Source organism: Candidatus Borkfalkia ceftriaxoniphila (assembly GCF_004134775.1).
GTDB classification, from domain to species: Bacteria; Bacillota; Clostridia; order Christensenellales; family Borkfalkiaceae; genus Borkfalkia; species Borkfalkia ceftriaxoniphila.
This window is the reverse complement of sequence record NZ_SDOZ01000003.1, coordinates 57,672-115,342: the sequence shown is the minus strand read 5'-3', so window position 1 is coordinate 115,342 and position 57,671 is coordinate 57,672. Positions and strand designations below refer to the sequence as shown.

54 protein-coding genes, 1 pseudogene, 1 riboswitch and 1 other annotated feature (2 of these 57 cut by a window edge) are annotated in these 57,671 nt (G+C 52.9%); of the genes and pseudogenes, 45 read left to right on the top strand and 10 right to left on the bottom strand.

Translation table 11 applies throughout. The features are described from left to right. The 4 genes in view from pyrE to ESZ91_RS09165 are tightly spaced (at most 59 nt apart) and all read left to right on the top strand, a layout consistent with a single transcriptional unit that may run on beyond the window. Positions 1-5, top strand: partial view of an orotate phosphoribosyltransferase gene (gene pyrE / locus ESZ91_RS09180; protein WP_129226512.1) — the 3' end only. Its footprint begins 655 nt before the window's first position; 5 of the gene's 660 nt are visible here — the last part of the coding sequence; its start codon lies beyond the left edge, outside the window; it ends in the stop codon at positions 3-5. Positions 6-13: 8 nt separating this feature from the next. Further along, positions 14-919, top strand: coding sequence for an orotidine-5'-phosphate decarboxylase (gene pyrF / locus ESZ91_RS09175; RefSeq protein ID WP_129226510.1), 906 nt, complete (start codon positions 14-16; stop codon positions 917-919). Positions 920-978: 59 nt separating this feature from the next. Beyond that, on the top strand, positions 979-1,752 hold the full coding sequence (locus ESZ91_RS09170; protein WP_129226508.1) for a dihydroorotate dehydrogenase electron transfer subunit: 774 nt from the start codon (positions 979-981) through the stop codon (positions 1,750-1,752). Then, complete coding sequence (locus ESZ91_RS09165; protein ID WP_129226506.1) at positions 1,752-2,666, top strand: dihydroorotate dehydrogenase; 915 nt, start codon at positions 1,752-1,754, stop codon at positions 2,664-2,666. The genes ESZ91_RS09170 and ESZ91_RS09165 overlap by 1 nt, the downstream gene beginning before the upstream one ends. Before the next feature lie 32 nt (positions 2,667-2,698). Here the strand turns inward: ESZ91_RS09165 and ESZ91_RS09160 are convergent, their stop codons facing one another. Continuing rightward, on the bottom strand, positions 2,699-3,382 hold the full coding sequence (locus ESZ91_RS09160) for a polysaccharide deacetylase family protein (protein WP_129226504.1): 684 nt from the start codon (positions 3,380-3,382) through the stop codon (positions 2,699-2,701). Positions 3,383-3,525: 143 nt separating this feature from the next. Further along, positions 3,526-3,768, top strand: a binding site (T-box leader). Positions 3,769-3,841: 73 nt separating this feature from the next. On the opposite strand from ESZ91_RS09160, the gene ESZ91_RS09155 reads away from it, so the two are divergent. The 6 genes from ESZ91_RS09155 (at position 3,842) to ESZ91_RS09130 (ending at position 11,199) form a co-directional block, all read left to right on the top strand. Then, on the top strand, positions 3,842-5,227 hold the full coding sequence (locus ESZ91_RS09155) for a TrpB-like pyridoxal phosphate-dependent enzyme (protein ID WP_129226502.1): 1,386 nt from the start codon (positions 3,842-3,844) through the stop codon (positions 5,225-5,227). A gap of 96 nt (positions 5,228-5,323) precedes the next feature. Continuing rightward, complete coding sequence (locus ESZ91_RS09150; protein WP_129226500.1) at positions 5,324-6,349, top strand: aldose epimerase family protein; 1,026 nt, start codon at positions 5,324-5,326, stop codon at positions 6,347-6,349. Between the two features lie 12 nt (positions 6,350-6,361). Next, entirely contained in the window at positions 6,362-6,898 is a 537-nt protein-coding gene (yfcE, locus tag ESZ91_RS09145) for a phosphodiesterase (protein WP_129226498.1), read from the top strand. A 119-nt stretch (positions 6,899-7,017) separates the two neighbouring features. Next, positions 7,018-7,998: a diaminopimelate dehydrogenase gene (locus tag ESZ91_RS09140; protein ID WP_129226496.1), complete on the top strand. Its 981-nt coding sequence runs from the start codon at positions 7,018-7,020 to the stop codon at positions 7,996-7,998. A 148-nt stretch (positions 7,999-8,146) separates the two neighbouring features. Beyond that, a riboswitch (ZMP/ZTP riboswitch) is annotated at positions 8,147-8,227 on the top strand. Positions 8,228-8,282: 55 nt separating this feature from the next. After that, the gene (pflB, locus tag ESZ91_RS09135; protein ID WP_129226494.1) at positions 8,283-10,499 is read left to right on the top strand and encodes a formate C-acetyltransferase; all 2,217 of its coding nucleotides are present in this window, start codon (positions 8,283-8,285) and stop codon (positions 10,497-10,499) included. Next, positions 10,486-11,199 (top strand): radical SAM protein, encoded by a 714-nt coding sequence (locus tag ESZ91_RS09130; protein WP_129226492.1) that lies wholly within the window; start codon positions 10,486-10,488, stop codon positions 11,197-11,199. The genes pflB and ESZ91_RS09130 overlap by 14 nt, the downstream gene beginning before the upstream one ends. 187 nt (positions 11,200-11,386) lie before the next feature. On the opposite strand, the gene ESZ91_RS09125 is transcribed toward ESZ91_RS09130, so the two are convergent. From ESZ91_RS09125 to rpsT, 6 genes are all read right to left on the bottom strand, one after another. Then, positions 11,387-12,238 carry an NAD(P)/FAD-dependent oxidoreductase gene (locus tag ESZ91_RS09125; RefSeq protein ID WP_129226490.1) on the bottom strand — a complete coding sequence of 284 codons (852 nt, stop codon included), beginning with the start codon at positions 12,236-12,238 and terminating at the stop codon, positions 11,387-11,389. A 35-nt stretch (positions 12,239-12,273) separates the two neighbouring features. Next, positions 12,274-13,686 carry an ABC transporter substrate-binding protein gene (locus ESZ91_RS09120; RefSeq protein WP_129226488.1) on the bottom strand — a complete coding sequence of 471 codons (1,413 nt, stop codon included), beginning with the start codon at positions 13,684-13,686 and terminating at the stop codon, positions 12,274-12,276. Then, positions 13,683-14,477 carry an ABC transporter permease gene (locus tag ESZ91_RS09115; RefSeq protein WP_129226486.1) on the bottom strand — a complete coding sequence of 265 codons (795 nt, stop codon included), beginning with the start codon at positions 14,475-14,477 and terminating at the stop codon, positions 13,683-13,685. The genes ESZ91_RS09120 and ESZ91_RS09115 overlap by 4 nt, the downstream gene beginning before the upstream one ends. After that, positions 14,471-15,277, bottom strand: a complete 807-nt coding sequence (locus ESZ91_RS09110) for an ABC transporter permease (protein ID WP_129226484.1) — start codon at positions 15,275-15,277, stop codon at positions 14,471-14,473. The genes ESZ91_RS09115 and ESZ91_RS09110 overlap by 7 nt, the downstream gene beginning before the upstream one ends. After that, positions 15,274-16,791 carry a polyamine ABC transporter ATP-binding protein gene (locus ESZ91_RS09105; protein ID WP_129226482.1) on the bottom strand — a complete coding sequence of 506 codons (1,518 nt, stop codon included), beginning with the start codon at positions 16,789-16,791 and terminating at the stop codon, positions 15,274-15,276. The genes ESZ91_RS09110 and ESZ91_RS09105 overlap by 4 nt, the downstream gene beginning before the upstream one ends. A gap of 154 nt (positions 16,792-16,945) precedes the next feature. Next, entirely contained in the window at positions 16,946-17,218 is a 273-nt protein-coding gene (gene rpsT / locus ESZ91_RS09100) for a 30S ribosomal protein S20 (protein WP_129226480.1), read from the bottom strand. 150 nt (positions 17,219-17,368) lie between these two features. Here rpsT and murI point away from each other — a divergent pair, with 150 nt between their 5' ends. The 13 genes and pseudogenes from murI to ftsZ all read left to right on the top strand — a co-directional run. After that, complete coding sequence (gene murI / locus ESZ91_RS09095) at positions 17,369-18,181, top strand: glutamate racemase (RefSeq protein ID WP_129226478.1); 813 nt, start codon at positions 17,369-17,371, stop codon at positions 18,179-18,181. A gap of 152 nt (positions 18,182-18,333) precedes the next feature. Then, complete coding sequence (locus ESZ91_RS09090) at positions 18,334-18,771, top strand: division/cell wall cluster transcriptional repressor MraZ (protein WP_161971121.1); 438 nt, start codon at positions 18,334-18,336, stop codon at positions 18,769-18,771. A 4-nt stretch (positions 18,772-18,775) separates the two neighbouring features. Continuing rightward, positions 18,776-19,711, top strand: coding sequence for a 16S rRNA (cytosine(1402)-N(4))-methyltransferase RsmH (gene rsmH, locus ESZ91_RS09085; RefSeq protein ID WP_177813921.1), 936 nt, complete (start codon positions 18,776-18,778; stop codon positions 19,709-19,711). Positions 19,712-19,737: 26 nt separating this feature from the next. Next, on the top strand, positions 19,738-20,508 hold the full coding sequence (locus ESZ91_RS09080; RefSeq protein WP_129226472.1) for a hypothetical protein: 771 nt from the start codon (positions 19,738-19,740) through the stop codon (positions 20,506-20,508). Between the two features lie 143 nt (positions 20,509-20,651). Next, positions 20,652-22,334 (top strand): peptidoglycan D,D-transpeptidase FtsI family protein, encoded by a 1,683-nt coding sequence (locus tag ESZ91_RS09075; protein ID WP_236082740.1) that lies wholly within the window; start codon positions 20,652-20,654, stop codon positions 22,332-22,334. Positions 22,335-22,346: 12 nt separating this feature from the next. After that, positions 22,347-23,816 (top strand): UDP-N-acetylmuramoyl-L-alanyl-D-glutamate--2,6-diaminopimelate ligase, encoded by a 1,470-nt coding sequence (locus tag ESZ91_RS09070; protein ID WP_161971120.1) that lies wholly within the window; start codon positions 22,347-22,349, stop codon positions 23,814-23,816. Further along, positions 23,806-24,753, top strand: a complete 948-nt coding sequence (gene mraY / locus ESZ91_RS09065) for a phospho-N-acetylmuramoyl-pentapeptide-transferase (protein ID WP_129226466.1) — start codon at positions 23,806-23,808, stop codon at positions 24,751-24,753. The genes ESZ91_RS09070 and mraY overlap by 11 nt, the downstream gene beginning before the upstream one ends. 23 nt (positions 24,754-24,776) lie before the next feature. Further along, positions 24,777-26,180, top strand: coding sequence for a UDP-N-acetylmuramoyl-L-alanine--D-glutamate ligase (murD, locus tag ESZ91_RS09060; RefSeq protein ID WP_129226464.1), 1,404 nt, complete (start codon positions 24,777-24,779; stop codon positions 26,178-26,180). Between the two features lie 16 nt (positions 26,181-26,196). Next, entirely contained in the window at positions 26,197-27,294 is a 1,098-nt protein-coding gene (gene ftsW, locus ESZ91_RS09055) for a putative lipid II flippase FtsW (protein ID WP_236082739.1), read from the top strand. 173 nt (positions 27,295-27,467) lie between these two features. After that, on the top strand, positions 27,468-28,724 hold the full coding sequence (gene murA / locus ESZ91_RS09050) for a UDP-N-acetylglucosamine 1-carboxyvinyltransferase (RefSeq protein ID WP_129226460.1): 1,257 nt from the start codon (positions 27,468-27,470) through the stop codon (positions 28,722-28,724). A gap of 27 nt (positions 28,725-28,751) precedes the next feature. Further along, positions 28,752-29,549, top strand: a complete 798-nt coding sequence (locus ESZ91_RS09045) for a cell division protein FtsQ/DivIB (protein ID WP_129226458.1) — start codon at positions 28,752-28,754, stop codon at positions 29,547-29,549. A 139-nt stretch (positions 29,550-29,688) separates the two neighbouring features. Then, positions 29,689-30,855: a cell division protein FtsA gene (locus ESZ91_RS09040; protein ID WP_129226456.1), complete on the top strand. Its 1,167-nt coding sequence runs from the start codon at positions 29,689-29,691 to the stop codon at positions 30,853-30,855. Positions 30,856-30,863: 8 nt separating this feature from the next. Continuing rightward, a pseudogene (ftsZ, locus tag ESZ91_RS11740) lies at positions 30,864-31,904 on the top strand (cell division protein FtsZ); the annotation flags it as partial. Between the two features lie 524 nt (positions 31,905-32,428). On the opposite strand, the gene spoVG reads toward ftsZ, so the two are convergent. Next, the gene (gene spoVG, locus ESZ91_RS09030) at positions 32,429-32,698 is read right to left on the bottom strand and encodes a septation regulator SpoVG (RefSeq protein WP_129226454.1); all 270 of its coding nucleotides are present in this window, start codon (positions 32,696-32,698) and stop codon (positions 32,429-32,431) included. A 171-nt stretch (positions 32,699-32,869) separates the two neighbouring features. On the opposite strand from spoVG, the gene murC reads away from it, so the two are divergent. Next, positions 32,870-34,201: a UDP-N-acetylmuramate--L-alanine ligase gene (gene murC, locus ESZ91_RS09025; protein WP_161971119.1), complete on the top strand. Its 1,332-nt coding sequence runs from the start codon at positions 32,870-32,872 to the stop codon at positions 34,199-34,201. Between the two features lie 30 nt (positions 34,202-34,231). Here murC and ESZ91_RS09020 read toward each other — a convergent pair whose 3' ends face one another. Further along, positions 34,232-35,434, bottom strand: coding sequence for an ATP-binding protein (locus ESZ91_RS09020; RefSeq protein WP_161971118.1), 1,203 nt, complete (start codon positions 35,432-35,434; stop codon positions 34,232-34,234). Between the two features lie 185 nt (positions 35,435-35,619). Between ESZ91_RS09020 and ilvC the strand changes: the two genes are divergently transcribed. From ilvC to ESZ91_RS08920, 21 genes are all read left to right on the top strand, one after another. Beyond that, on the top strand, positions 35,620-36,624 hold the full coding sequence (gene ilvC, locus ESZ91_RS09015; protein ID WP_129226448.1) for a ketol-acid reductoisomerase: 1,005 nt from the start codon (positions 35,620-35,622) through the stop codon (positions 36,622-36,624). A 196-nt stretch (positions 36,625-36,820) separates the two neighbouring features. Beyond that, entirely contained in the window at positions 36,821-40,144 is a 3,324-nt protein-coding gene (locus tag ESZ91_RS09010) for an FtsK/SpoIIIE family DNA translocase (RefSeq protein ID WP_129226446.1), read from the top strand. Between the two features lies 1 nt (position 40,145). Further along, on the top strand, positions 40,146-41,468 hold the full coding sequence (gene rimO, locus ESZ91_RS09005) for a 30S ribosomal protein S12 methylthiotransferase RimO (protein ID WP_129226443.1): 1,323 nt from the start codon (positions 40,146-40,148) through the stop codon (positions 41,466-41,468). Then, positions 41,465-42,061, top strand: coding sequence for a CDP-diacylglycerol--glycerol-3-phosphate 3-phosphatidyltransferase (gene pgsA, locus ESZ91_RS09000; protein ID WP_129226441.1), 597 nt, complete (start codon positions 41,465-41,467; stop codon positions 42,059-42,061). The genes rimO and pgsA overlap by 4 nt, the downstream gene beginning before the upstream one ends. Then, a complete protein-coding gene (locus ESZ91_RS11735; protein WP_201270890.1) occupies positions 42,058-43,137 on the top strand; it encodes a CinA family protein in 1,080 nt (359 codons plus the stop codon). Before pgsA ends, ESZ91_RS11735 begins: the two co-directional genes overlap by 4 nt. Positions 43,138-43,155: 18 nt before the next feature. Beyond that, a complete protein-coding gene (gene recA / locus ESZ91_RS08995; RefSeq protein WP_177814479.1) occupies positions 43,156-44,190 on the top strand; it encodes a recombinase RecA in 1,035 nt (344 codons plus the stop codon). A 6-nt stretch (positions 44,191-44,196) separates the two neighbouring features. After that, on the top strand, positions 44,197-46,104 hold the full coding sequence (locus ESZ91_RS08990) for an NAD(+) synthase (protein ID WP_129226439.1): 1,908 nt from the start codon (positions 44,197-44,199) through the stop codon (positions 46,102-46,104). 189 nt (positions 46,105-46,293) lie between these two features. After that, the gene (gene rny, locus ESZ91_RS08985) at positions 46,294-47,907 is read left to right on the top strand and encodes a ribonuclease Y (protein WP_129226437.1); all 1,614 of its coding nucleotides are present in this window, start codon (positions 46,294-46,296) and stop codon (positions 47,905-47,907) included. Between the two features lie 108 nt (positions 47,908-48,015). Beyond that, positions 48,016-48,918, top strand: coding sequence for an ATPase, T2SS/T4P/T4SS family (locus ESZ91_RS08980; RefSeq protein WP_129226435.1), 903 nt, complete (start codon positions 48,016-48,018; stop codon positions 48,916-48,918). A 1-nt stretch (position 48,919) separates the two neighbouring features. Beyond that, positions 48,920-49,390 carry a stage III sporulation protein AB gene (locus tag ESZ91_RS08975; protein ID WP_129226430.1) on the top strand — a complete coding sequence of 157 codons (471 nt, stop codon included), beginning with the start codon at positions 48,920-48,922 and terminating at the stop codon, positions 49,388-49,390. A gap of 9 nt (positions 49,391-49,399) precedes the next feature. Then, on the top strand, positions 49,400-49,597 hold the full coding sequence (spoIIIAC, locus tag ESZ91_RS08970; RefSeq protein ID WP_129226428.1) for a stage III sporulation protein AC: 198 nt from the start codon (positions 49,400-49,402) through the stop codon (positions 49,595-49,597). Between the two features lie 3 nt (positions 49,598-49,600). Next, positions 49,601-49,993, top strand: a complete 393-nt coding sequence (locus tag ESZ91_RS08965) for a SpoIIIAC/SpoIIIAD family protein (RefSeq protein WP_129226426.1) — start codon at positions 49,601-49,603, stop codon at positions 49,991-49,993. Beyond that, positions 49,990-51,186: a stage III sporulation protein AE gene (locus ESZ91_RS08960; protein ID WP_129226424.1), complete on the top strand. Its 1,197-nt coding sequence runs from the start codon at positions 49,990-49,992 to the stop codon at positions 51,184-51,186. Before ESZ91_RS08965 ends, ESZ91_RS08960 begins: the two co-directional genes overlap by 4 nt. Positions 51,187-51,196: 10 nt before the next feature. After that, a complete protein-coding gene (locus ESZ91_RS08955; protein ID WP_129226422.1) occupies positions 51,197-51,709 on the top strand; it encodes a stage III sporulation protein AF in 513 nt (170 codons plus the stop codon). Further along, positions 51,672-52,172, top strand: coding sequence for a hypothetical protein (locus ESZ91_RS08950; RefSeq protein WP_129226420.1), 501 nt, complete (start codon positions 51,672-51,674; stop codon positions 52,170-52,172). The genes ESZ91_RS08955 and ESZ91_RS08950 overlap by 38 nt, the downstream gene beginning before the upstream one ends. 19 nt (positions 52,173-52,191) lie before the next feature. Then, positions 52,192-52,677 (top strand): SpoIIIAH-like family protein, encoded by a 486-nt coding sequence (locus ESZ91_RS08945; RefSeq protein WP_129226418.1) that lies wholly within the window; start codon positions 52,192-52,194, stop codon positions 52,675-52,677. A 70-nt stretch (positions 52,678-52,747) separates the two neighbouring features. Then, positions 52,748-53,086: an Asp23/Gls24 family envelope stress response protein gene (locus tag ESZ91_RS08940; protein ID WP_161971117.1), complete on the top strand. Its 339-nt coding sequence runs from the start codon at positions 52,748-52,750 to the stop codon at positions 53,084-53,086. Between the two features lie 71 nt (positions 53,087-53,157). Then, the gene (gene nusB / locus ESZ91_RS08935; protein ID WP_129226414.1) at positions 53,158-53,562 is read left to right on the top strand and encodes a transcription antitermination factor NusB; all 405 of its coding nucleotides are present in this window, start codon (positions 53,158-53,160) and stop codon (positions 53,560-53,562) included. A 3-nt stretch (positions 53,563-53,565) separates the two neighbouring features. After that, positions 53,566-54,408: a bifunctional methylenetetrahydrofolate dehydrogenase/methenyltetrahydrofolate cyclohydrolase FolD gene (gene folD, locus ESZ91_RS08930; RefSeq protein WP_129226412.1), complete on the top strand. Its 843-nt coding sequence runs from the start codon at positions 53,566-53,568 to the stop codon at positions 54,406-54,408. 2 nt (positions 54,409-54,410) lie between these two features. Further along, a complete protein-coding gene (locus ESZ91_RS08925; protein WP_161971116.1) occupies positions 54,411-55,298 on the top strand; it encodes a polyprenyl synthetase family protein in 888 nt (295 codons plus the stop codon). Further along, positions 55,295-56,059: a TlyA family RNA methyltransferase gene (locus ESZ91_RS08920; protein ID WP_161971115.1), complete on the top strand. Its 765-nt coding sequence runs from the start codon at positions 55,295-55,297 to the stop codon at positions 56,057-56,059. The genes ESZ91_RS08925 and ESZ91_RS08920 overlap by 4 nt, the downstream gene beginning before the upstream one ends. Before the next feature lie 27 nt (positions 56,060-56,086). Here the strand turns inward: ESZ91_RS08920 and ESZ91_RS08915 are convergent, their stop codons facing one another. After that, on the bottom strand, positions 56,087-57,671 hold the 3' portion of the coding sequence (locus ESZ91_RS08915) for a PadR family transcriptional regulator (RefSeq protein ID WP_129226406.1). 101 nt of this gene lie beyond the right edge of the window; the window shows 1,585 of its 1,686 coding nt (coding positions 102-1,686); the start codon falls outside the window, past its right edge — the gene reads right to left on this strand; its stop codon occupies positions 56,087-56,089.

The window sequence follows — 57,671 nt, the reverse complement described above, 5'->3', positions numbered from 1 at the left end:
ATTGAGGTATAACATGATCGATCGACTGATAGAAAAAATCAAACAGACGGACAATCCTTCCGTCGTGGGACTGGATACGAATTTCGATTATCTCCCCGACGAATTGCGGGCGGGCGTCGCGGATCTTCGCGGCGCGGCGCAGGCGATCGCCGAATTTAACCGTAACGTTATAGACAATATCTGCGATATCGTCCCCGCCGTCAAGGTGCAGATCGCCTATTACGAAATGTACGGCGTAGAGGGCATGAAGACTTTTGCCGAAACGCTCGCCTACGCGTCGAAAAAGGGAATGTACGTCATGACCGACGCCAAGCGCAATGACATCGGCGCGACCGCGGAATGCTACGCCAAGGCGTATCTGGGAAAGACTTTCGTAAACGGCGCGTCCGAAACGGCGTTCGATTCGGATTTTCTGACCGTCAACGGCTATCTCGGTTCCGACGGCATCGTTCCCTTTCTCAAATGGATGAAAGAGTGCGACAAAGGGATCTTCGTTCTCGTAAAGACTTCCAATCCTTCGAGCGGCGAATTGCAGGATATGCGGCTTTCGGACGGAAAAACGGTGTACGAATATATGGGGCAGTGGGTCGAGGCATGGGGCAAAAATTGCCGCGGCAAGTACGGCTATTCAGACGTCGGTGCGGTCGTGGGTGCTACGCATCCCGCGCAGGCGGAGATCTTGCGAAAACAAATGCCGCATACCTTTTTCCTGATCCCCGGTTACGGTGCGCAAGGGGGCACCGCGCGCGATCTGAAAGTGTGTTTCGATGCCGACGGAATGGGCGGCATCGTCAATTCTTCCCGCGGTATCCTCTGTGCGTATCGTCAGGAAAAGTATAACGGGAAGAGTTATTCCGAAGCGGCGCGGCTTGCGAGTATCGACATGAAAAACGACTTAAACCAAGCGATAAAGGGTTAAAATCGGGTTTTACAAAGTACTATGTCACACATAAACCGATGAATTGAAGGGAAATTAGCATGAAGGAACTCATTGTAAAAGTTTTGGAGAACGCGCCGCTTGCGGACGGGATCTATAAATTGAAGTTTTCGCTGCCCGAAAAAATGTGCTGTCTGCGCTGTGGAAAATTCGTCAATATTTCTGTGGGCGACAGCGCGCATTTGCTGCGCAGACCGCTTGCGATCTGCGAATACGACGAGAAGAGCGTGACTGTCTGTTACCAACTGAAAGGCAGCGGAACGAAGTCGCTCTCGAAAGTAAGGGCGGGCGAATCGCTTTCGTGCGTTCTGCCCCTCGGCAACGGGTTCACGCTCGAAGAAAACGAAAAGCGCATCGCTCTCGTCGGCGGCGGCGTGGGCGTATTCCCCATGATTTCCGTCCTTCGGGAATTTGAAAATTCCGACAAGCGCTTTTATTCTTATATGGGATTTCGCAATCGCGGCGCGGTCTGCATGGAAGAAACTTTCCGTGCATTGTCCGAAAAGTCCGAGATCGTCACGGACGACGGAAGTTACCAAAAGCGCGGCAACGCCGTTTCCGCTTTTTTTGACGATATCGGTAATGCAAAGCCCGATGTCATTTTATCCTGCGGCCCTGCGCCCATGCTGCGCGCGCTGAAAGCGGGGCTTTCGGAGCGCGGCTTGAAAATTCCCTGCTATGTTTCGCTGGAAGAGCGCATGGGATGCGGCATCGGCGCCTGCCTCGTTTGCGTATGCAAAAAGACGGGCGGCGCGGCAAACGCGCGCGTATGTAAGGACGGGCCTGTATTCGAGATCGGGGAGGTGGAGATCTGATGGCGGATCTGAAAGTCAATTTATGCGGCGTGGAATTTAAAAATCCCGTCATCGCCGCTTCGGGCACGTTCGGTTTCGGGAAAGAGTTCGACGCGCTGTACGATATCGGCGTGTTGGGCGGGATCAGCACCAAGGGACTGACGCTGGAAAAGCGGCTCGGCAACGCGGTACCGCGCATCGCTGAAGGAAGGAGCGTCATCTTAAATGCGGTCGGCTTGCAAAATCCGGGGCTGGACGCGTTTCTTGCCGAAGATCTGGATTTCTTGAAGAGTAAAAACACGGTAATCATCGCCAACGTGGCGGGTAAGACCGTCGAGGACTACGAAGAGATCTGCGCCCGTCTGGACGGAAAAGTCGATATGATAGAACTGAACATTTCCTGCCCCAACGTAAAATGCGGGGGGATGGCATTCGGTATCCGCCCCGAGAGCGTGTATACCGTCACGGCGGCGAGCAAAAAGAATCTGAAAAAGACGCCGCTGATCGTCAAACTTTCCCCCAACGTGGAAAGCATCGCCGCGAACGCCGCGGCGGCCGAAAAGGGCGGGGCGGACTGCGTTTCGCTCATCAATACGCTCACGGGCATGGCGATCGATCTGGAACGCCGCAGGCCGCTGCTCGCCAACAACACGGGCGGCGTTTCGGGCGCGGGGATCAAGCCGATCGCTCTTCGCATGGTGTACGAGGTTTCTAAGGCGGTTTCCGTTCCGATCATCGGCATGGGCGGGATCGTCAGCGCGGAGGACGCCCTCGAATTTATCGTGGCGGGCGCGAGCGCGGTACAGGTGGGTACGGCGAATTTTACCGACACGCTCGCCATGCCTAAGATCATCGAAGGCATGAACGCCTGGCTGGACGCGCACGGAATCGCGGGCGTGCAAGAACTTTGCGGCACGCTGAAAATGAACGGATGAGAAAACCCCTGCGGAATTTCCGCAGGGGTTATTTACAACAGTTCTTCCAACGTCAGAAAGGCGTAATCTCTTTCTTTGTAATAATCGATGATCATGGGCAGTGCGGCGACCGTGCTCTTATAGTTCACGCCGTCGTGCATCAAAAGTACGATCAAATCTCTATCGCAACCCGTTTCGACCGCGCCGTGGAACAGCGTGGCGGGCGCGGCGGTGCGCCGAAATGCGTCGCCCGTTTCCGCGTTCCAATCGAAAAACCTTAGCCCGCATTTTTCGGGCACCTTTTTCAATGCTTCGGAAACGGTGGAGGAGCCGCCCGGAAAACGATAGGTCTTGACCTCGTAATCGGGCAGAACTTCGGCGATGGATTTTTTGCATTCCAGAATGTCCTTTTCGAGCGATTCCGCCGAGGCGTATATCGATCGGTAATCGTGCGTTTGGGTATGAATGCCGATCGCGTTTCCGCTCTCGGCAATGCTTTTCAAAATTTCTTTGCGGGTGGAGATCTGCCTTCCCACGACAAAGAAGGTAGCGCATACGCCTTTTTCTTTGAGTACTGATAAAACTTTCGGTGTGGTGGAGTCGGTCGGGCCGTCGTCGAACGTGAGGTAAACGGCCTTTTGCGTCGTCACATCCGCCGTCGTCGCGCAGCACGGAAAGGGCAGGCACAGGCATAAACAGAACAGAACGTTTAAAACGCGTGGTAAAAAGTTTTTCATATCAACAGTTTCGGCATTTTTTCAAAAAGGATAACAGATTTTAAAAATAAATTTTTATAATAGAGAAATCGGACGAAAATCCCGCAAAAAAAATTGCAAAAAAATTCTTGACATTTCCGAAACGGCGTGGTATGATGTAGAAAAATAAACCGATGAGGTAAAGTAGTAATACGCTGTTACAAACTTTTCAGAGAGCCTTTGGCGGTGGGATAAAGGCAGTTTGATGCGATATGAATGGATTACCGAGGGCGGATGCGAACGAACGGTTCAAGTAGTGTCCGACGTGGCTTTCACGTTACAGAAAGAGGGTATGACAGTACCTGTTCGGAGGCTGCGCCGAAAAGCGCGGTGAAATTGGGTGGCAACACGGTTTATTCGTCCCAAGCGAATTTGACCGTGTTTATTTTTACCTTTTTTTCGGAACGGGGCAAAAAAATAATGAAAAAGGAGAACAAAACCATGAAAAACACCAACATCCCTTACAAGATCTATCTGTCCGAAAACGAGATGCCCAAACAATGGTACAACGTAAAGGCGTTTATGAAAAATCCACATCCGCCTTTTTTGAATCCCGCGACGCTGCAGCCGTGTACCAAAGACGATTTGCGTCCCGTATTCTGCGACGACTGTATCGACCAGGAACTCAACGATACCGACGCTTACATCGATATTCCCGAAGATATTCGGAGTTTTTACAAAACTTTCCGTCCCTCGCCGCTGGTCCGCGCGTATTTTCTGGAAAAGATCCTCGATACGCCCGCCGAGATCTATTATAAGTTCGAAGGCAACAACACTTCCGGCTCGCACAAACTTAACTCCGCGGCGGCGCAGGCGTATTACGCGAAAAAACAGGGGTTAAAGTCCATCACGACCGAAACGGGCGCAGGCCAGTGGGGCACGGCGCTCTCGATGGCGGCGGCATTCTACGGCATCGATCTGACCGTGTATATGGTCAAAGTTTCCAGCGAACAGAAACCTTACCGCAAGGAAGTCATCCGCACCTACGGGGCGAACGTCATTCCTTCTCCCTCCGATACCACCGAGGCGGGCCGTAAAATTCTGGCGGAGCATCCCGGCACGGGCGGCTCGCTCGGCTGCGCCATCAGCGAGGCGGTGGAACAGGCGGTCAAGTCCGATTCCTGCCGCTACGTTCTCGGCAGCGTGCTCGATCACGTGCTTTTGCATCAGTCCGTCATCGGTCTGGAAAGTAAGATCGCTCTGGATAAATACGGAGTGCGGCCCGACACGATCATCGGCTGCATCGGAGGCGGCTCCAACTTCGGCGGACTGGTCGCGCCGTTTATGGGCGATAAACTGCAGGGGAAAAATGAGATCGATTTTATCGGCGTGGAACCTGCCAGCTGTCCTTCGCTCACGCGCGGAAAATTCGTCTACGACTTCTGCGACAGCGCCAGGACGACGCCGCTCGCAAAAATGTACACGCTCGGCTGCGGTTTCATGCCCTCGCCCAATCATGCGGGCGGACTGCGCTATCACGGTATGAGCCCCATCGTTTCCCAACTCTATCACGACGGTTATATGCGCGCCGTGTCCGTCAGGCAGAGCGAGGTGTTCGACGCGGCGGTCATGTTCGCCAAGTGCGAGGGGATCCTTCCCGCGCCCGAATCCAGCCACGCCATCCGCGTCGCCATCGACGAGGCGCTGGAATGCAAAAAGACGGGTAAAAAGAAGACGATCCTCTTCGGGCTCACGGGCACGGGCTACTTCGATCTTGCGGCTTATAAGCAGTACAACGATAAGACGATGACCGACACGATTCCTACGGACGAAGACTTGGCGCAGGGCTTTGCGACCATTCCCGATATTCCGCAGAATCGGGCGTAAAAATGCCGCTTTACCGTTTACAAAGCGGAAACGAAATGCTATAATAGAACGGAGAACGTTGAACTGTTCTCCGTTTTTCAGCAGGAGGGAGAATTTATGATCACGAGCGAAGCGTTTGGCAAAACGGCGGACGGGAGAGAAGTGCGCGCGTATGTTTTGCGCGACGGCGCAAACAGCGCGACCGTTCTGAATTACGGCGGTATCGTACAGAAACTGCTCGTTCAGGGGCGGGAGAACAAGACGTACAATGTCGTTCTGGGTTATGGCAGTCCGTCGGAATACGACGCGAACGGCGGCTATCTCGGCGCGTTCATCGGCCGCGTGGGCAACCGTATCGGCAAAGGGAAATTCACGCTCGACGGCAGGGAATATCGGTTGAACTGCAATGACGGAAAGAATCATCTGCACGGCGGGCACAAGGGATTCAACACGAAAATATTCGACGCCGAAACGGAAGGCGGCGTACTCGTGCTGTCGGGAACGAGCGCGGACGGCGAGGAGAATTACCCCGGAAATCTCCGCATGGAAGTGCGCTATTCCTTTGTAGGCGGCGAACTGAAAATCGAATATACAGCGGTTTCCGATCGGAAAACGCTGATCAATCTTACCAATCACACGTATTTCAATCTGGACGGCGAAGGCTCGGGCGATATTCTCGGGCATACTCTGTATATCGACGCCGACCGCGTGACGACCGCCGATCGGGAACTGATCCCGCACGGCGAATTCCGCGACGTGGAGGGTACGCCTTTCGATTTCCGCAAACCCAAAAAAGTGGGGAAAGACATCGGCTGTACCGACGACTGCGACATTGCCAACGGCGGCGGCTACGATATCAACTACGTGCTGAACAGGCGCGGCGAATATCGCAAAGTCGCGGAAATTGCGGGTGCGGAAAGCGGCGTCGCGATGGAGGTCTGCACGGATCTTCCTGGACTGCAATTCTATTCGGGAAATATGCTCGATACGGAAAAATATAAAAAGAGAACGGGTTTCTGTCTGGAAACGCAGTTTCTTCCCAACGCGGTCAACTGCCCTTCGTATGCCGCGCTCGGCAGTCCCGTCTACGATAAAGACCAAATCTATCATTCGGTCACGGCTTACAAATTTACTGTTCGGTAAAAGGCGGTTTCTATGAAAATACTCATCGCGTCGGATATTCACGGCTCGGAATTTTATTTACAAAAGTTGTTGCAAAGATTTGCCGAAGAAGGGGCAGAGCAGATGATACTTCTGGGCGATATCTATAATCACGGGCCGCGCAACCCACTGCCCGAAGGCTACCGCCCGCTCGGCGTGGCTGCTCTTTTGAATCCGCTCGCCGACCGCCTGACGGTCGTCAAAGGAAATTGCGACAGCGACGTGGATACGCTCATCTCCGATTTCGAGTTTGTGCCCGAAGCGCAGATCTATGCCGACGGCAAAAAGATATTTTTGCAGCACGGCGACAAATTCGATTTCGATCGGCTTCCGAAAAACTGCGGCGATGCGTTTGTGTTCGGCCATATCCATACGGGATTTATCCGCCGCAAGGGCGGCGTGCTGGTCGCGAACGCGGGCTCCGTATCTCTTCCCAAAAACGATACGCCGCGCTCGTATCTGATTTTGGAAAAGGGCGAACTTTCGCTCAAAGATTTCGACGGGAACGTGCTCGCGCGCGAACGGATATAATTGAAACGAAAGTCGGATATAAGTAAATCGAAACACGCGAAGGACGCCGTTGCTTGACAAAATTTGCCTTTCGGTGGTATATTGATGCAGGAAATAAACCGATCAAAAGGAGTTGTTTTATGGAAAAAATCAAAGTGGGCATCGTCGGGTACGGTAATCTGGGCAAGGGTGTGCAGTACGCGCTTTCCCAAAGCGAAGATATGGAAGCGGTGGCGGTATTCACCCGCCGCGATCCGAAGAGCGTGCGTACCGTCCTTCCCGTTGCAGTGGATGCCGTTGAAAATATACAAAATTACGTCGGTAAGATCGACGTCATGATCCTGTGCGGCGGCAGCGCTACCGATCTGCCCGTACAGTCTGTGGAAACCATCCGCGATTTCAATACGGTGGACAGTTTCGACACGCACGCCAAAGTGCCGCAGTATTTCGAGGCGCTCGACGAGGCGGGAAAACGTTCGGGCAAACTGGGCGCCATGAGTATCGGCTGGGATCCGGGCTTGTTTTCGCTCGCCCGCATTTATTTCGGTTCGGTCGCGCCCGATGGCAACACCTATACCTTTTGGGGCAAGGGGGTCAGCCAGGGACACAGCGACGCGATCCGCCGCATCGAGGGCGTGAAAGACGCCAAACAGTACACCGTGCCCGTGGAAAGCGCGCTCGCAAAAGTGCGCGGCTGCGAAAATCCCGTCTTTACGCCGCGGCAGATGCATACGCGCGTATGCTACGTGGTCGCCGAAGATGGCGCGGATCTTGCACGTATCGAGCAAGAGATCAAGACCATGCCCAACTATTTTGCCGATTACGATACGGAAGTGCATTTTGTTTCTCAGGCCGAGTTGAACGAAAAGCACGGAGGTATGCCTCATGGCGGGTTTGTACTCCGTTCCTGTAAATCCGCGAACGACAACGATTTTCTTTTGGAACTTTCTCTGAAACTGGAGAGCAATCCCGAGTTTACGTCGGGTGTGTTGGTCGCCTATGCGCGGGCGGTCGCGCGCATGAACCGCGAAGGGATTTCGGGCGCCGTCACCGCGTTCGATATAGCGCCCAAATATTTAAGCCCGTTGCCGTTTGACGAACAACGTAAAAAACTGCTTTAAAACCTGAGCGCCTCGATTTTTCGGGGCTCTTTTTATAAGGAAAATTCCCGAAAAAACTTCGGTGATTTCCTTGACAAAGAAGGGGCTTTGTATTATACTTTATATAGATAAAAAAATAAATGCGCACACAAGATGTAGTGTATAAAACGAATTTTTCCGCAACTGGTGGGTTTAGCAGGTCACTGCGTGGGAGCGGAAAAAATTTTTGTCGACCACCTGGGCAGTATCGATAGATCTGCGCGGGTTTTTTTATCCCAAAATTCATCCCAAAGAAGGAGCGTGCCATGCAAAAAGAGTTTCAACACGGAAAGTACGAAGAGGAGATCAATGTAAGGGATTTTATTCAGACGAATTATACGCCTTATACGGGCGACGCGGCGTTTTTGGCAAAACCCACCGCGCGCACGAATCAAATGATGGAAAAAGTCAACGCGCTTTTGAAAGCGGAAAGCGAGAAAGGCGGCGTGCTCGACGTAGATACCGAAAGGGTATCTTCGCTTTTATCCTATCCCGCGGGCTATATCGACCGCGAAAACGAACTGATCGTCGGTTTGCAGACGGACGAACCCTTAAAGCGCGGAGTCAATCCCTTCGGCGGGATCCGCATGGCGCGGCAGGCGTGTGAAGCGTACGGCTACAAATTGTCCGACCTCATCGAAACGGAATTCAAATACAAGACCACGCATAACGACGGCGTCTTTCACGTCTATACCGACGAAATGCGCGCCGCCCGCCACGCGGGGCTAATCACGGGACTTCCCGATGCGTACGGCCGCGGGCGCATTATCGGGGATTACAGGCGCGTCGCTCTCTACGGTGTGGATAAACTCATCGAGGAAAAGGAAAAAGACCGGAAACTGTACGGCAAAAAGTTGATGGATGAGAACAATATCCGCGCTTTGGAGGAACTTTACAAACAAATCGAATTTCTCGGTCAGTTGAAAAAAATGGCAAGTCTGTACGGCTTCGATATTTCCCGTCCCGCGCAAAATGCGAAAGAGGCGATCCAATGGACGTATTTCGGCTATCTCGCCGCCATCAAGGAGCAGAACGGCGCGGCGATGAGCCTGGGGCGCGTGAGCACTTTCTTCGATATTTATATCGAGCGCGACATCGCCGCGGGGATTCTGGACGAAGAGGGGGCGCAGGAGATCATCGACGATTTCGTCATCAAACTGCGCATTACGCGGCAACTGCGTACGCCCGAATACAACGATCTGTTCGGCGGCGATCCCACCTGGACGACGGAGAGCGTGGGCGGCATGGGGGAAGACGGCAGGACGCTCGTCACGAAAACTTCTTTCAGGATCCTCAACACGCTGTATACGCTGGGCGCCGCGCCCGAACCCAATCTCACGGTGCTCTGGTCGGAAAACCTGCCGCAGCCTTTTAAAAATTTCTGCGCCAAAGTTTCCATCGACACCGATTCCATTCAGTATGAAAACGACGACGTGATGCGCCCGCTCTACGGCGACGATTACGGCATCGCCTGCTGCGTATCCGCTATGAAGATCGGGAAACAGATGCAGTTTTTCGGCGCGCGCGTCAACCTCGCTAAACTTTTGCTTTTGACGCTCAACGGCGGCCGCGACGAGAAGACGGGCAAACAGATCGCGCCCGCGGGCGAACGATTCGAGGGCCCGCTCGATTATGAAAAAGTGTGGAAAGCATTCCGTACATACGAGAGTTGGATGTGCGATCTGTACGTAAATATTCTGAACGTCATTCACTATATGCACGACAAGTACGCCTATGAAAAAATTCAGATGGCGCTGCACGATACCGAAGTGGAGCGTTTTCTTGCCTGCGGCGTGGCGGGACTTTCGGTCATCACGGATTCGCTTTCCGCCATCAAATACGCGAAAGTGACGCCTGTGTACAACGACGAGGGATTGATCTACGACTTTAAGATCGAGGGTGAATTCCCCAAATACGGCAATGACGACGATGCGGTGGACGATATTGCGGTGGAAATTCTGAAAAGTTTTTCCTCGCAACTCAAAAAGACGCCCGCTTACCGCAATGCTCTGCACACGCTTTCCGTGTTGACTATCACTTCCAACGTGGTCTACGGCAAAAAGACGGGGGCGACGCCCGACGGAAGAGCGGCCGACGAACCTTTCGCGCCCGGTGCGAATCCCATGCATAACCGCGATCTGAGCGGCGCGCTGGCGTCTTTGAATTCGGTCGCGAAACTGCCTTACGAAACGTGCCGCGACGGTATTTCCAATACTTTTTCCATCGTGCCTTCCGCGCTCGGCAAAAACCGCGAGGAGCGCGCGGAGAATTTGTGTGATCTGCTGGACGGATATTTCGGGCAGGGGGCGCACCATCTCAACGTAAATGTGTTCGACCGCGCGAAACTTGTGGCTGCCATGGAGCATCCCGAACTGTATCCCAACGTCACCATCCGCGTTTCGGGGTATGCGGTCAATTTCCACAAACTGTCCAAAGCGCACCAGTTGGAAGTTTTAAAACGTACGTATCATGAAAGAGTATAAAAACGCCCCGTCCGAGCAAAACTCGGGCGGGGAATTCGGTTATATCGATTCAATTTACAGCGGCTCGGGCGTGGACGGCAAGGGACTTCGCGTGGTCGTATTCTTTTCCGGCTGTAATCTTCGCTGTCCGTTCTGCCATAATCCCGAAACGCTTTTCGGGCAGGGAACGCGCACGGGCGTGTCAGCGCTCGTGCAGAAGATACTCCGCTATAAACCGTATCTGAAACGGGGCGGCGTTACTTTATCGGGGGGAGAGCCTTTCCTGCAAAAAGATTTTGCGATTGCCGTCATACGGGCGCTCGCGGAACACGGCGTTCCCGTATGTATCGAAACCAACGGTCAGATCGCCGATGCGGAATTGATCGCGGCTGCGGAATATATCATCTGCGACGTCAAAAATCAGGAGAATGCAGACCTTTCCGCTTATGACGCTTTTCTTTCCGTCTGCGATGCGTTGGGGGCGAGGGTAGAGTTGACTAATGTTTTAGTCCCTTCGAAAAACGATTCCGAAGCCGCGCTCTTTGCTCTTCAAAAATTATACCGTTCCCATCGCGTCAGCGAGGGGATTCGCTTTCTGCCTTTTCGGAAATTGTGTCTGGAAAAGTATGAAAAAATAAAAATGCAATTTCCTTATTTCGATGTGAATGAGGCGGAAGAAGAGGATATTTTGTATGCGGAAAAGTACATTTCAGGCATTTAAACAGTACTATGTGTGACATAATTCGCGATTGGTCGTTATTTGTTTATACCGTTAAATACTTGACATAAACTCTAAAACGTGTTATACTGAGATCAATCAAATTGAGAAAACAAACGCGTAAATATGGGGCGCGATTTGATTTTGATAAAACGGCGACAGTGTTTTCACTGCCGCCGTTTTGTAATGTTTAATTCTTTTTCAGATATTGGATCGCCTGCGTGCCTGCAAGCATTCCGTCGTATACCGCTTTGGCGATCTGCTGTAAGCCTTTCACGCAGTCGCCCGCCGCGTATACGCCGGGGATGTTGGTGGCGCGCTTGTCGTCGGTCACGATCTTGTTGCCGTCGATCTCCAGGCCCAGTTTCTTGGCAAGTTCGAAAGCGCCCGCCGAGCCGCACGCGACAAACACGCCGTCGTACTTTTCGCGCGTGCCGTCTTCGAACACGACTTCTTCGAGTTTTTCGCCCCCTTCGAACGATTTGATCTTTTTATCGGTAAAGGGGAGGGAGTCGAACGAGGGCTGTTCGCCGTCGGTGAGAATGGTCACGTCGTCGATGATATTTTTCAGAACGCCGTATTCGCTCTTGGCGTATCCCGCGTTGCCGATGACGCCCACCTTTTTTTTGCGGAAGAAAAACCCGTCGCAGATTGCGCAGTAACTCACGCCGCGGCCCTCGAATTTTTCAATGTTTTCGATGGGCGGCACGTTGCGCGAAGTGCCGCAGGCGAGTACGACGGCGTTCGCTTCCAGATCTTTCGAAAGCGTCTTGACGGCAAATCCGCTTTCCGCGAACTCGACGCCGACCACTTCGTCGGTCACGAACTGAACGCCCAGCGTCCGCGCCTGGTTTTCGCCGTCCTCCAACAGTTTTCGCGCGGAGATACCGCCGTCGAATCCGTAATAATTGTCTATCTTATCCGCCTTTTGCAGCGCGCCTCCGTCCTTGGCAACGATCGTCACGTCCAGGCCGCCTCTGACGGCGTATAGCGCCGCGGAAATGCCCGCGGGGCCCTTGCCTATGATTACCAGTTTTTTCATGTTATACCCCCGTTTTTGTGCGGCCGGCGCGATCGTCAGCCTTCTTTGAGAATACGGTAGCCTTTCTTGGGCTTGTGCCCTGAAGATTTGCCTTTATAGAGATAGGAGAGCGCGATGCCCGCGGCGATCGCCGCGATCGCGATGATCACGATATACGCCCACAAGGGGATGGGCACGCCCTTGACTTCTTCCCACATTTCGTTGACGGCGGCGTTAGTCTCGTCGTCGAAGTATTGCATGACGGCGCAGCGCTCGATCACCTCAACGGTAGGGTACTGCGCGGAGATCTGGCGGTCCAGGTCCTCTGCTTTTACAGAAATACTTTTATTTTCTCCGAAAAAGTAACTCAGATCGTAGGGGACCGTGTCCGCGCCTTCGGCGCCGTAATTTTCCTGTACCCATTCGAATACTTCGTCGCCCGCAATGGCGCTCGAATATCCGATGAAATTCATGTTGCATACGGCGTTTTCGGGGCGGGAAATAAAGTTGATGAACTTTTCCGCGAGTTCTCTGTTCGCGCCTTTGGGCATCACCCAGCCGTCGAACCAGATATTGCTGCATTCGGAGGGGATCGAGTAATTCAAAAATCGGTCGCCTTCTTCTCCTTCGTTCATTGCGGTGACCGCGTCGCCGCTCCATGCGAAATTGATGTTGATCTTGCCCGACGCCGCGTCCAGTTTGCCGCTGTCCACTTCGAATCCGTATAAATTATCTTTGAGTGCGATGAGTTGTTTTTTGACCGCGTCCAACGTGTCTTCGTCCGTGCGGTTCATGATCTCGGTAAGTTTCGCGTTATATTCTTCCGCGCCCATCTTCCCTGCGGCAAAATCTGCGGCAAGCGCGTCGAGTTCGTCTTTCGCAACGTAGGCGAGCCCCAGAAAATAGGAATCGCGCACGCTGTCCTTGATCGTGGACTGGTTGGCGTATTTGTCCATCCACAGCGCGCCCCAGGAAGAAACGTCCTCCTTGTCCACGTATTCGGGATTGTATACGAAGCCCATCGTGCCCCACATATATGCGGCGGCGTAATCCGACCAACCGTTTTTTTCGAACAGTTCCTGCAGATAGGGCGAAGCGTACGTGCGATACTCGCCGTTTTGAAACCCGTCGGAAAAAGGTTCGACCATGTCTTCCTTGATCATGCGCATGATCATGTAGTCGGAAGGGCACACGAGATCGTAGCCCGTGGCGTTGATCTTCAATTCGTTGTACATATTTTCGTTGGTGCCGAAAGTGGAGTATTCCACAACGACGCCGTACTCTTTTTCGAATGCGGAGATAAGATCTTTCAATCCGCTTTCCTCGTCGTCCTCGTCGGAAATGTAATCTTCCCAGTTGTACACTTTGAGTACTTCTTTTCCTTTTTTCGGGGAACACCCCGCAAAGCAGGCGACTGCGGCGAGCATCATAAAACAGAGAAAGAGACTGATAAACCGTTTTGCGATCATAGCCCTTTGCCCTCCTTTTTGCGGCTGGCGCGCAGGTTGATGACGAGCACGGCGGCGATCATTACGACGAAGATGAGCGCCGACAGCGCGCGCAGCGCGGGCGTGGAACTGTTGGTGCCGTTGCGCACTGCGTTATAGACGTAGGTGCTGATGGTGTCGAACGTCTTGGGCTTTGTGAACGCCGTCACGATATAATCGTCGAGCGAGAGGGTAATCGAGAGCATGAACCCCGAAAGGATGCCCGAAAAAATCTGCGGAATGACGATTTTGAACAGGGCGCGGCTGGGGGAGGCGCCGAGATCGAGCGCCGCCTCATACGTGTTCGGATCCATCTGTTTGAGTTTGGGCAGAACGGACAAAACCACGAAAGGAGTGCACAGCACCATGTGCCCGATGAGCAAAGAAAAATACGTGCGGTACAGCGCGATCATGGAAAAGAGGAGCGCGAGCGAAATGGCGGTCACGATCTCGGCGTTGATGACGGGGATCTGCGAAACGCCCTCGATGGGTTTTGAAACTTTCTTTTTGCTGTAAAAGATGCCGATGGCGCCCGCCGTACCGAGAACGGTTGCGAGCACTGCCGCCGCTAAGGCGAGCCATACGGTATTGAACAGTATGCCCATGATCTCGGCGTTTTTAAACAGTTGGCGGTATAAATCGAGCGAAAAGCCCGTCCATTGCCCGATGATCTTCGAGGCGGTGAAACTGTACACGACCAAAAGAAGGATAGGGGCGTAAATGAATACGAGCACCAGCGCGCAGAACGCGACGGAAAGAATTTTCTTTACCATAAATGGGCCCCCCTCGCGTCTTTCTGTCCGTTGGAGCGGAACCCGCCCGTCAGCGCCATGGTGATGAATATGAGTATGAGCAAAATAATGGAGATCATCGAGCCCATATGCCAGTTGTTATAAGTGGTGAAGTATTCGTCGATGAGTTTTCCCAGAATGGTGATATTGAAATTGCTGAGTGTGTCGCTGATGACGTAGTTGGTCATGCTCGGCATAAAGACCATGGTGATGCCGCTGATGACGCCGGGCATGGAGAGGGGAAAGGTCACTTTCGTGAACACGGTAAAGGCGTTTCCGCCCAGATCGGACGCCGCCTCCATCAGGCTGGTATCGAGTTTTTCCAGCGTCGTGTACAGGGGCAGGATCATAAAGGGCAGAAAGTCGTAGACCATGCCGATGATCGTATTCAGATAATTTTGCGTACCCAGAAGTCCCACCCAATCCAGAAGTTCGCGCAGCGCCGTGATGCGGAGCACGAAATTGATCCACATGGGCAGAATGAACAGCATCAAAAGCACGTTTTTGCGCTTGAACTTGCTGCGTGCCAGAAGGTAGGCGACGGGATAGGCGATGACGAGGCAGAACGCCGTCGTGATGATGGCGATGGTAAAACTCATCAGAAGCGTGCTCAGTTTTGCCGTACTCGTGAAAAAGTTCAGAAAATTTTCAAACGTGAACCGCCCGTCCGTGCCCGTAAAGGCGTAAAACAGAATGAGCAGCATGGGCACGATGACGAAAAGCGCGAGAAACACTGCGTAGGGAATGCACAGTTGTTTTCTGGAAAATTGTATCTTTGTCATTTAACTGCCGCCTCCTCTTTGAGTTTCAAACGGATCTTTTCGGGCGGGATCTTCACGCTCACGTAGTCGTTTTCGTTCCAGAGATCTTCGGTATCGAACACGTAGTCTTCCTCGTTCTCCTCGGTGCGCACGATCAACTGATAGTGGTCGCCCTTATAGATGATGGAAACGATGTGCCCGCGCGCGCCGCCTTCGTCCGCATTGTCGCTGATCTCGATATCGCCAAGCCCCACTTCGACGGTCACGTCCACGTCGGTCAGATCCAGTTTTTCGCCCGCGGCGGTCACGAGGTAGCCTTCCTCGTCCATATGCGACGCGGGATACAACTGCGTGAGGTCGCAGTCGAATTCGCCGTCGCCGAACACGACCGTGTTTTTCTTGGTGATGTAGCCGTCGTATTTATTGGAAGAAAACTCCTTCTTCATGATGTGAATGTCGTCGGGCGCGATATTCATGCCGATGATTTCGCCCACGGTACGGCTCTCGGTGCTCTGGATGATGAGTTCGGTCTTTCCCACTTTTACCGTGATCTCGTAGTGCACGCCCTTGAATACGACGCCGATTACTTTTCCCTGGATCATGCCGTTCTCGGGATCGGTCATGCGGATATCTTCGGGGCGCACGACCACGTCTACTTTTTCATTGCGGGCGAAGTCGTCCACGCACGCGAAATTACGGTTGCAGAAACGCACCGTAAGGTTTTGCACCATGGTGCCGCTCAGAATGTTGCTGTCGCCGATAAAGTCCGCGACGAAGGCGTTGGCGGGCTCGTTGTAAATGTCGGTGGGGGTGCCGATCTGTTGGATGCAGCCGTCCTTCATGACGACGATGGTGTCGCTCATGGTGAGCGCCTCCTCCTGGTCGTGCGTCACGTAGATGAAGGTGATGCCCAGTTTTTTATGCATGGCTTTCAGCTCGATCTGCATTTCCTTGCGCATTTTCAAGTCGAGCGCGCCGAGCGGCTCGTCCAACAGCAAAATCTCGGGCTCGTTGACGATGGCGCGGGCGATCGCCACGCGCTGCTGCTGCCCGCCCGACAGGGTGGATACGCTGCGCTTTTCGAACCCTTCGAGGTCTACGACCGCAAGCGCGTTTTTCACCTTTTCATCGATCTCTTTGCGGGTGAGTTTCTGCAATTTCGTATAACTTTCGCCCGCATCGTTCACGTAGGTGACGGGCGTTTTTTTCAGTTTCAGCCCGAACGCGATATTGTCATAAATATTATAATGAGGAAAGAGCGCGTATCGCTGGAATACGGTATTGACGGGCCGCTTGTTGGGGGGGAGATCGGTGATGTCCTTTCCGTTCAAGAGGATCTTTCCCGAAGAGGGGAGATCGAAGCCCGCGATCATGCGCAGCGTCGTGGTTTTGCCGCAGCCCGACGGGCCTAAAAAAGTGATGAATTCTCCCTTTCGCACGTACAGGCTGACGTTATCCACGGCCACCGTTTCCGAAAACACCTTGGAAACGTTCACGATCTCGATGATCTTTTCGTCTTTGCTCAATTTTTTCATATCCTTATCCTGCCGTATTTTATTGACTTATTATATAGTAAAAGAGGGAAAAAAACAATTACTTTTTCCCTCTTTTGCGCAGATTTGAAAAATTTTTACATAACGAAAAGGCATAGCCTTCCGACTACGCCTTCTGACAATCTTTTTTGAACGTTTACGCCTTCGCTTTCAAAGCGTTGAGGTTCTTTGCCAAAGCGGATTTTTTGTTCGCCGCGTTGTTCTTATGCAGGATTCCCTTGGAAACGGCGGAATCGATCACCGAAACGGTTTCGGGCAGCAATTTTTCGGCTGCGGCAACGTCGCCGCTTGCCAGCGCGTCGTTATATTTGCGAATCGCGGTCTTGACCGTGGATTTGACCATCCTGTTCTCCAAATTTTTCTTTTCGTTGACGACCACGCGTTTTTTAGCAGATTTAATGTTAGGCACTTTTTTTCTCCTTTCAATAAAGATCGATAAATTCTTTAGCTATTTTATCATAAAAAAAAACGCTTGTAAACTGTTTTTGCTTGAAAAACAGGAATTATTTGCGGCTTTTGCCAATATATTTTCAAGAGAACGAAGAGGAGGCGCGGCGATATGGAGCCTGGTTATATAGCGTTTTTCGACAGCGGCATCGGGGGGCTGACGCTCCTGAAAGAATGCGCGCAGCAACTCGCGGGGGAAAGTTTTCTCTACTTCGGCGACAACGCGAACGCGCCGTATGGCAATAAAAGTCCCGAAGAGATCGAACGGCTGACGCTTACGGCGTTCGGATATCTTTCGCGTTTTCCGCTCAAAGCGGCGGTGCTCGCCTGCAACACGGTCACGGCGGAATGCGCCGCCGCGCTGCGCGCGCGCTGTCCCTTTCCCGTTTTGGGCGTGGAGCCCGCGCTCAAACCCGCGGCAAAGGCGTGCAAGAACGTGTTGGTACTCGCCACCCGCGCCACGCTTTCGAGCAAAAAGTTCCGCGCGCTCGCCGAAAGCGTTTCCGGCGCCTGCCGCTTTACCTTTTACTGCCCGCGGGATCTGGCGGGCGAGATCGAAAACAACATTTTCGATCTTTCGAAGGTCGATCTTTCCCGCCATCTGCCGGAAGGGGAACAGCATTTCGACGGCGCAGTGCTCGGCTGCACGCACTATATTTTTCTGAAAGAGCAGATTGCAGCGCGCCTTAGATGCCCCGTTTTCGACGGAAATGCAGGGACGGCCGACCACTTATCGAAAATCCTCGGAAAAATCGGGCAAAAAGAGAAGAGTGGATACGGTGGTTTATCGATAAATGCGGTAAAACAGGAGGAATCTCTGTTCGACAAAATGGCAATAAATGGCGATTTTTGCCGTAAAAACGCGGTTTTTTTCGTCGGAAACGCCGCTTTTAAAAATAAAACCGTGTTTTTTGCCCGTTTATAATGCGAACATTTGTTCGTAAAACATAAATTTGCGTGTAAAAGGGGGATTCTTCCCCTTTTTTTATGAATTTTTTTGAAAAAAGTGAGCAAAGGTGGTTGACAGTGGTCAAAAGTGGTGGTATAATAAATTCATCAAACAGCGGGGGTACTCTGATGTATTCTTTCAACGGGCGCTTCAACCATCAGTTGGACGCGAAAAACCGAATAAGAATACCGGCGAAATTCAAAGCCGACCTCGGCACCGATTACAAATTCGCATTCGGTCCGAACAAGAGTATCTATGTAATGCCTTTTTCCGAGTATCGGAAGATTCTGGACAGTTTCGGCGACGTATCTTATTTCGACGATGAAATGCAGGAGGCGATCTCCGATTTCACCGCGATGGTGTACGACGTGACGGAGGACAACCAGGGCAGGGTGGTCATTCCGGGCGAACTCAAAGACTTTGCGGAAATCGACAAGGACATCGTCATCACTGGCGCGGCTTCTTTTCTTCGTATCGAGTCGCTCAAAAACTTTGAGGAGCGGAATAAGCACAAGGACGTCAAGAGCGTGTTTGCAAAACTCAAAGCCTTGAAGACGGACAACTGATATGCTGGAATTTGCGCATAAGCCCGTTATGCTCGAAGAATGCATGGCGGGGCTGGATATAAAGAGCGGCGGCGTTTATTTCGACGGCACGCTCGGCGGCGGCGGGCATTCCTATGAAATTCTCAGACGCAGCGCGCCCGACGGACGTTTGATCGCTACCGATCTGGACGACTTTGCGATCGCGGCGGCGGGGGAGAAACTCAAAGAATTCGGCAATCGTTTCCGCATTTTCAAGAGCAACTACAAAGATTACGAAAGAGTATTGGAAGAGGCAAACGTTTCCGAACTCGACGGAGTCCTTCTGGATTTCGGCGTTTCCAGTTTTCAGTTGGACGAAGAAACGCGCGGCTTTTCCTACATGAAGAAAAACGCGCCTCTCGATATGCGCATGGATCCCGAAGCGGCGCTCTCGGCAAGAGAGGTCGTAAACGGATATTCCGAACAGTCGTTGTATGAAATTCTGCGCGATTACGGCGAAGAAAAATTTGCGAAAAAGATCGCTTTCAATCTCGTAAAGGAAAGGGAGCGGGCGCCCGTGGAAACGGCGGGGCGGCTCGTAGAGATCGTCGAAAAGAGCATTCCCGCAAAATTCAAGCAGAACGGCCCGTGCGCGAGAAAAACTTTTCAGGCGATCCGCATCGAAGTCAACGGCGAGTTGGACAAGTTGTCCGAAACCGTCAAGGGGCTCGCGAGAAAATTGAAAAAGGGCGGCAGGATCTGCATCCTCACTTTCCATTCGTTAGAGGACCGCATCGTCAAGAACGCCTTCCGCGATCTGGAAACGGACTGCGTGTGCGATAAAAGTTTACCCGTCTGCGTTTGCGGAAAAAAACGCGAGATCGTTTCGATCGGCAGAAAGCCGCTCGTTGCGGGCGAAGAAGAACAGAAAAATAATTCGCGTTCCAAATGCGCAAAATTGCGCATAGCCGAACGGGTCTGAGAATATATATAAGGAGAAGGGACAAGATGGCAACGTTGTTTCCGACATTAGAAAGAGAAAATACACAGGAAAAATTCGAACAGGAAAGTTCTTTAAAAGCATACGGAAAATTGAGCGGAAGGGACGAGTCTGCCGCTTTGACGGAAGACGAAAAAGCCATGCGTTTCAACTCTCAGATCAGCGACAACTATCAGAAACTGATCAATCCCGAATATAAGAGAGAAGAAGAGGTCGTCGCGGAGAGCGCGGCCGAGGCGCCCGTATTCGAACCAATTTTCGAGCACCAGCGCGTGACCGAAGATCTGTTCCGCGCGGACTCCGTTTACAACGCTCCCAAGAGAAGTTTTGCCGAGATCCCCGCGGCTTCTTACGCCGAGCCGGTCTATGCGCCCGAAACGTACGCCGAGCCCGAGCAGAATACGTATGCTCCCGAACAGCAGGCGTTCGTGGCGGAAGCCGATCTCATGCCTACCGCCACTACAATTCAATATCAGAACAATCTTTACAGAGAGGAACAGCAGGAACGCGTCGAAAACAAAAAGTCCTATTCCATGACCGCGAAAGGCAAAGTTTTGATGCTCGTCTATTCGTTGGCAGTCATGGTCATCCTCGCGCTCATCATCATCAACACGAGCGTGTTGAAGACGTTGGACAGCGACGCGGCAGCCAAGCGCGAAGCGCTCAACGCCGCGATGACCGAGTACGCGCAGGTACAGGAAAAGATAGACGAACTCACTTCCGCTGATTCGATCATCCAGCGCGCCGAGGACGAATTCGGCATGGTCATGGGCGATTGAAAAACGTTGAAACGACAGCCTCCGACGAGTGTTCGCTTGTTGGAGGCTGATTTTTTTAATAAACCGAAGAGGTGACTGTTATCCGAAAGTACAATTCCGAATATTCCGCAACGATTTTACGAAAGAGGTTATTTGCCGTGTTTATGGCGATAGCCTTTCTTTTTTTGTTGATTTTTTCCCGATTTTTCTATATCCAGGTCATCTGGAGCGACGAATTGAAAAATCTTGCCTCCGATCAGTGGACGCGCGAGATCCCCGTCGTCGCCGAGCGCGGTTCCATCACCGACCGGAACGGCACGGTGCTCGCGGGCAACGTGACTTCTTACAGCGTGTTCGCCCGCCCCAACGCCGTATCCGACAAACCTTACGCGGCGGAAGTCCTTTCTTCCATCTTTTCTTTGGACAAAGACGCGTTCCTCACCAAACTCACCACCACGGCGGTTTCCGAACTGACGGTCGCCAAGCACGTGGATAAGAGTTTGGTGGAGGAACTGGAAAAATTCGATTTGGCGGGCGTATACTATGCCCGCGACAATACGCGCACTTATCCCTATGCCGATCTTTTATGCCAGGTGCTCGGCTTCACTTCGACGGACAATTCGGGATTGACGGGGTTGGAAAAATATTACGACAAATATCTCGCGGGCACTAGCGGCAAAGTGCTGTACGAAACCGACCTCGTGGGCAAGGAACTGGAAAAGGGGACCATGTATTACGTTCCCGCCACCGACGGGCTGAACGTCAAGACGACCATCGATTACGAGATACAGGCGATCGCGGAGAGCGCCATGGCGGACGCATTCGAAACCTATTCGCCCGCCTCCGCGCAGTGCATCGTGCTCGATCCCTCCACGTTCGAGGTGCTCGCAATGGTCAACTATCCGGGATACGACCTCAACGACGTGCCGAGAGATGACAACGATCTTTTGAACGCGCTTTCCAGAAATAATCTCGTCAGCGATATTTACGAGCCTGGCTCGACGTTCAAGATCGTGACCGCCGCGATCAACGTGGAAGAAAACCTGCGCGGCAATTCGAACGCTTTTTCCCTCAAACACGTGTTCAACAGCAGCCGCACCCGCACGGTAGACGGCACGACCATCAAGTGTTGGAGCAATCACGCCAACGGAAAGCATTCCAACCAGACGCTCGCGGAGGCACTCAACAACAGTTGCAACCCCTGTTTCGTGGATATCGCGCTCTCCATCGGCACGGAAACTTTTTACGATTATCTGGAAAAATTCAATTTCGGCAAGTCTACGGGACTGGATTTTTCGGGCGAAGCGCAGGGCATGCTTCTCACCGAGAGCGCGGTGCGCGACTGCGATCTGGCGCGTATCGGTTTCGGACAGACCATAGCGGTCAGCGCCTTGCAACTCGCCTGTGCGGGCGCGGCGGTCGTCAACGGCGGCTACTATTACCGGCCTTCGCTCGTCAAAGAAATTTCTTCCAAGGACAACAATATCCGCGAGGTGTTCTCGCCCGTGCTCAAAAACCGCACCGTCAGCGAAGAGGCGTCACGCATTACCGCGTCGCTTTTAGAAGGCGTGGTCGCAAAGGGGAGCGGAAACAAAGCGTATATCGAGGGCTACCGCGTGGGCGGCAAGACGGGTACCGCGCAGAAATACGAAAACGGCGTGATCGCGTCGGGCAAATACGTCTCTTCCTTTTTAGGATTTTTCCCCGCCGACGACCCGCAGTATCTCGCGCTCATCATCGTGGACGAACCGCAGGGCGCCTATTACGGCAGCGTGGTGGCGGCTCCCTATGCGAAGACGATTTTCCAAGGCATCATCGATGTAAAGGGGCTTGCCCCCTTCGAATAAAGGAGTTTGATTGTGTTACTGAACGATTTGCTGCAAAAAGTAGAGTATGAAAAGGTCATCCACGAAAGAAACGCCGAGATCGGCGGCCTGTCCGCGGACAGCAAACATATCATGGACGGTGATATGTTCATATGTTTTAAGGGAGGCGACAGCGACGGTCACGATTTTGCGGCGGAAGCGGTGGCGGCTGGCGCCGTCGCCGTCGTCTGCGAGCGCGAATGCGATCTGCCCGTCTGCCAGATCGTCGTGAAAAACGGGCGCAGGGCGATGAGCGAATTCGCCCGCGCTTTTTACGGCAATCCTGCGGCGAAAATGAAAATGATCGGCATTACGGGCACCAACGGAAAGACGACTACCGCGCATATGCTCGCCTCGATCTTGAACAAGGCGGGGAAAAACTGCGCGCTCATCGGCACGCTCGGCGTATTTTACGCTAACCGCGAGATCGCGCCCGCTCTCACCACGCCCGATCCCATCTTTTTGCACAAGACCTTTGCCGACATGGTCGAATGCGGCGTGGAATACGTGGTCATGGAAGTTTCGGCGCACGCCGTTTATTTCGATAAGATTGAAGGGATCCGTTTCGCCTGCTGTATCTTTACCAACTGCACGGAAGACCATCTGGATTTTTTCAAAGATATGGAGAGTTACGCCGCCGCCAAAAAGAGCCTGTTCACGCCCGAGCGCTGCAATCTGGCGATCGTCAATACCGACGATGCGGTGGGCGCCTCGCTCACGGGCGGCAAAGTGCGGACGTACGGCTATGCGCTGGAAAATCCCGCGGACGTGTTCGCGATCGACGTGCGCGAGAGCGTGCGCGGCAGCAGATTCGTGCTCAACCTGTTCGACGATCTGTACGAGATCGATCTGCATATGACGGGAAAACACAACGTCTACAACGCCATGGCGGCCGCCGCCTGCGCGAAATTATTGGGCGTCGGCACCGAAGAGATCGGCAAAGGGCTGGCGGCGCTCGACAAAGTGAACGGACGGCTGGAATACGTGACGGCTTACCGCGGCGCGGATATTTTCGTCGATTTTGCGCATACTCCCGACGGATTGGAAAAGTCGCTCTGCGCCCTCAAACCGCATTGCAAGGGGCGCCTCATATGCGTATTCGGCTGCGGCGGCAACCGCGACCGGCAAAAGCGTCCGATCATGGGCGCCGCGGCGGGTAAACTCGCCGATTTTACCGTGCTCACTTCCGACAATCCCCGTTACGAAGATCCTTTCGACATTATCGTGCAGATCGAAACGGGGCTCAGAGAACACAGTAAAAATTACGTCATCGTAGCCGACCGCGAAAAGGCGATCGACTACGGTATAAACATGCTCGCAAAGGGCGATATACTCTTTATCGCGGGAAAGGGCGGCGAAACGTACCAGGAGATCATGGGGGTGCGCCATATATACAGCGACGTTTCCGTGATCAGGTCCATTCTGCGGGAAAAAACTTCGGGCGGAGAAAAACGTGAGAACTGATTTTTTGATAATTCTGGCATCGGGGGCGGTATCGGCGGCGCTGTGCGCTGCCGTCATTCCGCTCCTGCGCAAGATCAAGGCGGGGCAGTACATTCTCGGCTACGTCAAGGAACACGAATCCAAGGGCGGTACGCCCACGATGGGCGGCGTGGCGTTCATGCTCGCCATCGCCCTCGTGAGCATTTTTTTCGGTATCTATGCGGACAAGCGGGCGGCGGTTTGTATCACGCTCGCGCTCGCCTATATGGTCGTGGGTTTTTTAGACGATTTCATCAAGGTGCGCTTTAAGCGCAACCTCGGACTGAAAGCCTATCAGAAGATCGTTTTCCAACTCGTCATCGCACTGATCGCGGGGTTTTTCTGCTATTTCAATAAACTTACGACGATCAATATTCCGTTTACGCATATTTCCGCCGATCTGGGCGTTTTCTTCATACCCGTCGCCGCGCTCGTATTCATCGCGGCGGTCAACAGCGTCAATCTGACCGACGGGTTGGACGGGCTCGCCGCAAGCACTTCCTTTTCCTATCTTCTGTGTTTCGGCGTTCTCCTCTTATTGCAGTCGGGCGGGGAGGAGATGCGCCTTCTGTGCCTTTGCGCCGCGGGCGCGCTGGGCGGGTATCTCGTCTTCAACACGAATAAAGCGTCCGTGTTCATGGGGGACACTGGTTCACTGAGTCTGGGCGGGCTGATCGCGGCGGTCAGCGTTTTTTCGGGAAATTTGTTGTATATCGCGATAATCGGCATAATGTTTGTCCTTTCGAGCATATCCGTCATCCTGCAAGTAATATACTATAAAAAGACCAAGCGCAGGATCTTTCTCATGGCGCCGCTGCATCACCATTTTCAGATGAAGGGGTATTCCGAAAGCAAGATCACTTTCGTCTATTCGGCGATCACCGCCGCGATGGGGCTCCTGTGCCTGTGTTTCGTATAAAATCCTTTGAGGGGTAAAATAAAATGTATTTCAAGACGCAAAAATTTTTGGTGGCGGGTATTTCCCGCAGCGGCGTGTCCGCGGCGGAATTCCTTTTGGCGCGGGGCGCTTCCGTATTCCTGTACGACGACGTGACGGGCGGCGCCGTGGAAAAGAGCGAGCGGGCCTTGGAACAGAAGGGCGCCCGTATCCTCGGGCCCGAAGATCTGTCCGCGGCGGTGCGCGACGCGGACGTGCTGGTATTGAGTCCCGGGATCCCGATCGACCACGAACTCGCCATCGCCTTTAAAAAAGCGGGCAAGCGGATCATCGGGGAGAGCGAACTGGGCTGTCTGTTCCTGCGCGCGCCGATGATCGCCGTGACGGGCACCAACGGAAAGACGACGACTGTGACCATGATCTCCGAGATCCTGAAAGCCGCGGGCGAAAAGGCGATCGCTTGCGGAAACATCGGACTGCCGCTCTGTTCGGTGGTGGAAGAATTGGGCTACGACGGGCTAGCCGTCGCGGAGATCTCTTCCTTTCAGTTGGAAACGCTCTCTTCCGTGCAGCCGCACGTCGCGGTCGTGACCAATATTTCCGAAGATCATCTGAACCGCCATTACAACATGGAGAATTACATATTCTTAAAACGCAAACTTCTGCGCAATATGCGTGAGAGCGAATTCGCGGTCCTGAATTTCGACGACGCGACGGTGCGCGGTTTTGCCGACAGCGCCAAGTGCAAAGTCAAATATTTTTCGTGCAACGAGCGGGTGGACGGCGCGTATCTTTTCGAGGGCGGACTGTACTTCGAAGGGGAAAAAGTAATGGAGGCTTCCGAACTTTCTTTAAGGGGCAGGCATAATCTGCAAAACGCGCTCGCCGCGGTGTGCGCCGCCCGCATCGCGGGCGTGGAGAGCCGTATCATCCGCGAAACGCTCGCCTCGCTCAAAGGGATCCGCCACCGCATCGAATTCGTTCGCGAAGTGAACGGGGTTACATACGTCAACGATTCCAAGGGCACCAACGTGGATGCGAGCGTCGTAGCCATCGACAGTATGCAGTCGGATACCGTACTTCTTTTGGGAGGGAAGGACAAGGGCTACGATTACGACAAACTGTTCGCGAAGATCCGCGACAGCCGCGTGGTGCACGCCGTTCTTTACGGAGAAAACCGTTTTAAACTTTTAAACGGCGCGGTCAAAAACAATTATTCGCAAATCACCCTCTGCGCCGATTTCGAGATCGCGGTGAAGATCGCGTCGATGACGGCAAAGCGCGGGCAGTGCGTGCTTTTAAGTCCCGCCAGCAGCAGTTTCGACCGCTTTTCCAACTACGAGGAACGCGGCGAAAAATTCGAGGAAATCGTAAAATCTTTGGAGAGTGAAAACGTTGACAACCAAATCTGCAACGCGTCCGCAAAAACTTGCGGGATCGAGGAGTAAACGCCTTTTGGGAAAAATGAGCGACGGGGATATTCTCATTCCCGTGCTCACCGTTCTTATCGCGGCGTTCGGCGTGCTCATGGTCTACTCCGCGAGCAGCTACACTGCGGAAGCGACTTACGGGGACGCCTTTTTCTTTGCCAAAAAACAACTTTTGGGCTTCGTTCTCGGCACGGTCGGCATGATCGCCGTCAGTTTTTTCCCGTATACGAAACTGCAAAAACTCAAATGGGCGGCGCTCGGCGTTTCCGTCGTGCTGCTTGCCGTCCTGTTCATTCCCGGCGTGGGTAAAGAAAATTACGGCGCGACGCGCTGGATCAATCTGGGGCCTTTGACCATTCAGCCCTCGGAGATCGCGAAATACGGTTTCGTCATTTTCGCGGCGTCGTATATGAGCGAAAAGCCCGAACGCATGAAGACGTTCGTCGGCATGCTGCCCGTGCTCGGCGCGGGCGGCGGCATCTGCCTGCTCGTCATTTTAGAGCCGAATATGTCCATCACCATGTGTATCGGGCTGTTGATGATCGCCATGCTGTTCTTAGGCGGCGCGAAATTCAAAAATTTTCTCTTCATTCTGATCCCCGCGCTGCTCGCCGTGCCCGTTCTCATCGCCATGGAGCCGTACCGCTTAAAGCGCCTGTACGCCTTTATCGACCCGTGGGCGTCGCCGCAGGGGGAAGGCTATCAACTCATTCAGTCGCTGTACGCGCTCGGGAACGGCGGATGGTTCGGCGTGGGGCTGTTTCATTCCCGCCAGAAATACCGCTTTCTGCCCTTTGCGGAATCGGATTTTATTCTCTCTGTCATCGGGGAGGAGTTCGGTTTCATCGGGGTCGTCATTCTCTTTGCCGTATCGGGGCTTCTCATTTACTGCGGCATACGGACGGCCGCCAGGAGCAAAGACTTGTTCGGCTTTCTGACCGCGTCGGGTATTACGCTCGTGTACGCGATACAGGTCGTCATCAACGCGCTCGTCGTTTCGGGCTCCATCCCGCCCACGGGACTGCCGCTCCCGCTCATCAGTTCGGGCAATACCGCGCTCATTTTTACCATGATGTCCATGGGGATTTTATTCAATATTTCCAAGCGAAAGGGGAAAGCGAGCCCCGATTAACTTTTTTTCGTTCATCGCCATATTATGAAGTAGAAAATACCCTTGGTGACAAGGTAATTTTGTACGTTAATACGGCTGTATGAAAAAGAAACGACGAAATGCGGCGGCACACGATACGGGGAAAACCGTAAGCCGCCGTTTCTTGTTCGTGGTTTTAACGAAAGGAGTTGATTATGGATAAATTTATTATAGAGGGCGGGAAAAGTCTGTACGGAAGCGTGGCGATACAGTCGGCTAAAAACGCAGTTCTTCCCTTACTTGCCGCGTCTATTTTAACCGATGAACAAGTGAAGATACATAAGTGCCCGCGCATCCGCGACGTGATGAACATGGTGCAGATCCTTAACGAACTCGGGTGCAAAACGACGTACGACGGAGAAGACCTCATCATCGACAGCGCCGACGCCGCCTGCCATGAAATTCCCTCCGCGCTCGCGAAAGAACTGCGCTCTTCCGTCTTTATGCTGGGTTCCGTCATATCCCGTTTTTCACGCGCGCGCATTGCTTACCCGGGCGGGTGCGATATCGGGTTGAGGCCCATCGACCTGCATTTAAAAGGTCTGAAACGCCTGGGGGTGCAGATAGACGAAGAGGGCGGCTACATAAATTGCTCGTGCGACAGGATCGTCGGCGCGGAAGTTTTGTTGGACTGTCCCAGCGTGGGGGCGACGGAAAACATTATTCTGGCGGCAGTCAAGGGCAAGGGCACCACGATCGTAAAGAACGCGGCGCGCGAACCCGAAATTTCCGACTTACAGAATTTTCTCAACGCGATGGGGGCGAAGGTGTACGGCTGCGGCACGCCCACGGTCGTCGTCGAGGGCGTTTCCAGGCTGCACGGAGCGGAATATACGCCCATTCCAGACCGCATTGAGGCGGGCACTTTTCTGATAGCGGCCGCCATGTGCGGCGGCGAGATCGAGGTGTGCAACGCGGATGCGGAGAATATCGCGTCGCTTCTGCATAAACTTCGCGAAATCAGTTGCAAAGTATGGGCAAAAGATGATAAAATATATATAAGGAGCAAGGATAAGCCTCTCTCTCCCAATCTCGTCGAGACGCAGCCTTATCCGGGGTTTCCCACAGATCTGCAAGCGCAGATGACGGCGCTTTCCTGCGTTGCCGAGGGATCCACGCTCATCGTGGAAAATCTCTTCGAAACGCGGTTCAAGCACGTGCCCGAACTCATCAAGATGGGGGCGGACATCACGGTACGCGGACGCAGCGCGTTGGTTCGCGGAGTGAACAATCTGCACGGAGCGGACGTGGTCGCAAGCGATCTTCGCGGCGGCGCGGCGCTCACGCTGGCGGGGCTTGCAGCGGAGGGAAATACCACCGTTACCGATTTAAGTTATATAGACCGCGGGTATTTCGGGTTTGAATACAAACTCAGAGATCTCGGGGCGAAGATCAAACGAATACATATCTGATTTCTGATTACATAAGAGGAGCCACGCATGCGCAGTAAAAAGTTAGTCATCGTCTACGCAGTCATCCTGTTTCTGATCGTTTTTCTCATTACGTTCAATTCGGTATGCGCCATCACGCAGATCGACGCGAGGTTCGACGTTTCCAGTGCGGACGCCAAGCAAAAAGCGGAAAAGATACAGGACGAACTGGACGGGTATCTCCGCAAAAATTTCCTGTTTTTCGATACCGATACCGTAAAGGAGATTTTCGAACGGAAAGAAAATTCGCATTTCAAGGTGCTTTCGGTGGAAAAGAGTTTCCCCAACAAGATCACCGTGAACGTGCGGGAAAAATACGAGTGCTACGCCTTTTACGATAAGACTCTTCAAAAATACGCCGTCACCGACGCGTCGGGCGAAGTGATCGTCCTGAAAGACGACGCTTCCAACAACCTCAGCGGCAACAACGTCGCGGTTTCGGGATTTACGTTACAGAACGCCGAGGCAGGGCAGACGCTTTCCGTTAAAGAGAGCGAGCAAAAAGCGTTTGCGGGCGTGAAAGCGGCGCTCGCCTATTTCGAAAAGACGTTCGGCGGCGTGCGGACGAATATCGTTTCCGTCTTGTATCAGGCGGAGCGGGACGGCATTTCCGTGTTCTCCACGCAGGAGGGCGTAGAGTTCTATTTTACCAATATCCAAAAGTTTACCGAAGAGATGTTTGCGGAAGTGTTTGAATTGTATTCCTCGCTTTCCGACGGCGAAAAGACGTACGGGCGCATCAACGCGGCGGTACAGGATAACGGAAAATTGAACGTTCAGTACATAACCAACGATATCCCCGCATAAAATTACCATTATTTTCCCCGAAAGAATTCTTTCGGGGAATGGTTTTTTTAACGCATTTTTATTGACAAACGCGCGCTTGTATTATATAATAGTGATTATATCAACCACACTTTCGCACATAGAAATACGGAGAGGAAAAATGAACCGCAGAAGCGTAGCCGTGCTGGACGTGGAATCGTCCGAAGTTACCGTCATCATCGGTGAGCGCGGGGTGAACAACACGTTCGTTTTCAAGGGCATGAAAACGGAAAAATACGACGGATTTGCCGATGCGGATTTTTTCGATTCGGAAAAACTCAGCCGCGCGGTTTCGGAGGCGCTCCGCTGCGTCGAACTCAGTTGCAACGACAAGATCAAAGAGATCTACGTCGGCGTTCCGGGCGAGTTTCTCAAAGTGGTCACCATGCGGCACATGACGAGTTTTCCCAAAAAACGCCGCATTTCTTTGCAGGACGTCAAGAATTTGTATCATGACGGTTTCACCTGCGGCGAAGCGGGGTATTCTCTCATCAAGCAGTCTAACGTATATTACGTTACGTCGGACAAGCGCCGCACCATCGACCCTGTCGGTATGGTCAGCGATTCGCTGGAAGGGTATCTGTCCTATTTTCTGTGCAGCGATTACTACAAGAATATTTTATCGAACATTCTCTATCAGTACGGCGTAAAAAAAGTTTCGTTTCTTCCCGCTTCTTTGGCGGAAGCAATGTATCTGATCCCCTCGGAAACGCGCGACGAATACGCCATTTTGCTGGATATCGGCTATATGTCGATGACTTTTTCCGTGGTATGCGGGAACGGCATCGTTTACCAGAGCGCCTGCTCCGTGGGCGGCGGCCATGTGACCGCGTGCATGATACGGGACGGGGAACTGGAAATTCCTTTCGACGTTGCGGAAGCACTCTTGAAAAAAGTCAATCTTTCGAGTGTGGACAACCCCGACGCGACCATCGATTATACCGATCGCCTGCAATCGTACTCTCTTCCTTTGAGCGCCGTGCACGAAAAGGTGAAAGAGGGGCTGGATCTCATATGCGAGGTCATCAATAAGTGTCTGGAACTTTGTGATAATCGGAATATCGACTATAAGCCGATTTTATTGACGGGCGGGGGTGTGACGAATATCCGCGGCGCGCGCGAACATATTTCCAACCGACTCAACAAAGTGGTGGAGATCGTGGCGCCCAATCTGCCTTATTACAATAAGGCATCGCAGAGTTCGGTTTTGAGTCTTTTGGATATGGCGCTTACGGAAAAGCGCGAAAAAAGTTTATTTTCTAATATATTTTACGGATTCGGAGGTTAAAATCAACCATGTTTAACGGTATGGACAATATGTCCGGAGTTGCGAGAATAAAAGTCATCGGCGTGGGCGGCGCGGGTAATAACGCCGTCAACAGAATGATCGAGGCGGGCATACAGAGCGCCTCGTACGTGGCGGTCAATACGGACAAGCAAATTCTGCTTTTATCCAAAGCCGAAGTGAAAATTCCTATCGGTTCGGCTCTTACGAAAGGACTGGGCGCGGGCGCCGATCCCGAAGTGGGCAGGGCTGCCGCGGAAGAGAGCAAAGAAACTCTCACCGAAGCGGTCAAAGACACCGACCTTCTGTTCATTACCGCGGGTATGGGCGGCGGCACGGGTACGGGCGCGGCTCCCGTCATTGCGAAGATCGCGCGCGATTTAAAAATCCTGACCATCGCGGTCGTTACCGAGCCTTTCAATTTCGAAGGCAAAAAGCGCATGGACAACACCGTGAAAGGGTTGGAAAATCTCAAAAAATACGTCGACACGCTGGTCATTATCCCCAACGATAAGATCATGTGCGTCGTTCCTAAAAATACGCCTATGGTAGAGGCTCTCCGCGTGGCGGACGAGATCCTCAAACAGGGTATCCGCGGGATCGCCGATCTGATCGTCAATCCCGCCCTCATCAACCTCGACTTTGCCGACGTGCGCACGGTCTTGAAAGATCAGGGGCTCGCGCATATGGGCGTGGGCGTGGCGAAAGGCGAAAACCGTATCGTGGAAGCCGTCCGTCTCGCGGTCAACTGCCCGCTTCTGGAAACGACCATCGAGGGTGCGAAGGGCGTCATACTCAATATCGTCGGAGGCAACGACCTCACGATGGACGAGGTGCAGACCGCGGCGACTTTGGTACAGAGCGTGGTGGATTATTCCGCGAATATCATTTTCGGCGCCTGTATCGACAGCAATATCAACGACGAAGTGGAGGTCACCGTGATCGCCACGGGCTTCCCGCACGTGGAAAATATGTACAACATGAAAGACGAGCGCAACCAGGCGAGCAAAAATTTCTTTGTCAACCGCGGGTTGCCCGAAAATGCGGCGCAGGTGCAGGAAACCGCGCAGACTGCCGCGCCGTCGTATGTGCGCACGCCCATCAACAATACTTTCCGCGGGCAGCAGCCCGACGTGTACCGCCAGCCCTATCAGCAGCAGGCGGCGCAGCCCCAGCAGTTTGCGCGCCAGCCGCAGCCGGCTCCCGCACCGCAGCCCGTACAGGCGCAGCCTGCGCCGCAGTATGTCCAGCCGCAGCAGCCGAACGCCTATGCGCAGCCGCAGCAGTTCGCGCGTCAGCCGCAGCCTGCGCCCGTGCAGCAGCCCGTAACATACGCACAGCCGCCGCAGGGATACGCGCCTCAGCCGCAGCCGACCTATGCGCCGCAGGGCAATCCCGAACCCGCGATCGATCGGGGCGGGGACAATAAAGATCTGCCGACTTTCGTGCAGAGATTATTTAAAAAGAAATAAAACAAAAAAGGAGTCGTTCGACTCCTTTTTTTAATTCAAATACCTTCGGGTATTTCATTCAGCGGCTGGTAAACTGTTATGAAGGGTTTAGAAATCTCGAAATTTTACTCAGCGTGGGCCAATTCTTGTTCGTACGCGGCAAGGATAGCGTTTTTCAACTCTTCGCGCGTTTCCGTGTTCAGAGGGTGCGCGATATCCTTAAATTCACCGTCATTAGTTTTGCGGCTGGGCATAGCAATGAATGGTCCGTCAGTGCCTTCGATAACTTTGATGTCGTGCACGACAAAGCAATCATCGATGGTTATGGACGCGACCGCTTTCAGTTTGCTGTCTTCTTTTTTCACAAACCTAATGCGTACATCCGAAATTTTCAAATTTCCTACCTCCTTATTAGTGTAACAATATTCACTAAACACATTTTACACTATATTGTTTGAATTTTCAAGTACCTTTTGAAAAAAAATTCAATAAAAAATAAAATAAGTGAAAAAATTGTCAGATTTTCGGGGTTTTCGCATATATTTAATGATATGGATACTCTGCTTTTGGTTCGATTGAAACATATTCACTTTATCGGTATCGGCGGCATCAGCATGAGCGGGCTGGCTCTGTATCTCAAAGAGCGCGGTTATACCGTGAGCGGGAGCGACGTCTCAGAAAACGAACAGGTCTGCCGACTTGAAAATTACGGGGTAAAAATTTATATAGGGCACAGGGAGGAAAATGTGGAAGGGGCGGAACTCGTCGTGTTCAATTCGGCGATCTCGCCCGACAATTGCGAACTTCTGGCCGCCGCGCGCAAAGCGGTCCCGCTCGTCAGCCGCGTGGAACTCTTGGCGGAGATTATGCGCGGCTTTCCGTACAGCATCGGTGTGGCGGGCAGTCACGGCAAAACCACCGCGACCGCTATGTGCATGCATGCACTCTTCAACAGTTGTGAAAATGTGACGGCGCATATCGGCGGCGAAGACGCGAGATTCGGCAATTTTTACAGCGGCGGGGATAAGTTTTTCGTCACCGAGGCGTGCGAGTTCAAAAAGAATTTTTTAAAACTCGAACCTTCCGTCGCCATTCTTTTGAATTGCGATAAGGACCACCTCGACTGTTATGAGGACGAAGAGGAACTGAACGCCGCTTTCGTCAATTTTGCCGCGCGCGCAAAGACGCGCATCGTCAATGCGGACGATGCCGTGGCGGCAAGAGTCCCGGATGCGATCACCTTCGCTTTAAACGACAGAACTGCGGATTTTGTGGCGGAAGATCTCCGAAGTCACGCGGGAAAATATGCGTTTACCGTTTCGGAGCGGGGTGAAAAGGGCGTACGGATCCGCTTGAACGTCTATGGGAAACACAATGTTTACAACGCCCTCGCGGCATTCGCCGTGGGGCGTTATTATCGCTTCGAGCCCCGCCTTTTGGCGCAGGGGTTGGAACAGTTTACCGGAATTCTGCGCCGTTTCGAACGGCTCGGAAAATTTGCGGGGGCGGAGTTTATCGCCGATTACGCCCATCACCCGCGCGAGATCACGGCGGTGCTCGCCTCGGCGCGCGAGGTGTGTGCGGGCAGGCTGTTCGTTGTGTTTCAGCCGCATACCTACTCCCGCACAAAGCTGTTGTTCGACGATTTTTTGAAAGTGCTGTGCGATGTGGAAAATTTGGTCGTTTACAAAACTTATGCCGCCCGCGAGTACTTTGACAGCGCGGGGAGCGCCTACACGTTGGCGCAGAATCTTCCGAACGCGCTCTATGCGGAATCTATTAAAGAACTGCAGTTTTATCTCAAACCCGTACTTTCACCGGGGGATATGGTGCTTTTTTTGGGGGCGGGGGACATTTACTGCGCGGCAAAACTTCTTTTAAAGCAACTGACTGAATAATAAAAAAGGGACGCCTGACGGCGTCCCTTTTTAGATAATGATTTCCGAGTTTTTCGAAAGGCAGGCGAACACGTAATCGATAAACTGTTTTGCGCGGCGGGGCGAGCGCCCGCCCTTGTCGATCGCCCAGCGTTCCGCAAGCGAGAACAATTTTTCTTCGTCCATTCCGAGTTTGCAATCGCTGGCGAGTTGGCGGATGATAGAGAGATATTCCCGCTTTCCCGTAGAGGAAAAAAGTACGGTCAGGCCGAATCGGTCGGAAAGGGAAAGTTGTTCTTCCATCGTATCGCGCGCGTGCACGCTGTTTTCGCGGTCGGAGAAATTTTCTTTGAGAATGTGACGGCGGTTGGAGGTGGCGACGATCATCACGTTGTCCGCCTTTTCGTTCATGCTTCCCTCTAAACTCGCTTTGAGCGAGGTCACTTTTTCGTCGTTTTCCTCTAAGGACAAATCGTCGATGAAGATGAGAAATTTCAAAGGAAGTTCCGCGAGCAGTTCTTTGAGCGCATTGATCTCCTTGACCTGTTCTTTGGGGATCTCTACCGCGCGCAGTCCCTCGTGCGCATACTTGTTGAGAACGGCGTGCACGGTTGAAGATTTTCCCGTGCCCTTGTCGCCGTACAGGAGCATATTGGAGTAGGGCAGATTTTTCAGGAAACTGATAATGTTGTCTTCCACGAGTTGTTTTTCGTATTCGTAATCTTTCAGGTCGTAGAGGGAAATATTCGACGTGTACTTGACGGGCGCAAGCGCGCCGCCGGCAAACGTAAAGGCTTTGTTTCCCACGAAAATCCCATACCCGTTTTGGCGGAAAAATTCTTTCAGTTTGGAAAGAGTGCGTTTTCCCGACCATTCGCCGCCGAACAGAGGATTGTTCTTCCCTCGGTAAATTTTCGGGAATCCCGCGCTGAGTTTCGCGCCGATCTTCGGCGGGGGATTATCGCACGCGTCGGCAATGCGCTGAAAAATATCCAGATCATGCGAAAAGGCGGAAACGACGTCGGGGGAAAGTTTTCCCTCGAACGCGCGCCGCGCGAACACGTTGTCGTCGAATAAAATTTTGTCTGCGAGATACTCGGCGAAATTCCGCTGCGAACCCTGTTCCAGCAGCAGGGCGTATGCCCGCGCATAGGCGCGGACGTCGTCGTTTTCCATGGCGTCTATAAAAAGTTTCATGGCGGGATCTTCCGCCGCGCCCGTCGCGAGTATCAGTTCTTCACGCTCCAAGTTCATAATGCCACCTCGTTCTTCGATCGTTGATATTATACATAGATTTTCCGTAAAAATCAAATCGTTGCCGCCGAAATTGTGAAATAAATAAAAAAAACGCCCGCAACGCCCGTCCGATGCTTGACGGAAAACGGCAAGAGTTATATAATATATAAAAATTCGGAAATTCATTCGGAGGAATTTGGAATATGTCAAAGATATACTATCAGTCTGATTGCGATCTGAAAGTTTTAAAGGGTAAAACCGTCGCTATCATCGGCTACGGCAGCCAGGGACACGCGCATGCGCTGAACTTGCACGAGAGCGGCGTAAACGTCGTCGTCGGACTGTATAACGGCAGCAAATCCTGGGCGAAAGCGGAAAAGGCAGGCTTGAAAGTCATGACGGCAGCGGAAGCGGCGAAAGCGGCGGACGTCATCATGATCCTTATCAATGACGAAAGACAGGCGAAATTGTATAAAGAGAGCATCGAACCCAACCTGACCGAGGGCAAGGCGCTCGCGTTTGCGCACGGCTTCAATATCCATTTCAAACAAATCGTTCCGCCCGCAAACGTGGACGTGTTCATGATCGCGCCCAAGGGCCCCGGCCATACGGTGCGCAGCGAGTACGTGGCAGGTAAAGGCGTTCCCTGCCTGGTCGCCATTCATCAGGACGCGACGGGCAAGGCGCTCGACGTGGCTTTGGCGTATGCCGCGGGTATCGGCGGCGCGCGCGCGGGCGTTCTGGAAACGACTTTCAAGTGCGAGACGGAAACCGACCTCTTCGGCGAACAGGCTGTTCTCTGCGGCGGCGTGACCGCGCTCATGAAAGCGGGGTTCGAAACGCTCGTGGAAGCGGGTTACGATCCCAAGAACGCGTATTTCGAGTGCATTCACGAAATGAAACTCATCGTCGACCTCATCTATAAGGGCGGTTTCTCGATGATGCGCTATTCCATTTCCGACACCGCTGAATACGGCGATTACGAGACCGGTAAGCGTATCATCACCGAAGAGACCAAAAAGGAAATGAAGAAAGTCCTCGAAGAGATCCAGGACGGCACGTTCGCCTCTAAATGGATCGCAGAGAACAACAACGGCAGGGCGCATTTCAACGCCAAGCGCGCGCTCGAGGCCGACCATCAACTCGAAGCGGTGGGTAAAGAACTGCGTAAAATGTATTCCTGGAACGACGAAAAAGAAGATATGTAACGTAAAATTTTCTTGCGCCGCCCGCGAAATGATCGCGGGCGGTTTTTTTGTTAAATTTTTGCAGAAGATATTTTGCCTCGCGAGGGAAAAAGTTGCGCATTTTTATTGAAATAAATCGACAAAAATGTTATAATATCTTTATTATAGAAATACTGAAATATTGCGCCTTTTTCGCGGCGCCGGAAGGGAGTCTGATTTGAACAATTTAGGAAGAGGAAGCGAGAACAATCAAAACGATAAGGACCGCATTTTGACCCGCGAGACGGTGGGGATGGTGGTCGTCCTGTTCGCCGCGCTCGCGCTTTTGATTTTAATTACGAGAAGTCTCATTTTCGGGAGCGTCGGCTTTGCCATCAGTTCTTTTTTGCTCGGCACGTTCGGATACTGTTCGTATGCCGTTCTTGCCGCGCTCTTTTATCTCGGTTTCGTGCTCATTACGGGCAAAAGGATCACCGCGGGCAAAAAAATGACGGCGCTGTGCGTACTGTTTTTCTGCCTGCTCGTCTGTCTCGTGCACACCATCACCGCGGCGGTGGGGGAGATCGCCTACGGCTCGTACGGCGAATATCTTTCCGATTGCTACCGCGCGGGAGAAAACAGTTTTTTCCAGACGACGGGCGGAGGCGTGATTTTCGGTCTCGTCGTTTATCCCGTGGTGAAACTCACGACTTCCGTCGGGGGCTATATCATCTTTTCGCTTTTGATGGCGGCGACCGCGTATTTCATCTACGCCGCAAAATCGGGCAATTCCGTATTCGCCGCGCCGCGCCCCGCGCAGAAACGCCGCGAGCAGGCAGAAACGCCCGTCGAGGCCGCCACGCGCAATACGAACGGCGCGTATGATCTGAATTATGCGGGTACGGCTTATGCCCAGCCCGCCGCGCCCGCGTTCCGTTCGGAACCGCAGCCCTATGCCGCCGCACAGACGGAAATCCCCGCGGCGGACGCTTATCCGCAGTCGCCCGTCGATCAGTCCAAACGCCTCTTCGCGGTGGGGGAGACCTTCGATTTCAAGACGAAACGCGAGATCAACAAGGAGAATAAGCGCGCCGAGGCGCAGCGCCGCGAACAGCAGCGCGCGGCGGAACCCGTTTCGCCCTACGCGCAGAGCCGCTCTATTTTATATCCGCAAAGCGACGCGCCGATAGGGTCGAATTATACAAACAATCTGATCTTCGATTCCAATTCGTATTTCAACAACCCCAACCGCGGCTCGGTTTCGCGCGAACAGTATTCCAACAACTTCAAAGACGTTTCCTCGTTTTCCGAGGGGCACGAGCGCAGCACGCGCACGGAAAATACCGCGACCGCCGCGCCCATATCTTCCTACGCAAATCTTTATGAGGACGGAGAAGACGGCAATATCACCTATTCCAATAAACCCAAAAAGATCGTTACGGACACCACGCGCAATACGGATACGGCGGTGCCCGATACTCCCTATGCCGCGTACGTTTCGCCTGAAAAAAATTATTATAGGAACGACGTTTCGTCGCCGCCCGCCGCGACGCCTCCTGCGGAAAATTCTTTTCCGCAGTTCAGCGCCCGCCGCGATCCTGCGCCTGCGCCGAGCGAACCGCAGACGCCTCCTCCTTTCGAATTCGGCGCACGCCGCACGGAAGGGAACGAGAGCATCCGCACAGGCTTTACAGACAGTGCGCCCGAACCCGAACGGGAAGAGCCCGTCAAGCGCGAGCGCATTCATAAAAAAGTGATTTCCGAGCCCGAAGTCGCCGCGACCGAAGTTCCCCGCCCGGCAGAGGAACCCGTGCGCTTTCAGCGTCCTGCGAGCGATTTCGAATTGAACGAACAGAACGACGTGCGCAAGAATACGGAAGATTCTTTCGGCTCTGCCGCGGATATTTTCGACGCGGACGACGACCTTTCGGACCAGCCGCTCGATTCGGTCATTCCGACCGCGATGGAGGAAACGACGCGCCTTCGTCCCGAGCGGACGGAGGAAATTCCATCTTTGGGGCGTTCCCGCGACCGTGCCGTCGAACCTGTCAGGCAGGAACCGACGGTCGAAGAGAGCAAGCCCAAACACGTCTATCAGAAATACGTCAGCCCGCCGCTCTCCCTGTTGCGCGATTACGCGCCCGCGGCGAACAATTCCGAAGACGAGATGCGCGAAAACATCGTCACGATCACCGAAACGCTCGCTCAGTTGAAAATTTCCTGCGAAGTGGTGGGCGTGACGCAGGGGCCGATGGTCACGCGCTATGACATCGATATTCCCGGGAATATTCCCGCCTCCAAGGTTTTGGGTTGCGATACCGAACTCGCCATGCGCCTGCACGCGCGCGACGGCGTCAACATTCAGCCCAATTACGAAAACGGCTCCATCAGCATAGAAGTTCCCAACAAGCAGAAGACGACGGTGGGGCTCAAAGAGATCATCACCTCACCCGAATTTACCAACGCCAAGTCTTCGGCGCTCATGTTCGGCATGGGAAAGAACATCGAAGGGCGCGCGATCTCGGGCGATATCGCCAAGATGAAACACCTTCTCGTTGCCGGCTCCACCGGCTCGGGTAAGAGCGTCTGCCTTAATTCGCTGATCATCAGCCTTTTGTATAAATACAGTCCCGAGGAATTGCGCATAATACTTGTAGACCCCAAACAGGTCGAATTCAATATATACGATAAATTGCCTCACCTGATGATCAACGAGATCATCTACGAGCCTGCCAAAGTTATCACCGTTCTCAACTGGGCGATCGCCGAAATGGAGCGCCGTTATTCGCTCTTTAAAGAAAAGACCAGAAAGGGAACGCTCGTCCGCCAGGTCGACGAATATAATGCGAGCCTTCTTCCCGAGGAAGAGCGGCTGCCGAAGATCGTGCTCATCGTCGACGAACTTGCCGATCTGATGATGGTCGCCAAAAAGGATATCGAGGACCGCATCCAGCGCCTGACGCAAAAATCGCGCGCGGCGGGTATCCATCTGGTGCTCGCGACGCAGCGTCCGTCCGTCGACGTCATTACGGGTATCATCAAATCCAACCTTCCCACGCGTGTGGCGTTCAAGGTCGTGCAGGAGGTCGACTCCCGTACCATTCTCGATTCCACGGGTGCGGAAAAATTGCTCGGCTACGGCGATATGCTGTACAAGACGGACACCATGACTATGCCTGCGCGCGTGCAGGGCGCGTTTTTGAGTTCGCAGGAAGTGCAGGACGTGGTCGAGTTCGTTAAGGAACACAACGAGGCGTACTACGACGACGCGGTCGCGACCTATATCAACAACAGCGAGCGCGGCGAATCGTCGGGCGGCGAGGGCAGCGACGACAGTGTGGAAGCGGTGTATATCGAGGCGCTGCGTTACGTCGTATCCGTGGGACAGGCGTCTATATCCATGATCCAGCGCAAATGCTCGGTCGGCTATCCGAAGGCGGGCAAGATCGTCGAGTGGATGGAAAACATGGGTTATATTTCCGCGTTCGACGGCGCCAAATCGCGCAAAGTGCTCCTTTCGCAGGAAGAATTCGACGCGAAGTACGGCGATTTTGGAAACTGATATGTTAGAAAACAAAAAATTCGGGCTGATTTCTCTCGGCTGCGATAAAAACAGGGTGGATGCCGAGCGGCTTTTGGGCGAGATCAAGAGCCGCGGCTACGCCGTCACCGACGAGATGGAAGATGCAAATATCCTCATCGTAAATACCTGCGCTTTTTTGCAGTCTGCGCGCGAGGAAGCGCTCGACACCGTGCTGGAATGCAACGCGCTGCGCGGAAAAAATCTGGAAAAGATCGTCGTGAGCGGCTGTCTACCCGAAAAATATGTGGCAGAACTGTTCCCTGCGCTCACGGAGGCGGACGTTTTCCTGGGCTGTTCGGACAGCGACAAACTGTTGGAAAGCCTGGAACGCTCTTATTCCGAGGGGCGTATCAACGCGGTGGGGCAGGGGAAAGAGAGCGCCGCGGAGCGCGTTCTGACCACGCCCGCACACTATGCTTATCTGAAGATCGCGGACGGGTGCGACAACTTCTGTACCTACTGTCTGATCCCCAAGATCCGCGGCCGCTACCGTTCGGAGCCTATGGAAAAACTCGTCGAAGAGGCGCAGGGATTGGGTGACGTTTCCGAACTCATTTTAGTCGCGCAGGACACCACGCGCTACGGTACGGATCATGGCGAAAGCCGTTTCGTCGAGTTGATCCGAAAACTTTCCTCACTCGAAAATATCCGCAGTATCCGGCTTTTATACTGCTATCCCGATCAAATCGACGACGCGTTGATCGCCGAACTGAAAAATAATCCCAAACTCATCAAATATCTGGATATTCCCTTTCAGCACAGCGAGGATCGCATTCTGAAACTGATGAACCGCAAGGGGAGCCGCGAAGATTACCTTGCGCTTTTGAAAAAACTGCGCGAAAACGTGGAGGGCATTGCCGTCCGTTCGACTTTCATCGCGGGTTTTCCCACGGAAACGGAAGAGGAAGCGGCCGCGCTGGGTATGTTTTTGAAAGAGGCGAAATTGACCAACTGCGGCTTTTTCGCCTACTCGCGCGAACCCGATACGGCGGCGTACCGTTTAAAGGGGCAGATCCCTGCCCGCGTAAAACAGCGCCGCGTGAAAGAACTTTACGGCGTTCAGGCGGAAATATCGCGCGCGTTCTTACATACTTTGCTCGGAAAAAAACTGTCCGTCGTCTGCGACGGCATCGATTACGAACGAAAATGTTTCGTGGGACGGGCGTATTTCAGCGCGCCCGAGATCGACGGCAAAGTGTATTTCAACGCGCCCGAGGCAACGCAGGGCGAAACGTACGAAATTATCGTCACGGACTGCGGCGATTACGATCTATTTGGTCAAACGGAGGATTTTCAAGCATGAATTTACCCAATAAAATTACGATCAGCCGCATTTGCATGATTCCCGTATTCGGCGCGATCTTCTTTATCGATTTTTCCTACCATTATTTTGTGTCCGCGCTCGTCTTTATCGTCGCCGCGTGTACGGATTTCGTCGACGGGCATATCGCGCGCAAATACAATCTCGTCACCAATCTCGGAAAATTTCTCGATCCCATCGCGGATAAAGTGCTCGTTTCCACGGCGCTGATCTTTATTTTGGTCAAGCCCGAGATCCTCACCGTGCTGTGGGGGGGCTGGACGCTCGTCTTTGCGGGCGTGTGCGTCGCCGTGATTCTGGCGCGCGAGTTGATCGTCAGCGGATTCCGCATGGTAGCGGCGTCCACGGGACTGGTGCTCGCGGCGGATAAAGTCGGAAAATTGAAAACCACGTTTCAGGATATCGCCATCGCCATGCTGCTCGCGGGCGCGAATTTCTTCGGTATTGCGGCAGCGGGCGAGATCATCAATGCGATCGGTATCGTCTGCCTCGGCATCGCCACCGTTCTCACCATCTGGTCGGGCGTATCCTATATCGTGAAAAACAGGGCGGTTTTCAGTCAATCCGAATCATGAAAAACGCGTGTATCGTTTTAAGAAATATCAAAAATCCCTTTTACGGCGATGAATTCGAGCCGTGCGCGAGGGCTCTTTCGGAGGGGGGGTATTTTCTCGACAAGATTTTCATTCTGGGCGAGGACGAACCTTCCGCGTTCGCGCAGACGCTCATCGAGGCGAAAAACTTTTTCGATAACGTGTTTATCGTCATTCCCGAGCATATCTTTGCCGAAAGCAAGGTGCGCGTTTTCGAAGTGCTCAAAGCGAAACTCTGCGATGGGAACGCGATCTCGTTGGACGCGAAGACGGTTTTTTTAATGCACGCAGGCGAGCGCGGGGCGGCCGAGATCCGCTCGGAATACATCGATTTATTAGACGCGAAGTACTCTGTAAAACATGATAAAATGGTCGTCCGCACGGTCGGCGTGCCGCAGGACAGATTGCAGAACGTCCTGTCCGACTGCAAGCGTATCAGCGGAGAGAAACTTTTATACAACGTGTATCAGTGCGACGGGGAAATGCGTCTGGAACTTTTGTACGACAGCAATTCCCCGAAAATGCTCATCGACGACGTGATGCGCGTCGCCGTACAGGGGCTCAACGATTATATCTACGCGGTCGAAGATACGCCGCTCAACGAGCGCGTCTTCGAGATCCTGAAACTGAGGGGATTAAAACTCGGAATTGCCGAATCCTTTACGGGCGGTGGCGTCGCAAAAAAACTCATCGAAGTCCCCGGCGTGAGTTCCGTGCTTTTCGAAAGCGTGGTTGCCTACGACAATCTCGCCAAAGAAAAACGTCTGGGCGTGCAAAAATTCACGCTCATGCACCACGGCGCGGTTTCTGACGAAACGGCGTATGAAATGGCTGCGGGACTTCTGGCAGGCGGAAATTGCAACGTATCCGTTGCGACGACGGGCATCGCGGGGCCGAAATCGGATAATACGAACAAGCCTGTGGGACTGTGTTATATCGCAGTAGGGCGCAAAGAAAACGTGTTCGTATATAAATATATATTTCACGGCGATCGGGAACAAATCACCCGCCGCGCCGTCAATCAGGCACTGTTTCTGCTTTACAAGCAAATCAAATAAAAGGAAAAGAGGTCATCAATGAACAACGACAAACTGAAAGCGCTCGATCAGGTGCTTTTGCAGATCGAAAAGCACTACGGCAAAGGCGCCATCATGAAATTGGGCGACGCGGCGGGAAGCGTGGATATCGAAGTCATTCCCACGGGTTGTCTTTCGCTGGATATCGCGCTCGGTATCGGCGGGATACCCCGCGGCAGGATCGTGGAGATCTACGGCCCCGAATCTTCGGGTAAGACGACGGTCGCTCTGCACGCCATCGCGGAAACGCAGAAGGCGGGCGGAATCGCCGCGTTCGTGGACGCGGAACACGCGCTCGATCCCGTCTATGCAAAAAAACTCGGCGTGAACCTGGACGATTTGTACGTATCGCAGCCCGATACGGGCGAACAGGCTCTCGATATTGCCGATGCGCTCGTGCGCAGCGGCGCGGTGGATCTGATCGTCATCGACTCCGTGGCGGCGCTCACGCCCAAAGCGGAGATCGAAGGTGAAATGGGCGATTCGCACGTCGGCTTGCAGGCGCGCCTGATGTCGCAGGCCCTTCGCAAATTGACGGGATTTATCAATAAGAGCAACTGCTGCGTCATCTTCATCAACCAGTTGCGCGAAAAAGTCGGCGTCATGTTCGGCAACCCCGAAGTCACGCCCGGCGGCAAAGCATTGAAATTTTACGCGAGCGTGCGTATCGACGTGCGCAAAGCGGACGCCCTGAAAGACGCAGAGGGGATCATGGGCAATAAGACGCGCGCGAAAGTCGTGAAAAACAAACTTGCGCCTCCCTTCAAGACCGCGGAATTCGATATTCTGTACGGCGAGGGCATTTCGCAGGAAGGCTGCCTCATCGATCTGGGTACCGCGTGCGACGTGATCACAAAGAGCGGCGCATGGTTCTCTTATGAAGGGGAAAAAGTGGCGCAGGGCCGCGAAAAGATGCGCGATTATCTGAAAAACAATCCCGAAAAAGCGAAAGAGATCGAAAATAAGATCCGCGCGGTGTACAAGCCCGCGGAAGAAAAGGAAGAGGAGGAGCCCGAAGAGGCTCCCGAAGAATAAGGATTTATGGAATACGGATTTGTGAAAGTCGCCGCGGCTACGCCCGAGATCAGGGTTGCCGATGCGAAATACAACGCGGAGCAGATCATCCGCCTCATACGCGCCGCGGAAAGCGAGAACGTGCAACTGCTGGTCTTTCCCGAACTGTGCGTCACGGGCTACACCTGCGGCGAGTTGTTCTCGCAGAGCGTCCTCGTCGAGGGGGCGAAAGACGCGCTCAAAAAGATCGTAGACGCCACGGCGGGCACGAAAACGCTCGTCTTTGTCGGCGTGCCGTATCTCGCACACGGCGCGCTGTATAACTGCGCGGCGGCGATCAGCGGGGGCAGGCTGCTTGCGCTCGTTCCAAAGACGTATCTTCCGAATTACGCGGAGTTTTACGAACGCCGCAATTTTGTTTCCTTCGACGGCGCGATGCGCACCGTAGAGTGGGAAGGTCAAACCGTGCCCTTCGGCGCGCGGGTGGTGTTTCGTGCCGCCAACCAGAAGAATTTTACCGTTTCCGCCGAGATCTGCGAAGATCTGTGGGTTCCCGCGCCGCCATCGGTTTCGCACGCGCTTGCAGGCGCACATATCATCGTCAATCTTTCCGCCAGCAGCGAAACGGCGGGGAAAGCGGATTACAGGCGGTTGCTCGTCAAGGCGCAGTCTGCCAAAACCGTCTGCGGCTACGTATATGCGGATGCGGGCGAAGGGGAGAGCACGACCGACCTCGTCTTTTCCGGTCACGATCTCATCGTCGAGGATGGGGAAATTCTCGCCGAAAGCGCGCTGTTTCAAAGCGGACTGACGGTTTCGGAGATCGACGTGGATAAGATCTGTTTCGAACGCCGCCGCGTCAATACTTTTTCCGATTCGCGCGCGCCTTCCGATTATGTAGAGGTTTCTTTCGAAACGCTCACGGCGCCCGCGCCCTTGACCAGAAACATTTCCGCGCATCCTTTCCTTCCCGAAAAGAATGCGGACGAGCGCGCCGAATTGATCCTGTCCATGCAGGCGGCAGGGCTGAAAAAGCGCTTGAAACATACGAACAGCGCCACGGCAGTCATCGGCATCTCGGGCGGGCTGGACAGTTCTCTCGCCCTCCTCGTGACCGTGCGCGCTTTTCAGGCGCTCGGCAAAGATCCGAAAGATATCGTCGCCGTCACCATGCCGTGTTTCGGGACGACGGATAAAACGCTGCAAAATTCTCTGAAACTGATGGAAGCGCTCGGCGTGACCTCGCGCACCGTCCCCGTAAAGGACGCTGTTTTGCAGCATTTCAAAGATATTTCCCACGATGAAAACAATAAAAACACGGCGTACGAGAACGCGCAGGCGAGAATGCGCACTTTGGTGCTCATGGATATCGCAAACGATGCAAACGGCATCGTCATAGGGACGGGCGATCTGAGCGAACTGGCGCTCGGTTGGGCGACGTACAACGGCGACCATATGTCGATGTACGGCGTCAACGCGTCGGTTCCGAAAACGCTCGTAAGACATCTGATCGCCTACGAAGGAAAGCGGCTGGGCGGCGCTGCGGGGGCCGTGCTCGAAGATATTCTGCATACCGAGATCAGCCCCGAACTTCTTCCGCCCGAAGACGGCAAGATCGCGCAGAAGACGGAGGAGTTGGTCGGTCCTTACGAACTGCACGACTTTTATCTGTATCATGCCGTCCGCTGGGGCTTTCCGCCCGAAAAGGTGCTGTATCTCGCAAAGGCGGCGTTCAAAGAAAAATATTCCGACGATACGCTCCGGAAATGGCTGAAAAATTTTTACCGCCGTTTCTTCTCGCAGCAGTTCAAGCGTTCGTGCCTGCCCGACGGGGTAAAGATCGGTTCGGTGTCTCTGTCGCCGCGCGGGGATTGGCGCATGCCGTCGGACGCGGAGTCTCGGCTGTGGCTGGAAAAACTGGAAGAAAAACCTTAAAAAAAACGATCGGACCGGCGGGCGTGCGAAAAAAAGCGCGTCCGTCATTTTTTATTCGCTCCGAAACTGTTAATTTAAAAAATTACATTGACTTTTCTATGCGTTTCATGTATAATAAATGAGATATAAAATCACACATTTTAAAGCGTATTTGTATCATTTTTTTCATTTTAAATACAGGAGGCTTTTATGGTAACCAAAACGATAAGCTCCCTGTTTCTTGCCGGCACGGTTGAAATTACGGTCATTGCCGTACTCGCCGTCGCGGTTGTAGCAGTTGGTGTGCTTTGCTTTTTCCTCGGCCGCCGCATGTACAAGAATGCGACCGATAAAAAGTTGGGCGAAGTCAATCAAAGAATTTCAAAAATGCTCGAAGACGCCGAAGGCGAATGCAAAGCATTAAAAAAGGAAGCTATCTTAGAGGCGAAGGAACAGGACTTAAAACTACGCAACGAATTTGAACGTGACACAAAAGAAAAGAAAAACGAACTTCAAAAACTCGAACAGAGATTGATCCAGAAAGAGGACAACCTCGACAAAAAAGAGGACGCCCTGCAAAAGAAGAACGACGCACTCGAGCAGCAGCAGAAAAATCTCGTTCGCCAGGAAGGCGAAGTCAAAAAGATGCAGGAAAAGATCAATCATCAGCACGATCTGATGATTCAGGAACTGGAAAAAGTCGCCCAGCTCACAAAGGATGAGGCGAAGCGGCTTCTGACCGAAAACATTATGGACGAGACCCGTCACGACGTGGCTCTGCAAGTGCGCAACATCGAGCAGCAGGCCAAGGACGAGGCGGACACAAATGCGAAAAAAATCATCAGCCTCGCCATTCAGAAGTGCGCGAGCGACCACGCTTCGGAGATCACCGTATCCGTCGTACCTCTTCCCAACGACGATATGAAAGCGAGGATCATCGGCAGGGAAGGAAGAAATATCCGCGCGCTGGAAAACGCCACGGGTATCGAACTCATCATCGACGATACGCCCGAAGTCGTCATTCTTTCGGGCTTTGACCCCGTCCGCCGCGAAGTGGCGAGGATCTCTTTGGAAAAACTCATCGGCGACGGCAGGATCCATCCCGCCAGGATCGAAGAGACGGTGGAAAAGGTCAAAAAAGAAATGGACCAGCAGATCAAGGAAAACGGCGAGAGCGCCATGTTCGAAGTCGGTATTTTCGGTCTGCACCCCGAGATCATCAAACTTTTGGGGCGGCTCAAATACAGGACCAGTTACGGCCAGAACGTATATAAACATTCCATCGAAGTCGCGCAACTTGCGGGCATGATGGCGGCGGAACTGGGGCTGGACGTCAATCTTGCCAAACGGGCGGGACTTCTGCACGATATCGGAAAAGCGGTCGACCACGAACAGGAAGGCACGCACATTCAGATCGGCGCGGATATCGCCAAAAAATATAAAGAGAGCAATAACGTCATCAACGCGATACAGGCGCACCACGGCGACGTGGAGCCCAAGACCATCGAGGCGGTGTTGGTACAGGCAGCCGACGCGATCTCGGGCGCAAGGCCCGGCGCAAGGCGCGAAACGAGCACCAACTACGTCAAGCGTCTGGAACAACTCGAAGGCATCGCGTCGGGATTCAAAGGCGTGGATAAATGCTACGCGATTCAGGCGGGGCGCGAAGTGCGCGTCATCGTCAAACCCGAACAGATCGACGATGCGCAGACTCTCTTCCTCGCCAAGGATATCGCCAAGAAGATCGAGCAGGAACTCGAATATCCCGGGCAGATCAAAGTCAACGTCATCCGCGAATTCCGCAGCGTGGAGTTTGCAAAATAATTTTTGTTTCCGAAAGGGGACGGCAGGATATGCCGTCCCTTTTTTTATGCTTTCGCGTCATAGTCGCGCTTGTCCGCACATATAATAAGGCATTGAGGAGGACAAGTTATGTTGGATTTTTTAAATCAAAAATACATAGACGCGCTGTCCTATCTCAACGAAAAGTACTTGTACGAACTGCGTCTTCGGGCGGGCAAACCCGTCGTGGTCAACTATAAGGGGAAATATTCGTACCTGTGCGAAAGGGGGCTGAGCGAAACGGCGGCGGGTTCTCTGACCGCGGCGTGCGCGGAATTGGAAGAGATCGTCTTTCGCGCGAGCGAGTTTTCCGTGTATTCGGTCACGGAACAACTGCGGCAGGGATTTTTGACGGGAAACTTAGGCGAGCGGATCGGGCTTGCGGGCGCGTTTGTCTACGAGGACGGCAAAACTTTTACGGTCAAGGAGATCACTTCGCTCAATATCCGTATTCCGCACGAAGTGCTCGGCTGCGCGGATACCGTTTACGCCCGATGCTTGCAAAACGGCTTGCAAAATATTCTGCTGATCTCCGCGCCGGGGCGGGGCAAGACGACCATTCTGCGCGATCTTTCCAGGCAGATCTGCCAAAAACAGATCGTCAACGTGCTCATCAACGACGAGCGCAACGAGATCGCCGCCGCCTCGCGCGACTTTACGCTCGATACGGGGGCGTTCTGCGACGTGGTCCGCTATTCCTATAAACGGGACGCGTTGACCGCGGCGGTGCGCGCGATGCGTCCCGACGTGATCATTACCGACGAGATCGCGGGTGCCGAGGATATCGCGGCGGTCATCGACTGCGCGAGAAGCGGCGTGCACGTCATCGCAAGCGCGCATATGAAGGATATCGGCAGCCTCCGCTCTTCGGAGATTTTCAGATCGCTGCTGACGGAAGGCATATTCGAACGCTACGTCGCGTTGGATTTCGACGAGATCGGCAAAGTTGCGGCCATTTACGACGCGGCGCTGCAATGCGTGTATCGGGGCTGATATGCTGAAAATATTCTTATGCGTCGCGTTGGTGGCGCTGTGTTCCCTTGCGGGGTTCGCGCTCACGCGGAAATATAAACTTCGGAAAACTTTCATGTACGATCTGCACAACTTCAACGAGCGGTTCATCGGAGAGGTGAGTTATACGCGTATTCCGCTTTCGGCATTTTTCGATAAGTATGAATACGGAACGGATTTTACGGCCGTACTCGCGGAGATCAAAGCGAAGAATTTCAAGCCCGTCCGCATCGAATTTCCCTATCTGACAGAAACGGAAAAACGGCTCGCGCAGGATTATTTTTCCATGATAGGCAAAAGCGACGCAAAATCGCAGGGGAATTATCTGGGCGCCGTGCGCGCGGAACTGGAAAAGGAAAAGACGGATTCGGAGGCGGAATATAAAAAATATTTCGCGCTTTATACCAAGCTCGGCTTTTTGTTCGGGCTGATCGTAGCCATTTTACTCGTTTAGGAGGAAAGCATGGATATCAGTATCATTTTCAAATTAGCAGCGGTCGGTATCGTCATCACCATCGTGTGTCAGGTCCTGAAAAAATCGGAGAGGGAAGACATCGCAACGCTGGTCAGCCTCGCGGGGCTGATCATCGTCATGACCGTCGTCATCGGCATGGTGGCGGATTTATTCGATTCGATCAAAAGTATCTTCGATTTGTTCTGAGCCATGGAGTTGGCGAAAATCATCGGCGTCGGTCTGGTCACGGCAATTGCGGCGCTCATTTTAAAATCTTCCAAGCCCGAACTCGCTTTTGCCGTGACTATTGCGGGCGGCGTCATCATCCTCATTTTCGCGCTGGATATGCTCGGCGCGTCTTTGCGGATCTTTACGGACATTGCCGAAAAGACGGGCATAGACCAATCTCTCGTCAAGATTATTTTAAAGATCGTGGCGATCGGCTATCTGGTCGAGTTCAGTGCTGGCATCGTGGAAGATTTCGGCAGTAAAAGCATCGCGGACAAGCTGGTTCTGGCGGGAAAGATCATCATATTTACCGTTTCCATTCCCATCATTCAGAGCCTGATCACGCTTATCGGCAATATTTTGGAGCTGATATGAAGAAAAGAAGAAAACTCCGCCTGCTCGTCGTCGCCGTCCTTTTTATATTTCTGCTCTTGGCGTTTTCGCCCGTCGCGGCTTTTGCCGAAGATTCCGACAACGGCAGCGGACTAGCGGAGAGTATCGACGAACTTTTGGGAAAACTCGATTTGGAGGAACTGGAACAATACCTGAAAACGCTGACCGACGAAGAAAAAGATTTTTTCGGAAAGGGTTCAATCACAGATAAAATTTCTTCCATCGTCAGCGGCGATTTCCGCATGGATTACGACAGTTTTTTAGCGGCGATCGGCGGTCTCGTTTTCGGCGGCGTGAAAGATATGCTCCCGGTGTTCGCCGTCATCTGCGCGATCGCGATCCTGTGCGGTCTGCTGCATATGTTTCAATCGTCGTTCATGAGCGCGGGAACCTCCAAACTGATTTATTTCGTCGGCTATGCCGCCATACTCGTATTGATTCTCACCTCGATGATCGACGTCGTGGGCGACTGTTACGGCGCTGTCCGATCGATGCAGAAACAGATGCAGGCAGTCTTTCCGATTCTTTTGACGCTCATCGCGACGAGCGGGGGGAGTGTTTCCGTAGCGGTATATCAGCCCGCTGTCGTGTTTTTGAGCGAGATCATCGTCAATATCATCTCTACTGTGGTGCTTCCCGTCGCTGTCATGCTCGTCGTTATCTGCATGGTGGGAAACATGAGCGAGGAAATAAAACTCAACAACTTTGCCGCTCTCTTCAAGAGTATCAACAAATGGGTTTTGGGCATTTCTCTTACCGCCTTTACGGTCTTTCTGACGGTGCAGGGCATTACCTCGGCAACGTACGACGGGCTGTCGTTTAAAGCCGCCAAATATGCCATCAGCAATTCCGTGCCGATCATCGGCGGTTTTTTGAGCGGCGGTTTCGATCTGATGATCGCGGGCAGCGTCCTCATCAAAAACGCGCTCGGCTCATGCAGTTTGCTGCTGCTCGTGTCCGCGATTTTGGTACCGTTCGTGCAGTTGGTCGTTTTCAGTCTCTTTCTGAAACTGACCGCCGCAGTCACGGAACCCGTCGGAGACGGCAAGATCAGCGGCTTTCTGACCTCGCTCTCCGGCACGGTCAACTATTTCATCGCGGGCATTCTGGCGGTCGCGTTCATGTACTTCATTACGCTGCTGCTATTGATCTGTTCGTCCAACACACTCTTTTGAGGAAACAATCGTGAGCGCATATATATTGAGTATCTGCGGCGCGGTCATTCTGTCGGCGCTCGTCACCATCATCATGCCCGAGGGGAAGATCGGAAAATTCATCAACGGAGTCCTGAAAATACTATGCGTGTTTATCATGCTCGTTCCCTTGGTAAATTGGGTTTCGGATCTGAAATTCGAAGGGAAAGGGGAAGGGAATGAAACCGAGGTTTCTCTGGATGAAGATTACCTCGATTACTTTTTCGGGAAACAGGCGGAGAGTTTATCGGAGGAACTGAAAAAGATTGTCGAAAAAGAGTTTTCCATAAAGGTTTTGATCGTAACCGATTGGGAATGCGCGGATTATGCGTTTTCGGTGCGAAAAGTTCAAATAAATATAAAAGATTTCGGAATGAACGGAAATGACGAGCATATAATGATTATAGAGCAACTCCGAACGCGGGTTTCCGAGATCGCAAAAATCGATAAGGAGGCCGTAACGGTGTATGAAGGAACAGGAAACGAAGAAAGGACTGCTGGCTAAATTACAATCGGGTAAACTTTTGGAAGTACTCGTGATCTTAATTCTTGCGATCATTGTCATAATTATCCTTTATAATGCATTTTATAAAGACAAAGAGGATGTGAGCGCGAGCGGAAAGGGAGATTACGCCACGGAGCAGGAAGCGAAACTCGTTTCCGTGCTCTCCAAACTCGACGGCGTGGGCAAAGTGCAGGTAATGATCAGCCTTGCCGACGAGGGCGAAACGGTGATCGCTTACGAAACCGTGCAAAAAGCGGACGGCACGATCGTCACGACGCCCGTGCTCGTAAACGGCGAGGTGGTCGTTCTGGAAAAGCGGCCGCCCGAGATTGCGGGGGTACTGATCGTGGCGGAAGGCGCGGAAAATCTGGCGGTCAGGTTCAACCTGATCGACGCCGCGGCATCCGTTTTAAATATCAACAAAAGCATAATCAAGGTATACGAAAACGGCAGCGGAAAATAAAATAAAGGAGTATTGAAAAATGTCGAGAACGAAGAAAATCATTATCATGTCAGGACTTGTGCTGTTGCTCGCCGTAACGGCGGTGTTCAATTTCGTGCTTGCGGGCGCGACCGAGAACATTGACGGCGACGGAGTGACCACTGCGAATTATTTCGCGACCTACAGAACGGAACGGGTGACCAAGCGCAACGAAGAACTCTTGCAGTTGGATGCCATTCTCGCCTCCGCCGAAGCGGAGAGCACCGCCTATACCGAGGCGATGGCGATGAAACTGAAGATCGTTGAGATCATGGAAAAAGAACTTTTGCTCGAAACGTACATCAAAGCGCAGGGGTATGACGACGCGGTCGTTTCCATCGGTATGGATTCCGACAACGTGAACGTGTTTGTGGACGCGAACGAACTCAAATACGAGGACTTCTTATCCATCTATACGGTGCTGACGGAAGAAGCAGGCTGCAATCCCGCGAACGTAAATATTATGCCGATAAATTCGGAAAGTTAATAAAAATTACTATCTAAAACTTGAAAAATATGTTATAATGTACATAAGAATTCCTTGGAGTAAAGAAAAAATGGCGTTTTTTAAACGAGTTCCCTCCGACGGACAAAAGGGTAAAGTTTCTTATAATTCCGGTATCGTGAGCGGCATCGTGCAACTTGCCGTCGCGGAAGTGGAGGGCGTGGCTCTTCCCGCCAATAAAAAAAGGTGGCTCAAACTGTATTTCGAAAAAGACGGTATCATCGCCGAGATCTCCGTTTCGGTCGATTACGGATACAACGTGCCCGACGTCGCTTTCAAGATACAGCAGACGGTCAAACACAACGTCGAGGCGATGACCGAATACAAAGTTTCCAAGGTCAACGTACACGTTGTGGGCGTCGAGTTTTCGGAAGAACATTTTTCGGAATAAAACTGAACAAAAATTCGTATTTCCCCTTAAAGTTTTTAAGGGGAAATATTGGCTTGTAAAAGGAATACGTTATGAGAACCAACGCAAGAGAATGTGCGTACAAAATTATTTTTGCCAATTTGTTTCATCCCGCGGACGACGCAACGAAACGCAGCGTCTATAAAGCGAACGAACTTTCCGAAGAGGACGCCGCCTTTGCCGACAAACTCGTGGACGAAGTGTCGGCGCATCTGACGGAACTTTGCGAGATCATCGATAAATACGCGATCGGCTTTTCGAACGAGCGTATGTTTCCCGCGGACAAGAGCGCGTTGCTTTTAGCGCTCGCGGAGATCAATTATGTGGAAGACGTGCCCGATATCGTGGCCGTGGACGAGGCGGTAGGGCTTTCCAAGCGCTATTCGACCGAAAAGAGCACGGGCTTTATCAACGGCATTCTTGCCGCCTACCTTGCAAACGAAAAGAAAGGAAATTAAGGTATGACGAAAATCATGGACGGAAAAGCGCTCGCCGCAAAACTGCGCGCCGAGTTAAAGGAAAAGGTCGCCGCTCTTAAAGAAGGCGGGAAAGAGATCGGGCTTGCCGTCGTCCTCATCGGGGACGATCAGGCGTCTAAGGTCTATGTCCGAAACAAGATCAAAGGCTGTGAAGAAGTGGGGATCCGCTCGTATTCTTTCAATCTTCCCGCTTCCGCCTCGCAGCGTGATGCGGAAAATTTAGTGAAAGAGTTGGTCGCCTCAGATAATATCCACGGCATTCTGGTGCAGTTGCCTCTCCCTTCGCATCTCGACGAACAGGCTATTTTAAAACTGATCCCGCCCGCCAAAGACGTGGACGGTTTCTGTGCGCAGAACGTGGGCAATCTTGCCATGAACCGCGAGACCATCGTCGCATGCACGCCCTTCGGCGTCATGAAACTTTTAGAGGAGTACGGCGTCGATCCCCGCGGCAAGAACGCGGTCGTTCTCGGCCGCTCCAATATCGTGGGAAAACCCATGGCGATGCTGCTTTTGAACGCGGACGCGACGGTGACCGTCTGCCACAGCAAGACGAAGAATCTGAAAGAAGTATGCGCGGGTGCGGATATTTTGGTCGTTGCCATCGGTAGAGCGAAATTCGTTACCGCGGATATGGTCAAAGAGGGCGCCGTTGTCGTAGACGTGGGCATGGACCGCGACGAAAACGGAAAACTCTGCGGCGACGTGGATTTCGAAAGCGTGAAGGACAAGGTTTCCATGATCACGCCCGTGCCGGGCGGCGTGGGACCGATGACGATCACCATGCTATTGTATAACACGTATATTACTGCAATGAGAGGTTGAGTTTGGAAAACCAATTTGAAGAGCGGCTGCGTTTCTTCGTCGATGAATTCGAAAAAATTTTAAACGAATATCTGGGCGGACTGCAATTGAAACCCGACGTTTTAAATGAAAGCGTGCGTTACAGTTTACAGGTCGGCGGCAAGCGCGTCCGGCCCGCGCTCATGTTCGCGTCCGCGCAGATGCTGGGTGGAAAGATCGCAGATGTGTCGAACTTTGCGCTCGCGTTGGAACTGATCCATACCTATTCGCTGATACACGACGATCTGCCCGCCATGGACAACGACGATTTCCGCCGCGGAAAGCCGTCCAATCATAAGGTGTACGGGGAAGGGCAGGCGATCCTTGCGGGCGACGCGCTTTTGAACGAGGCGTACCGCATTTGCTTTTCGGAATGCGGCAAGGGAAAATCGTATATCGCGGCGGCGCGCCTGATCTGCGAAAATGCAGGCGTGACGGGCATGATCGCGGGACAAGCCGCAGATCTCTATTATCAGGGAAAAGAGGGCGTCAACGATCAAATTCTGACTTTCATCATGCAGAATAAGACGGCGAAAATGCTCACTTCCGCGGTGGTCGTTCCCGCCGAAGTGTACGGTGTCGACGAAAATCTCATCGCGATCTTAAAAGAATTCGGCAAAAATCTCGGCATTTTGTTCCAGATCACCGACGATATACTAGACGTGACGGGCGATTTCGAAAAAATGGGGAAGACGCTCGGCAAGGATGCGGATGACGGCAAACTCTCCGCCGTATCCCTGTACGGCATGGAGGCGAGCCGCGAAAAGGCGGACTACCATTTCGGGCTGTGCCTGAAACTGTTGGACGAACTGCCTTACGAATGTACGTTCCTTTCCGAACTGACCCGCTTTGTCCGCGAGCGGAATTTATGATCATGAGACTGGATAAATATTTAAGCGAGGGCGCTTTCTCTTCCCGCACAAAGGCTGCGCGGGCAATCGAAAGGGGCCTCGTTCTTTTAAACGGAAAAACCGCAAAACCTTCCGACGAGGTGAAATCGTCCGACGTCGTCACCGTATTGGAATCGAAAGAAAACTATGTTTCGGAAGGCGGTTTCAAGTTGGCGAAAGCCTTTTCCGAGTTCGGCTCGGACGTTCGCGGAAAAGTTTTTGCGGATATCGGCGCGAGTACGGGCGGGTTTACCGACGTGTTGCTGCGAAACGGCGCGCGGCGCGTGTTTGCCGTGGACGTGGGCGAATGTCAGCTCGATGAGAAACTCGCCGCCGATCCGCGCGTTGCGGTAATGGACGGCGTAAACGCGCGTGGGTTGCAAAAGAATAGTTTTTCGGAAGCGCTCGACGGGATCGTTACGGATATCAGTTTTATTTCGCTGACCTACGTACTGCCCGTATTTTCGGAAATTCTCGGCGAGGGCGGGTGCGTATATGCGCTCGTTAAACCGCAATTCGAATGCGGCCCCGCGGCTTTGGATAAGCACGGCATCGTCAAGGATGCGAAACGGCGCCGCGCGGCGATCGGTAAAATTTACGACTGCGCGCTGTCCTGCGGATTGGCTCCTTTACAAATTTGCACGGCTCCCGAACACGAACGCAAAAACAAAGAATTCGTGATGTTTTTGCGAAAAGGCGCAACGCCTTGCAAAAAGGAAAAAATACTATCCATCGAAAAATAAAGAGCACGGCAAGCCGTGCTCTTTTCGTTATTGTTTATTTCTGTTGTAGTTATAAAAGATCGCGAACAGCGGAATATTGAAAGCAAAAACGCAAGGGAAGATCGCGTATTTGAGAATATCCGTGAACGTAGGCGAAATTTCGTTGTAGACGATGATGAGATATGCGATCAGGCATATGATGAGAACGAGGTTCGCAAAGAGGATCAGGCTTGCGGAAACGTAGGATTTCGCCTGCGTCTTGCGGCTGTTTCTGCCGTAGCCTTTTAAATAGAGGAACATGAACACGCCCAGCATGACGAAACTCGCTACAAACGGCAGAACGACGTATGCCGCGTTTGTTTTCAAAACTCCTTTCAAACAGATGGATACGATGGATTCGATGATCGCGATAATAAAAACGTACAGCGCGGTCGTAAACAGTACTTTTCCCTTGTCGTAAGTATTGCCTACCGTCTTTACCTGCGTTCTCGTGCGCGAACTGTTTGCGGTGTTGACCTTGAGCCCGTCGTTCTCCGCCTTTTCGCGGACATCGTAGAACTCGATGGTACTCGCCGTATTCGCGGCGGGCGCGTCGTAAACGGGGTTTTGAGGCTGTACGGGCGGCTCTGCGGCGGCAGGGCGCGCGTTTTGGAACATGGTCTGCTGCGGCTCGTAAGCGGGCTGAGCGGCGCTCTCGGCAACGCGCTCTTCGAAATACGATTCGTCGTACTCGCTTTCGTCGGGATAGCGCTGAGTGTTGTCGTACAATTTCGCGAGTAACTGTTTGTAGTTGCGCTCGGCGGGCGACTTGTTGGAATATAAAAGTTCGCTGGCGATCGCGTTGTTTTCAAGATACGTCGCGTCCTGTTCGGGCGTCTGCGGCGCCGTGTAGGCTGTTTCGTTTGTCGGCAGGTCGGCTGGATTTTCGGGCGCGGCCTCTTCGCTTGCCGCGCCGCTTTGACGCTGTTGCTCGAAACGCTGTTGCTGCGTCATGTGCGAATAGTAATACGCGGTCGCGTCGTTTTCTTCGCCCATCAGTAATTTGTAATTCTCGTGGATGCGCTGCTTCTCTTCCTCCGATAGGGGAGAGGGCTCGTCCGCAGGCGGTTCGCTCTGCGCCGCGTTCTGTTCGCGCATGAATTCGTTCACGTCGGAATCGTTCAAGGTTCTCGGCTCGTCCGCGGGTTCGGGTTCGATTGCTTTTTCCGCAGAAAACGGCTCGTCTTTCGCCTTTTCCGTAAAATCAAAACTGAGATCGATATCTTCTTCGTCTTCGCCTTTTACGCCGCGTACGCGCGTGGTCGATTTTTTCAGTAAATTGAAGTCAACGGCGGCAGGGGCGGGTTTATTGAAGTCGAATTCCCGCTCGGAGATCAGGTTATCGATGACCGTTCTCGAATATTCCCATTCGGCGAGGTTGTGTTCGGCGACGATTTTACCCTTTTCGGTCAACTGAAAATATTTGCGTCTGCCGCCGTTGGATACGCCGCCCCAATAAGAAGTTACGAAGTCCTGTGTTTCCAGCCGTTTGAGCGCGCTGTACAGAGTGGGCTGTTTCAGCGTATATTGCCCCTTGCTCTTTTCTTCGATTTCATTGATGATTTCATAACCGTATTTGTCCCCGTCGTAGAGG

What these genes read in the sequence shown, in the direction of transcription:
- ESZ91_RS08980 (WP_129226435.1), top strand. Translation starts at nt 48,016, where the DNA reads ATGTTGGATTTTTTAAATCAAAAATACATAGACGCGCTGTCCTATCTC.
- ESZ91_RS09155 (WP_129226502.1), top strand. Translation starts at nt 3,842, where the DNA reads ATGAAAAACACCAACATCCCTTACAAGATCTATCTGTCCGAAAACGAG.
- ESZ91_RS08945 (WP_129226418.1), top strand. Translation starts at nt 52,192, where the DNA reads ATGTCGAGAACGAAGAAAATCATTATCATGTCAGGACTTGTGCTGTTG.
- ESZ91_RS09170 (WP_129226508.1), top strand. Translation starts at nt 979, where the DNA reads ATGAAGGAACTCATTGTAAAAGTTTTGGAGAACGCGCCGCTTGCGGAC.
- ftsW (WP_236082739.1), top strand. Translation starts at nt 26,197, where the DNA reads ATGAGCGACGGGGATATTCTCATTCCCGTGCTCACCGTTCTTATCGCG.
- ESZ91_RS11735 (WP_201270890.1), top strand. Translation starts at nt 42,058, where the DNA reads ATGAAAAACGCGTGTATCGTTTTAAGAAATATCAAAAATCCCTTTTAC.
- ESZ91_RS09120 (WP_129226488.1), bottom strand. Translation starts at nt 13,686, where the DNA reads ATGATCGCAAAACGGTTTATCAGTCTCTTTCTCTGTTTTATGATGCTC.
- murD (WP_129226464.1), top strand. Translation starts at nt 24,777, where the DNA reads ATGTATTTCAAGACGCAAAAATTTTTGGTGGCGGGTATTTCCCGCAGC.
- ESZ91_RS09040 (WP_129226456.1), top strand. Translation starts at nt 29,689, where the DNA reads ATGAACCGCAGAAGCGTAGCCGTGCTGGACGTGGAATCGTCCGAAGTT.
- rimO (WP_129226443.1), top strand. Translation starts at nt 40,146, where the DNA reads ATGTTAGAAAACAAAAAATTCGGGCTGATTTCTCTCGGCTGCGATAAA.
- pyrF (WP_129226510.1), top strand. Translation starts at nt 14, where the DNA reads ATGATCGATCGACTGATAGAAAAAATCAAACAGACGGACAATCCTTCC.
- ilvC (WP_129226448.1), top strand. Translation starts at nt 35,620, where the DNA reads ATGTCAAAGATATACTATCAGTCTGATTGCGATCTGAAAGTTTTAAAG.
- ESZ91_RS09115 (WP_129226486.1), bottom strand. Translation starts at nt 14,477, where the DNA reads ATGGTAAAGAAAATTCTTTCCGTCGCGTTCTGCGCGCTGGTGCTCGTA.
- ESZ91_RS09160 (WP_129226504.1), bottom strand. Translation starts at nt 3,382, where the DNA reads ATGAAAAACTTTTTACCACGCGTTTTAAACGTTCTGTTCTGTTTATGC.
- ESZ91_RS09080 (WP_129226472.1), top strand. Translation starts at nt 19,738, where the DNA reads ATGGCAACGTTGTTTCCGACATTAGAAAGAGAAAATACACAGGAAAAA.
- nusB (WP_129226414.1), top strand. Translation starts at nt 53,158, where the DNA reads ATGAGAACCAACGCAAGAGAATGTGCGTACAAAATTATTTTTGCCAAT.
- ESZ91_RS08950 (WP_129226420.1), top strand. Translation starts at nt 51,672, where the DNA reads ATGAAGGAACAGGAAACGAAGAAAGGACTGCTGGCTAAATTACAATCG.
- folD (WP_129226412.1), top strand. Translation starts at nt 53,566, where the DNA reads ATGACGAAAATCATGGACGGAAAAGCGCTCGCCGCAAAACTGCGCGCC.
- ESZ91_RS09075 (WP_236082740.1), top strand. Translation starts at nt 20,652, where the DNA reads ATGGCGATAGCCTTTCTTTTTTTGTTGATTTTTTCCCGATTTTTCTAT.
- ESZ91_RS08975 (WP_129226430.1), top strand. Translation starts at nt 48,920, where the DNA reads ATGCTGAAAATATTCTTATGCGTCGCGTTGGTGGCGCTGTGTTCCCTT.
- recA (WP_177814479.1), top strand. Translation starts at nt 43,156, where the DNA reads ATGAACAACGACAAACTGAAAGCGCTCGATCAGGTGCTTTTGCAGATC.
- yfcE (WP_129226498.1), top strand. Translation starts at nt 6,362, where the DNA reads ATGAAAATACTCATCGCGTCGGATATTCACGGCTCGGAATTTTATTTA.
- ESZ91_RS09090 (WP_161971121.1), top strand. Translation starts at nt 18,334, where the DNA reads ATGTATTCTTTCAACGGGCGCTTCAACCATCAGTTGGACGCGAAAAAC.
- rny (WP_129226437.1), top strand. Translation starts at nt 46,294, where the DNA reads ATGGTAACCAAAACGATAAGCTCCCTGTTTCTTGCCGGCACGGTTGAA.
- ESZ91_RS09105 (WP_129226482.1), bottom strand. Translation starts at nt 16,791, where the DNA reads ATGAAAAAATTGAGCAAAGACGAAAAGATCATCGAGATCGTGAACGTT.
- ESZ91_RS09125 (WP_129226490.1), bottom strand. Translation starts at nt 12,238, where the DNA reads ATGAAAAAACTGGTAATCATAGGCAAGGGCCCCGCGGGCATTTCCGCG.
- pflB (WP_129226494.1), top strand. Translation starts at nt 8,283, where the DNA reads ATGCAAAAAGAGTTTCAACACGGAAAGTACGAAGAGGAGATCAATGTA.
- ESZ91_RS09130 (WP_129226492.1), top strand. Translation starts at nt 10,486, where the DNA reads ATGAAAGAGTATAAAAACGCCCCGTCCGAGCAAAACTCGGGCGGGGAA.
- ESZ91_RS08990 (WP_129226439.1), top strand. Translation starts at nt 44,197, where the DNA reads ATGGAATACGGATTTGTGAAAGTCGCCGCGGCTACGCCCGAGATCAGG.
- ESZ91_RS09165 (WP_129226506.1), top strand. Translation starts at nt 1,752, where the DNA reads ATGGCGGATCTGAAAGTCAATTTATGCGGCGTGGAATTTAAAAATCCC.
- ESZ91_RS09045 (WP_129226458.1), top strand. Translation starts at nt 28,752, where the DNA reads ATGCGCAGTAAAAAGTTAGTCATCGTCTACGCAGTCATCCTGTTTCTG.
- ESZ91_RS08940 (WP_161971117.1), top strand. Translation starts at nt 52,748, where the DNA reads ATGGCGTTTTTTAAACGAGTTCCCTCCGACGGACAAAAGGGTAAAGTT.
- ESZ91_RS09020 (WP_161971118.1), bottom strand. Translation starts at nt 35,434, where the DNA reads ATGAACTTGGAGCGTGAAGAACTGATACTCGCGACGGGCGCGGCGGAA.
- murI (WP_129226478.1), top strand. Translation starts at nt 17,369, where the DNA reads ATGGAGCCTGGTTATATAGCGTTTTTCGACAGCGGCATCGGGGGGCTG.
- ESZ91_RS08920 (WP_161971115.1), top strand. Translation starts at nt 55,295, where the DNA reads ATGATCATGAGACTGGATAAATATTTAAGCGAGGGCGCTTTCTCTTCC.
- ESZ91_RS08960 (WP_129226424.1), top strand. Translation starts at nt 49,990, where the DNA reads ATGAAGAAAAGAAGAAAACTCCGCCTGCTCGTCGTCGCCGTCCTTTTT.
- pgsA (WP_129226441.1), top strand. Translation starts at nt 41,465, where the DNA reads ATGAATTTACCCAATAAAATTACGATCAGCCGCATTTGCATGATTCCC.
- spoIIIAC (WP_129226428.1), top strand. Translation starts at nt 49,400, where the DNA reads ATGGATATCAGTATCATTTTCAAATTAGCAGCGGTCGGTATCGTCATC.
- ESZ91_RS09110 (WP_129226484.1), bottom strand. Translation starts at nt 15,277, where the DNA reads ATGACAAAGATACAATTTTCCAGAAAACAACTGTGCATTCCCTACGCA.
- murA (WP_129226460.1), top strand. Translation starts at nt 27,468, where the DNA reads ATGGATAAATTTATTATAGAGGGCGGGAAAAGTCTGTACGGAAGCGTG.
- ESZ91_RS09150 (WP_129226500.1), top strand. Translation starts at nt 5,324, where the DNA reads ATGATCACGAGCGAAGCGTTTGGCAAAACGGCGGACGGGAGAGAAGTG.
- ESZ91_RS09140 (WP_129226496.1), top strand. Translation starts at nt 7,018, where the DNA reads ATGGAAAAAATCAAAGTGGGCATCGTCGGGTACGGTAATCTGGGCAAG.
- ESZ91_RS08965 (WP_129226426.1), top strand. Translation starts at nt 49,601, where the DNA reads ATGGAGTTGGCGAAAATCATCGGCGTCGGTCTGGTCACGGCAATTGCG.